General features: G+C 64.3%; 42 protein-coding genes, 1 tRNA gene, 3 pseudogenes and 1 riboswitch (2 of these 47 only partly in view). Of the genes and pseudogenes, 32 read left to right on the forward strand and 14 right to left on the reverse strand.

The window, feature by feature from the left end; genetic code table 11:
• The 3 genes from OVA12_RS23435 to OVA12_RS23445 form a co-directional block, all read right to left on the reverse strand.
• Positions 1-2611: the 5' portion of a DUF4214 domain-containing protein gene (locus tag OVA12_RS23435; RefSeq protein WP_268141284.1), read on the reverse strand. Its footprint begins 101 nt before the window's first position; 2611 of the gene's 2712 nt are visible here — the first part of the coding sequence; the start codon lies at positions 2609-2611; its stop codon lies off the left edge, out of view.
• A gap of 211 nt (positions 2612-2822) precedes the next feature.
• Positions 2823-4571, reverse strand: coding sequence for a glucan ABC transporter ATP-binding protein/ permease (locus OVA12_RS23440; RefSeq protein WP_268141286.1), 1749 nt, complete (start codon positions 4569-4571; stop codon positions 2823-2825).
• A gap of 183 nt (positions 4572-4754) precedes the next feature.
• Positions 4755-5738: a DUF2167 domain-containing protein gene (locus tag OVA12_RS23445; RefSeq protein WP_268141288.1), complete on the reverse strand. Its 984-nt coding sequence runs from the start codon at positions 5736-5738 to the stop codon at positions 4755-4757.
• 237 nt (positions 5739-5975) lie between these two features.
• On the opposite strand from OVA12_RS23445, the gene speB reads away from it, so the two are divergent.
• Both speB and OVA12_RS23455 read left to right on the forward strand, forming a co-directional pair.
• Entirely contained in the window at positions 5976-6947 is a 972-nt protein-coding gene (gene speB, locus OVA12_RS23450) for an agmatinase (protein WP_268141289.1), read from the forward strand.
• 38 nt (positions 6948-6985) lie between these two features.
• Entirely contained in the window at positions 6986-7741 is a 756-nt protein-coding gene (locus OVA12_RS23455) for a BPL-N domain-containing protein (RefSeq protein ID WP_268141291.1), read from the forward strand.
• Between the two features lie 43 nt (positions 7742-7784).
• Here the strand turns inward: OVA12_RS23455 and OVA12_RS23460 are convergent, their stop codons facing one another.
• Positions 7785-8423: a DUF6653 family protein gene (locus tag OVA12_RS23460; protein WP_268141293.1), complete on the reverse strand. Its 639-nt coding sequence runs from the start codon at positions 8421-8423 to the stop codon at positions 7785-7787.
• Between the two features lie 219 nt (positions 8424-8642).
• Positions 8643-10448, reverse strand: coding sequence for a PHA/PHB synthase family protein (locus OVA12_RS23465; protein WP_268141295.1), 1806 nt, complete (start codon positions 10446-10448; stop codon positions 8643-8645).
• A 241-nt stretch (positions 10449-10689) separates the two neighbouring features.
• On the opposite strand from OVA12_RS23465, the gene OVA12_RS23470 reads away from it, so the two are divergent.
• The 9 genes from OVA12_RS23470 (at position 10690) to OVA12_RS23510 (ending at position 20758) form a co-directional block, all read left to right on the forward strand.
• Complete coding sequence (locus OVA12_RS23470; RefSeq protein WP_268141297.1) at positions 10690-11070, forward strand: hypothetical protein; 381 nt, start codon at positions 10690-10692, stop codon at positions 11068-11070.
• 155 nt (positions 11071-11225) lie between these two features.
• Entirely contained in the window at positions 11226-12443 is a 1218-nt protein-coding gene (locus OVA12_RS23475; protein ID WP_268141299.1) for an LL-diaminopimelate aminotransferase, read from the forward strand.
• Positions 12444-12566: 123 nt separating this feature from the next.
• Entirely contained in the window at positions 12567-13895 is a 1329-nt protein-coding gene (locus OVA12_RS23480; RefSeq protein WP_268141301.1) for a homoserine dehydrogenase, read from the forward strand.
• A 47-nt stretch (positions 13896-13942) separates the two neighbouring features.
• Positions 13943-14941 carry a class II fructose-bisphosphatase gene (gene glpX, locus OVA12_RS23485; RefSeq protein ID WP_268141303.1) on the forward strand — a complete coding sequence of 333 codons (999 nt, stop codon included), beginning with the start codon at positions 13943-13945 and terminating at the stop codon, positions 14939-14941.
• 108 nt (positions 14942-15049) lie between these two features.
• Positions 15050-16858 carry a single-stranded-DNA-specific exonuclease RecJ gene (gene recJ / locus OVA12_RS23490; protein ID WP_268141305.1) on the forward strand — a complete coding sequence of 603 codons (1809 nt, stop codon included), beginning with the start codon at positions 15050-15052 and terminating at the stop codon, positions 16856-16858.
• A 336-nt stretch (positions 16859-17194) separates the two neighbouring features.
• The gene (locus OVA12_RS23495; RefSeq protein ID WP_268141307.1) at positions 17195-17404 is read left to right on the forward strand and encodes a hypothetical protein; all 210 of its coding nucleotides are present in this window, start codon (positions 17195-17197) and stop codon (positions 17402-17404) included.
• Between the two features lie 102 nt (positions 17405-17506).
• Entirely contained in the window at positions 17507-18400 is an 894-nt protein-coding gene (locus OVA12_RS23500; protein ID WP_268141309.1) for a nitrilase-related carbon-nitrogen hydrolase, read from the forward strand.
• A 252-nt stretch (positions 18401-18652) separates the two neighbouring features.
• Complete coding sequence (locus OVA12_RS23505) at positions 18653-19177, forward strand: NUDIX hydrolase (RefSeq protein ID WP_268141311.1); 525 nt, start codon at positions 18653-18655, stop codon at positions 19175-19177.
• A gap of 99 nt (positions 19178-19276) precedes the next feature.
• Positions 19277-20758: an inorganic phosphate transporter gene (locus OVA12_RS23510; RefSeq protein ID WP_268141313.1), complete on the forward strand. Its 1482-nt coding sequence runs from the start codon at positions 19277-19279 to the stop codon at positions 20756-20758.
• Positions 20759-20804: 46 nt separating this feature from the next.
• On the opposite strand, the gene OVA12_RS23515 is transcribed toward OVA12_RS23510, so the two are convergent.
• From OVA12_RS23515 to OVA12_RS23530, 4 genes and pseudogenes are all read right to left on the reverse strand, one after another.
• On the reverse strand, positions 20805-21365 hold the full coding sequence (locus OVA12_RS23515; RefSeq protein WP_268141315.1) for a sarcosine oxidase subunit gamma: 561 nt from the start codon (positions 21363-21365) through the stop codon (positions 20805-20807).
• Positions 21358-24383 (reverse strand): annotated as a pseudogene (locus tag OVA12_RS23520) (sarcosine oxidase subunit alpha family protein). The gene OVA12_RS23515 and the pseudogene OVA12_RS23520 overlap by 8 nt, the downstream one beginning before the upstream one ends.
• Entirely contained in the window at positions 24383-24700 is a 318-nt protein-coding gene (locus tag OVA12_RS23525) for a sarcosine oxidase subunit delta (protein WP_106752287.1), read from the reverse strand. The pseudogene OVA12_RS23520 and the gene OVA12_RS23525 overlap by 1 nt, the downstream one beginning before the upstream one ends.
• A gap of 9 nt (positions 24701-24709) precedes the next feature.
• A complete protein-coding gene (locus OVA12_RS23530; protein ID WP_106752288.1) occupies positions 24710-25963 on the reverse strand; it encodes a sarcosine oxidase subunit beta family protein in 1254 nt (417 codons plus the stop codon).
• A gap of 874 nt (positions 25964-26837) precedes the next feature.
• On the opposite strand from OVA12_RS23530, the gene OVA12_RS23535 reads away from it, so the two are divergent.
• The 6 genes from OVA12_RS23535 (at position 26838) to OVA12_RS23560 (ending at position 33282) form a co-directional block, all read left to right on the forward strand.
• On the forward strand, positions 26838-27266 hold the full coding sequence (locus OVA12_RS23535) for a MarR family winged helix-turn-helix transcriptional regulator (RefSeq protein WP_268141318.1): 429 nt from the start codon (positions 26838-26840) through the stop codon (positions 27264-27266).
• 45 nt (positions 27267-27311) lie between these two features.
• On the forward strand, positions 27312-28631 hold the full coding sequence (locus OVA12_RS23540) for an MATE family efflux transporter (RefSeq protein ID WP_268141320.1): 1320 nt from the start codon (positions 27312-27314) through the stop codon (positions 28629-28631).
• A 97-nt stretch (positions 28632-28728) separates the two neighbouring features.
• Positions 28729-30063 carry an MATE family efflux transporter gene (locus OVA12_RS23545; RefSeq protein WP_268141322.1) on the forward strand — a complete coding sequence of 445 codons (1335 nt, stop codon included), beginning with the start codon at positions 28729-28731 and terminating at the stop codon, positions 30061-30063.
• A gap of 195 nt (positions 30064-30258) precedes the next feature.
• Positions 30259-31386: an S-(hydroxymethyl)glutathione dehydrogenase/class III alcohol dehydrogenase gene (locus OVA12_RS23550; RefSeq protein WP_268141324.1), complete on the forward strand. Its 1128-nt coding sequence runs from the start codon at positions 30259-30261 to the stop codon at positions 31384-31386.
• A gap of 11 nt (positions 31387-31397) precedes the next feature.
• Entirely contained in the window at positions 31398-32225 is an 828-nt protein-coding gene (gene fghA, locus OVA12_RS23555; protein WP_268141326.1) for an S-formylglutathione hydrolase, read from the forward strand.
• Between the two features lie 304 nt (positions 32226-32529).
• A complete protein-coding gene (locus tag OVA12_RS23560; RefSeq protein ID WP_268141328.1) occupies positions 32530-33282 on the forward strand; it encodes an SDR family oxidoreductase in 753 nt (250 codons plus the stop codon).
• 15 nt (positions 33283-33297) lie between these two features.
• Here OVA12_RS23560 and OVA12_RS23565 read toward each other — a convergent pair whose 3' ends face one another.
• Positions 33298-34074 (reverse strand): VIT1/CCC1 transporter family protein, encoded by a 777-nt coding sequence (locus tag OVA12_RS23565; protein WP_268141331.1) that lies wholly within the window; start codon positions 34072-34074, stop codon positions 33298-33300.
• A gap of 229 nt (positions 34075-34303) precedes the next feature.
• On the opposite strand from OVA12_RS23565, the gene OVA12_RS23570 reads away from it, so the two are divergent.
• The 3 genes from OVA12_RS23570 to OVA12_RS23580 all read left to right on the forward strand — a co-directional run bounded on the left by OVA12_RS23570 (position 34304) and on the right by OVA12_RS23580 (position 38808).
• Complete coding sequence (locus OVA12_RS23570) at positions 34304-35683, forward strand: class II 3-deoxy-7-phosphoheptulonate synthase (RefSeq protein ID WP_268141333.1); 1380 nt, start codon at positions 34304-34306, stop codon at positions 35681-35683.
• An 836-nt stretch (positions 35684-36519) separates the two neighbouring features.
• Positions 36520-37032 carry a hypothetical protein gene (locus tag OVA12_RS23575; RefSeq protein WP_268141336.1) on the forward strand — a complete coding sequence of 171 codons (513 nt, stop codon included), beginning with the start codon at positions 36520-36522 and terminating at the stop codon, positions 37030-37032.
• 87 nt (positions 37033-37119) lie between these two features.
• Positions 37120-38808: a methyl-accepting chemotaxis protein gene (locus tag OVA12_RS23580; protein ID WP_268141337.1), complete on the forward strand. Its 1689-nt coding sequence runs from the start codon at positions 37120-37122 to the stop codon at positions 38806-38808.
• A 122-nt stretch (positions 38809-38930) separates the two neighbouring features.
• Here the strand turns inward: OVA12_RS23580 and OVA12_RS23585 are convergent, their stop codons facing one another.
• Both OVA12_RS23585 and OVA12_RS23590 read right to left on the reverse strand, forming a co-directional pair.
• On the reverse strand, positions 38931-40121 hold the full coding sequence (locus tag OVA12_RS23585) for an iron-containing alcohol dehydrogenase (protein ID WP_268141339.1): 1191 nt from the start codon (positions 40119-40121) through the stop codon (positions 38931-38933).
• Positions 40122-40417: 296 nt separating this feature from the next.
• On the reverse strand, positions 40418-40969 hold the full coding sequence (locus tag OVA12_RS23590) for a phosphoribosyl-AMP cyclohydrolase (protein ID WP_268141341.1): 552 nt from the start codon (positions 40967-40969) through the stop codon (positions 40418-40420).
• Positions 40970-41119: 150 nt separating this feature from the next.
• On the opposite strand from OVA12_RS23590, the gene OVA12_RS23595 reads away from it, so the two are divergent.
• The gene (locus tag OVA12_RS23595) at positions 41120-42610 is read left to right on the forward strand and encodes a hypothetical protein (protein WP_268141343.1); all 1491 of its coding nucleotides are present in this window, start codon (positions 41120-41122) and stop codon (positions 42608-42610) included.
• A gap of 157 nt (positions 42611-42767) precedes the next feature.
• On the opposite strand, the gene OVA12_RS23600 is transcribed toward OVA12_RS23595, so the two are convergent.
• Complete coding sequence (locus tag OVA12_RS23600) at positions 42768-43688, reverse strand: helix-turn-helix transcriptional regulator (RefSeq protein WP_268141345.1); 921 nt, start codon at positions 43686-43688, stop codon at positions 42768-42770.
• Positions 43689-43904: 216 nt separating this feature from the next.
• Between OVA12_RS23600 and OVA12_RS23605 the strand changes: the two are divergent.
• The 7 genes and pseudogenes from OVA12_RS23605 (at position 43905) to OVA12_RS23635 (ending at position 51192) form a co-directional block, all read left to right on the forward strand.
• Positions 43905-45138 (forward strand): annotated as a pseudogene (locus OVA12_RS23605) (amino acid ABC transporter substrate-binding protein).
• A gap of 126 nt (positions 45139-45264) precedes the next feature.
• Positions 45265-46140 carry a branched-chain amino acid ABC transporter permease gene (locus tag OVA12_RS23610; RefSeq protein WP_106752383.1) on the forward strand — a complete coding sequence of 292 codons (876 nt, stop codon included), beginning with the start codon at positions 45265-45267 and terminating at the stop codon, positions 46138-46140.
• Positions 46137-47123, forward strand: a complete 987-nt coding sequence (locus tag OVA12_RS23615; protein ID WP_268141347.1) for a branched-chain amino acid ABC transporter permease — start codon at positions 46137-46139, stop codon at positions 47121-47123. The genes OVA12_RS23610 and OVA12_RS23615 overlap by 4 nt, the downstream gene beginning before the upstream one ends.
• Complete coding sequence (locus OVA12_RS23620) at positions 47120-47857, forward strand: ABC transporter ATP-binding protein (RefSeq protein ID WP_268141349.1); 738 nt, start codon at positions 47120-47122, stop codon at positions 47855-47857. The genes OVA12_RS23615 and OVA12_RS23620 overlap by 4 nt, the downstream gene beginning before the upstream one ends.
• A complete protein-coding gene (locus OVA12_RS23625; protein ID WP_268141513.1) occupies positions 47844-48557 on the forward strand; it encodes an ABC transporter ATP-binding protein in 714 nt (237 codons plus the stop codon). Before OVA12_RS23620 ends, OVA12_RS23625 begins: the two co-directional genes overlap by 14 nt.
• 80 nt (positions 48558-48637) lie before the next feature.
• Positions 48638-50089, forward strand: coding sequence for an aldehyde dehydrogenase (locus OVA12_RS23630; RefSeq protein WP_106752450.1), 1452 nt, complete (start codon positions 48638-48640; stop codon positions 50087-50089).
• 347 nt (positions 50090-50436) lie between these two features.
• The gene (locus OVA12_RS23635) at positions 50437-51192 is read left to right on the forward strand and encodes an SDR family NAD(P)-dependent oxidoreductase (RefSeq protein WP_268141352.1); all 756 of its coding nucleotides are present in this window, start codon (positions 50437-50439) and stop codon (positions 51190-51192) included.
• A gap of 197 nt (positions 51193-51389) precedes the next feature.
• On the opposite strand, the gene OVA12_RS23640 is transcribed toward OVA12_RS23635, so the two are convergent.
• A tRNA-Asn gene (locus OVA12_RS23640) sits at positions 51390-51465 on the reverse strand.
• A 318-nt stretch (positions 51466-51783) separates the two neighbouring features.
• A riboswitch (cobalamin riboswitch) is annotated at positions 51784-52003 on the forward strand.
• 34 nt (positions 52004-52037) lie between these two features.
• Between OVA12_RS23640 and OVA12_RS23645 the strand changes: the two genes are divergently transcribed.
• The 4 genes and pseudogenes from OVA12_RS23645 to cobN form a co-directional block, all read left to right on the forward strand.
• A complete protein-coding gene (locus OVA12_RS23645; protein WP_268141354.1) occupies positions 52038-52679 on the forward strand; it encodes a HupE/UreJ family protein in 642 nt (213 codons plus the stop codon).
• A gap of 7 nt (positions 52680-52686) precedes the next feature.
• Positions 52687-53253 (forward strand): bifunctional adenosylcobinamide kinase/adenosylcobinamide-phosphate guanylyltransferase, encoded by a 567-nt coding sequence (gene cobU / locus OVA12_RS23650; RefSeq protein ID WP_268141355.1) that lies wholly within the window; start codon positions 52687-52689, stop codon positions 53251-53253.
• Entirely contained in the window at positions 53250-54359 is a 1110-nt protein-coding gene (cobW, locus tag OVA12_RS23655; RefSeq protein ID WP_268141357.1) for a cobalamin biosynthesis protein CobW, read from the forward strand. Before cobU ends, cobW begins: the two co-directional genes overlap by 4 nt.
• A 290-nt stretch (positions 54360-54649) precedes the next feature.
• Positions 54650-57671 (forward strand): annotated as a pseudogene (cobN, locus tag OVA12_RS23660) (cobaltochelatase subunit CobN); it runs 759 nt beyond the window's last position.

The following is a 57671-nucleotide window of genomic DNA, read 5'->3' on the forward strand; positions in this document are numbered from 1 at the left end:
CCAGGTCACGCGGTTGACGCCACCAGCGGTGGCCGCGTCGAGATGCGCGGCGAAACTCGCTCCGGCCGCGAGGCTCACCTTGGTCGCCACGAAGCTGGCAACCGAGGTGCCGTTGTTGGCAAAGTCCAGCTTGTCGCCGGCGCTCATCCCAGACACCGTCACGAAGTTGGCGCGGCTGTCGTTGTTGACGGACAGCAGCACCGTGTCGGTCCCGGTGCCCGACATTGATGAGGTCAGCCCCTTGCTTGGTCTGGAACACGTCGTCTCCGGCTCCGCCGAAAAAGGTGTCGGCCGCGCTGCCACCGGAGAGGAAATCGTCGCCGTCGCCACCAAAGAGCGTGTTGGCGGCGGTGTCCGATCCAAACAGCGTGTCATTGCCCGCGCCGCCCTCCATGGTGATGGCTGCAAGTGACTTGGCAGCATTCAGGCTGTCATCGCCGCTGCCCCCCTTCAGAACGGCGGCAGTGGACAGCGCGCCGTCGACGGCGACAATGACCCGTCCGGACAGCGTCGAGGCATCGAGGCTGGTCAGGGTCGAGGTCGCGAGATTGCCGATGAACAGCGATCCCGAGCCGCTGACCGTCAGCGTCTTCAGCGCGTCGGCCGTCATCTGCAGGGTGGGTTGGCCCGACACCCCGTCCAGAACCACATTCAGTGTCTCGACTTGGTCAATCCGCGAGAAGCCGGAGGAGAACTTGGCCAACGGACCTTTCAGCACCAGTGTCAGACTATCGGCCGTGCCTGTTGCCGCGCCCGCGACCTCGAGCGTCAGCGGTGCGCTGTTGGTGGCGGTGGCCACCACCGTGCTTCCCGAGGCAAGGCCGCTGACCTTGAGACTGTGATCGATTGCCCCCTGGAACTCGATCGTCTGGACGGCGTTGCGGCCGCCGCTGTTCATGGCGCTGACGTCGATGACCTTGTCGGCGACGGAGGTGCCGGTGCGGATCTTGAGGACCTCAAAGCCGCTGACCTTGGACATGATGCCCGTGGAAATGGCCGCGCTCATCGAGAGGGTGAGCGTGTCGGTGCCGGCCCCGCCGTCGAGCGCCGTAAACCCATTGCCAACGGCCAGGAGCTCGTCGTTGCCGTTGCCAAGGCTCGCTGACTTGGCAAAGTCGCCGCCCAGGCTGAATTTGTCGGCGCCAGAGCTGCCGATGATGGTTGCGGTCACAAGCTCGACGCCGATTAAGGTCACGCCCCCGCTGTTGGCCGAGGCATTCACGCTGGTCAGGCGTTGAGCCAGGTCGAAGTCCACCGGCATGGTGAGGCGGCTGTCGCCGCTGATTGTCAACGTGCGCAGGTCGGTCATGAAGGTGGTGCCAAAGGAAACCGCCTCATCGGCGTCCACGGTCAGGCTCTCGGCCTTGGTAAATCCAATGCCGAAACTGGAGGCGGCGCCGGTGGCCTTCAGGGTGACCGCTGTGGTTTTCTCATCGAACACGCGCACATTGAGCAGGTTGTTGACCGAAACGGTCAGCGCCTTGCCGGCTCCGTTGACGATGACGTTGATCGGGGTTGAGGCGTCGGTGACGCGCTGGTTGGCAAGGCTGAGATCCGTCAGCGCATCGGAGATGATGGTGGTCGCCCCGCGCACGCCGTTGAGCGACACCGAGGCAAGTTTGTCTGCGCCGGCGCCAGCCTTGTCATCCAGCGTGATGGTGCCGCCGCCGGTCACAGTGACGCTGCGCACATTGCCGTTGCTGGTGAGGGTCAGCGGGGCGAAGCTCTGATGCTCCACGGTGACGGTCTCGAGCCCGGTCCAGGTCTGCACGTCCGCGGTGGTTGCGCCCGAGCTGGTGCTGCGCAGGACCAGCGTCTCGACATTCTTCACGCTGGCCGGCTGCAGCGCCATCAGGCCGCTGGCGGTCGAGTTGGTCAGGGTCAGCGTGTCATTGCCCTGTCCGCCGTCGATCGTGTCGAGACCGCCGAAGGTCTGGTCTGCGGTCCCGTCGACGACGCCGCTGATCTTGTCAGCCCCGGAGGTGCCCACCACCGGGTCGGCCACACGGGTCAGCACGATCTGGCTGCCGCCAAACCCGAGATTGAGCGCGCTGGTGCCGTTGTAGACGCTGGCGAGATTGGCCGGGCTCACGTCGCCAGCGGCTTTCTTCAGGCCAAGGACCGCAGCAGCGGAGGCATTCTGGAACTCTGCCGAGTTGGAAAAGCCGATCAGGATCTGCGTCATCGGCTGGCCCGTCGCCTTCCAAGCGGCGATTTCCTGGGCCGATCCGGCGCGGCCCAGCACGTTCTGGTACAGGGCTCCCAGCGAGATATCGCTGACGCTGTTGTCGCCGTAGCGGTTCTTCCACTCCTGCGAATTGACGAAACCGGCGGAGACCCGCGACAGGGCGGTGGCGTCGGAGCGCAGCTCGTTCACCCAGCCGGTGATGCCGGTGATGTCCGGCACGCGGCCAAAGGCGGCCTGATAGATGCGGATGACCTGATCGACGAAGGTCACGGCCTCGGAGCCGGCGGCCAGATCGTCACGCGCCTGGGTCAGGCTGCGCGCGCCGCTGTCGACCGCTGCCACCTGGCTGGACAGCTCGGCCGCCGTCGGCTGGCGCTGCAGGATGTTCTGGAAGAACTGCTTGATCGTGTCAGACGTCGCCATGATGAAACTGCCTTTTGCTCAAAACCAACGGGTCCTGAAAGCCTTGAAGAAAATGCGCGGACTGCTTGTCGCCCCTGGGCGCGCCGGGAACTTGTGCAGCCGGTTGGAAATCCGAATTCTCACAAGCTCCTAAGCGATATTACGAAGCGTCCGCCTTTGGAAGTGTGACGTCCGACACTTGCAAAAATCAACGGACATTGCCTCGGTCCGGTCAGCGGGCGTCGGTGCTGCTGTCGGGCTCCTCAAAGGCGCCCGCGCGCACCAGGTCGGCAAAACGCCCGCCCTGCGCCACCAGCTCGGAAAAGCGCCCGCGCTCGATGATGCGGCCCTGTTCGAGGAACAGGATCTGGTCCGCATCGCGGATCGTCGACAGGCGGTGGGCGATGATGAAGGTGGTGCGCCCGGCGCGCAGGTGATCCAGCGCCCGCTTCACCTTCGCTTCCGTTTCCGTATCGAGCGCGGAGGTGGCCTCGTCGAGGATCAGGATCGGCGCGTCCTTCAGGATGGCCCGGGCGATGGCCAGGCGCTGGCGTTCGCCGCCCGACAGGGCCTTGCCCTGTTCGCCGCAGCGCGCGTCAAACCCCTCTGGCCGTGCCAGGATGAAGCCCGTCGCCTCGGCCATGTCGGCGGCAGCGCGAATGTCGGCATCGCTGGCTTCCGGCCGGCCGATGCGCAGGTTCTCGGCGATGGATCGGTCGAACAGCCCGGCGTTCTGCGCCACCATGGCGATCTGCCGGCGCAGGCTGTCAAGGGTGACATCGCGGATGTCGGTGCCGTCGATCAACACCCGGCCCTCAGCCGGATCGCGCAGCCGCTGCAACAGCGCCAGCGTCGTGCTCTTGCCCGAACCGGTCGGGCCAACCAGCGCCACCGTCTCGCCGGGACGGGCCTCGAAGCCGAGATCGCTGAGCCCCGCCGTGCCATCGGCATAGCGGAAGGAGACGCCCTCGAACACCACATGGCCCTTCGGCACGGCAAGCGGCCGCGCGCCGGGCTTTTCCGGCAGGTCGCTGGCCGCATCCAGCACCTCGAAGAACTGCTGCATCGCCGGTGCATCCAGGAACAGGCGGGTGACGAAGGCGGTGATGTTGTCGAGCCGCCCGATGAGCAGCGTCGCAAAGCCGACGAAGGAGACGATCTCGCCAACGCTGACCTCGCCGCGCGCATGCAGCACGGTGCCGAGCGCGAACATGGCAACGATGGTCAGCGTCGAGGCGGCCCGGGTCAGGATCGAGGTCATCGCCCACCAGGTCAGCACCGGGTTCTGCACCGAGAGCAGCCGGCCCATCAGCTCGCGCAGCGCCTGGGTTTCCTCCTGCAGCCGGGTAAAGCTCTGCACCAGCGTCACGTTGGCGATGACATCGCCGACCCGGCCCGACAGGGCGGCGTGATAGGCGGCCGCATCCGCCTGTCCCGCCTGGGTCTTGCGCATGACGAGGCCATTCAGCAGCACGTAGACGACCATCAGCGCCAGCAGCAGCGCCGCCATCTCGGCATTCATGGAAAAGGCGACGGGCAACAGCACGACGAGCGACACCAGCGCCGTGACCTGCTCGCGGAAGGCCGACAGCCAGAGCCCGAACAGGGTGTCGGAGCCCTTGAGCATGACGCCGATCAGCCGGCCGGACTGCGCCCCGGTGTGAAAGGTGCCGGGCAGGCCGATGACATGTTCGAAGTAGCGGCGCATGACCGCAAGCCGCCGGCGATGCGCCAGCCGGTCCGCCTGCAGCGCCACGAAGACCCCGGCGGCGACCGAGAGAAAGCCGAACAGCGCCCACAGCCCGACGAGACTTGCAGCCGGTTCGCCTTTTGTCAGCGCATCAATGACAGCACCGAACAACAGCGGCTCGGCAAACTGCACCAGCGCCAGCGCCGTCCCCGCCACCGCAATCAGCCCCGACAGCCAGACCTCCGGCCAGAGCAGACCGAGTGCGCGCCAGTAGATGCGGAGAAAGGACATGGGAAGGGGTCTCGGTCGTCGGGAGGACCATTTATCCCTAGGGCGGTTCCTCAGGCAATTGGAACCGCCCGTTGCTCTCTGATCTGAGCCCACGAGCGGTCCGCGAAACGGCGTTCCTTTCGGCAAACGCTGCCGCTGGCCTTGCTCATTGTCCGATGCGACGGTCTGCGAAGACAGAGTGACTTAAGTGGTGCGGCTTTCGTCCTTCGGGTCTGAATCGGCAAGCTTGTCAGACGCGGCAGGCGAATCCTCATCTTCCACATGCGGGGCCGGTGGCGCGACCTCCGTTGTTGGAGCAGAAGCCTTCTTCTGAAACAGCTTTTTGATCGCCACAAACGGGATCACCAGCAAGAACCACGCTTTCTTCAGGAACATGACGGCGAAGGCAAAGATCGCGGCGAGAAGTCCCTTGCTGTACTTGACACCGATCATCGCGGCCAGCACGCCCACAGCTCCGGCAGCAGCAACCTTGTCGCCGCTGGTGAAGGACGCATAGTTTTCGTTTTGATGAGGCACATAGCTTTCTGCGATGCGCAGAACGATGTCCTTGATTTCAGCGGTGCCAAGCGTCGCGTCCATCGGTACGATCATCAAGGTGACATAGCCTCGGCGATCAAAGATCGAAGCCTTGATGTTGATCACCTTTTCCCCGGCCCACTCCAGTTCGGTTGCATAAAAAAGAACCTTCCGGTCTTGAACGACTTCCGGGTAAGCGCGCCAGCCTACAAAGCGAATATCGGTATTCGTCCGTTTCGACTGGCTCCGTGTGCTTTCGACCAGGGCGTTCGTGATCTCCTTGATCGCGTCCTCGCTTTCGTCTTGCCACTCCTTGAGCGAGATGTAGCCGTCCTCATTCGGTTTCTCGATCAGAAGCGAGTCAACGCCTGGCAGAGCGTTGATGATGTACTTGTCGATCCCGTCGCAATGCTCCCAGCCCCAGTCCTTGGTCAGCCATTCGCAGTAATCAGCCCGTGCAATCACCTGCGCATCCTGGGACATCGGCTTGATGTTGCCGCGGGACAGGGTTTCTGGGGCGGTAAAAAAATGCGTGGTTTCGGTCCCCGTCGTTGCGTGCAGGATTGCCGGCAGCCCGACATAGGGCAGAAACGCAACGAGAGTAACGACAAGGTAGTAGCGAAGGGTCGCCTTGAGGGAGTTGTCAGACATGGAAGGCCGCGCTCAGATTTTAGTGGTGCTGGCCCGACGATATAAATCATGGGTAGCAAGAATTATGTGACTTATTTGCATCGCATCGTTCTTTTTGCCAAGGATGACGATCTTGCGATTGTGGTGTCGTTCCACTGCAAACCGCATCTCTTGTCGGCCCTCTTGCCTTTCCCGATGCCTCGGCTAGGGTCGCGGCGCGGAGCGGCAAGCGTCCGCAAACGACCTAGCGGAGCCCCCATGTCCACGATCCGTCCCCGTCCGACCGACAACGCCGTGTTCGGCAAGCACCTGACCGGCGGTGCGCATGAGCCGACCTATGGCGGTGTCCTTTCCTTCATGCGCCGGCGCTACAGCCGCGATCTGGCCGGCGTCGATGTCGCCGTCTGGGGCGTGCCGTTCGATGCCTCGGTCTCGAACCGCCCGGGTGCCCGCTTCGGCCCGCAGGGCGTGCGCCGCGCCTCGGCGATCTTCGACGGCGATCCGCAGTATCCCTTCCACGCCGACCCGTTCGAGACGCTGGCGGTGGTCGACTACGGTGACTGTTCCTTCGACTACGGCCGCAACGCCGAGATCCCGGCCTGCATCGAGGCCCAGGCGCGCGAGATCCTGGAGCAGGGCGTGCATCTGTTCTCCATCGGCGGTGACCATTTCGTCACCCTGCCGATCCTGCGCGCCCATGTGGCGCAGCACGGGCCTCTGGCGTTGGTGCAGTTCGATGCGCATCAGGACACCTGGCCCGATGACGGTGGCCGCATCGACCACGGCACCTTCACCGGCCGCGCCGTGCGCGAGGGGCTGATCGATCCGTCGCGCTCGATCCAGATCGGCATCCGCACCCACGCGCCGGAGACCTGCGGCCTGGAAATCCTCTATGGCGAGGACGTGGAGCAGCTCGGCGTCAACGCGGTCGTCGACATGATCAAGGAGCGGGTGGGCGACGCCAAGGCCTACATGACCTTCGACATCGACTGCCTTGACCCGGCCTTCGCGCCGGGCACGGGCACGCCGGTCGCCGGTGGGCTGACCTCGCGCGAGGCGCTGATGATCCTGCGCCGCCTCGGCGATCTCAACTTCGTTGGCGGTGATGTGGTGGAAGTGGCCCCGGCCTATGACCACGCCGACATCACCTCGATCGCCGGCGCGACCGTGGCGCAGCATTACCTCGGACTTCTGGCCGAAAAGCGGGCCGGAGCTGCGGCAGAAGGCTGAGCCTGACGGCGACAGCCGTGCCGATTGGAGACAGGCCAATGACACTGAAGATGCATGGGCTGGCGCGCCTGATGACGGGCGTCATGGCAGCCATGATTGGTGTGGTCATGCTTGCAGACCCTGGCCCGGCCTTCGCCGCCGGGGCAGGGCTGGCGCTGATCTACCGGGGACCGGGCGCCTGCGACGGGTGCCCGGAGGCTGCCGGCGTGGTGGCAAGCCGCGTCGGGCTCAAGGTGCGCTATGTCTCCGGCCCCGAGATCACGCCGGAGCTTCTGTCGCAGGCTGCGGTCTATATCCAGGGCGGCGGCGAGGACGTGATGGACATCCGCCGCTCGCTCACCGACACGCAGGTGGCTTGGCTGAAGGACTACATCGCCAGCGGTGGCCGCTACTGGGGCATCTGCGCTGGCGGCTACTTCGCTGGCAAGTCGATCGATGACGAGGGCGATGGCGTCGGGCTGCAGCTCTTCAAGGGCGATGCGGCCGGCTACAGCCCCTATGAAGCCAGCATGGAACAGGTGATCTGGAACGGCGTCCCGCGCTGGATGTATCTGCAGGAGGCCCCGCATTTCGTGCTGGCCCCCGGCAGCCGCGTAGAGGTGACAGCCACCTACAAGGGCGGGGAGGTGGCGGCACTGCTCGCCCCTTACGGCCGGGGCTGGATCAGCCTGTCAGGCCCGCATCCGGAGGCAACGCAGGAATGGCTGGAGCTCGATGATCTCGAGGATCCGGGCCTTGCGCCGGCGCATCTGGCCGATGACATGCTGAAGGACTTGCTGAGGCGCGGGCCGTAAGCCGCTGTCATGGCTGCGGAACCCGGCCTGTTCCGGCTGGACTTCAGGCAGCCTGTCCGGGCTTTTGCGAACCGCCGCGGTTGTCGTTTGTCGCCGGGCGCTGCCAGGCGCGGTACAACGCGTCGGCGTCCCGCATCTGTGCGTAAAGGCGGCTCGCCAGACCAAGATGTGCCACCTGTGCGGCAAGGCAGAGGCCAAGGCCAATCAGCAGGGAACTCAGGTCGCCGGCAAATCCTGCAATCAGTGCAAGCGCTGCGCCGCAGAGTGTGGCCACCAGCAGCAGCCCGGCATTGCGCGTTGCGTTGCCTGGCACCGGCACGACGATGCGGTTCAGCAGCATCCGCTCGCCGAGCAATGCGCGCACATGCCAGGCCGGACGCGCCGCGCCAGCATTGGCGGCGCTCAGCGGCTGTGGCCGCGACAGCCGCGGCAGACGGGACGCTGCAAAGGCGACAGCCATTGCCCCGGCAAGCGCTGCCGGCCAGCCATACAGTACATGCAGCCACAGCGCGGCCGGCACCAGGGGCCACAGGATAAGGCGCGAGATCAGGGGCAGCAGTCCCGGCGGACGCCGCCACATCCGCGCGGCCATCGCATACCAGCGGATCTGCCGCGCTGGCATAACCGCCGGGCGCGGCGCGCGCGGCTGGGAGGGCGGGGGAATGTTTGCGGTGCTGGCCATGGGCTCACGCTCGCCTTGCGGCTGTCTCTCATAGGGGACACGGCGAACGCGCGCGTCCGGACTTGGGATTTGGGGTCTTGGCGTGGTGCCCGGGCCGGTCGAATGACCTGGCCCTGCCGCACGCTTCTCAAGGGGATGCTGACCAAACCCAGGTCAGCATCCGCAGAACGATCGGATGCTCACTGCGGAGCTGCACACACCTCAAGGATGAGCGCGGCCCTAGACGCGCATCTTAACGTAAGAACCCGGCGCGTCGCCAAGAATCTTTACCCTGTTTGCCCCCGGCTGCCGCGGCTTGACCTCAGCCCCGTCCTTGTCGCGGATCCAGGCATCCCAGTGCGGCCACCAGGAGCCGGGATGTTCGACCGCGCCGGCCATCCAGTCCTCCAGCGCCCCTTGCGGCTTGGCCCCGGTCCAGTACTGGTACTTGCCACGGGCTGGCGGATTGACGACCCCGGCAATATGGCCAGACCCGGACAGGATGAAGTCTACTTGGCCACCGAAGGCCGACGAGCCGAGGAATACCGAACGGGGCGGGGCGATGTGGTCCTCGCGGGCCGACAGGTTGTAGATCGGGATGGTCACCTTCTTCAGGTCAAGCCGTTCCCCGGCCACCACCATTTCGCCCTTGGCCAGCTTGTTTTCCAGATAGCAGTTGCGCAGGTAGAACGAGTGATTGGCCGCAGGCATGCGGGTGGAATCGGAGTTCCAGTACAGAAGGTCGAACGGGAACGGTTCCTTGCCGCGAATGTAGTTGTTGACGACATAGGGCCAGATCAGGTCGTTCGACCGCAGCATGTTGAAGGCCGACGCCATTTTCGAGCCGTCGAGATAGCCGCGTTCGGCCATCTTGCGCTCGATCAGCGAGATCTGCTCCTCGTCGACGAACACCTTGAGATCGCCGGCATGGGTGAAATCCACCTGGGTGGTGAAGAAGGTGGCCGAGGCGATGCGCTCGTCGCCCTTGGCAGCCATATAGGCCAGCGTCACGGCCAGGAGCGTGCCGCCGACGCAATAGCCAATGGCGTTGACCTTGTCTTCCTTGGTCGCGCGCTTGATCACGTCGAGCGAGTTGAGGATGCCTTCGCGCATGTAATGCTCGAAGCTCTTCTGCGCCTGGCGTTCATCCGGGTTGACCCAGGACATGACGAACACGGTGTGTCCCTGGTCCACGGCCCATTTGATGAAGGATTTGTCCGGCGTCAGGTCGAGGATGTAGAACTTGTTGATCCAGGGCGGCACGATCAGCAACGGCCGTTTCAGCACCTTGTCGGTGGTCGGCGTGTACTGGATCAGCTGGCAGACGTCGTTCTCCGCGATCACCTTGCCCGGCGTCAGGGCGAGGTTCTTGCCAACCTCGAACTTGCTGGCGTCGGTCTGGCGGATCTTGATCTCGCCGTGACCGGCCTTGATGTCCTCGACCAGAAACTGCATGCCGCGCACCAGGTTCTCGCCGTTGTTCTCCAGCGTCTCGCGCAACAGGGCCGGGTTGGTCAGCACGAAGTTCGAGGGCGACAGGGCATTGGCGATCTGTTTGACGTAGAAGTCGGCCTTGTGCTTCGTGTGCTCGTCCAGCCCGTTCGCCTCGGCGACCATGTCATTGGCCCAGTTCGAGGTGATGAGGTAGAACTGCTTCAGGAAGTCGAAGAACTGGTTCTCCTGCCAGTCCGGATCCTCGAAGCGTTTGTCACGCGGTGGGGCAGCCACGGCCGGTGCGGCCGACTCGCCCATCATCCGCTTCAGCGACGAATTCCACAGATTGATATAGCCGGACCACAGCCGCCCCTGCGCCTCGACGGCACGCTGGGGATCGGAGGTCCAGTATTCGCCGACCTGCGCCAGCGTCTTGATGATCGATGTCAGCTCTTCGGCGCCATCCGCTTTCACCTCGCCTTTTTCGCGCGGTTCCAGATAGGCAGCGAGAGCCTTTCCGCTCTGTTCCAGCACCTTGGCCAGGTTCTGCGCAAAGGCTTCCGGGTTTTTCACAATGTACTGGACCAAAGGGCTCTGGCGATCATCGGCCATCTTCGGCATTCCCTCCCGCGAAATTTCTTGTTTGTCGAACCGTTGTGACCCGGCTGCTGATCAAATTTATGACACAGGTTTCCGTCACGTCGAATGGCAATTCATCAGGAACAGCGTTGCACAAGTTGATCTTGCGAATCTGCCATGCACGTGCAAACCAGCCTGCCAGCTTTGAATTCGGGCTGTCCTGCAGATAAGATGCGCAACAGGGCAGGGGTGCCGCCTATTTGGAGAGCATGTCGTGAGACGCAATTCGGCATTGGCACTGACTGTCGTCCTGGCGCTTTCGGCCGCCGGCTGCGCCCTTGAGCCTGACGCCTCGCTGATCGGCACGGTCTCGGATCCGCTGCGTCCGGCAACGGTCCCGACCTTGCCGCCCTATCCCAACATCGCCCAGGCCCCCGTCGAACCGATGGCGCCTGTGAGCCTGGATCCGAACGCTCCGGAGCAGCCAGCCGTTTCCGCCGTTCTCGATGAGGCTGCGCGCCAGAAGACCATCGAGGAAATGGCAGCCATGGCCGGGCGCGGTCAGGTGCGCGGCCCGCGCACGTCGACGGCCGAGCTGCGCCGCATCCAGACCGGGCATGGTGCAGCGGCGCTGGCCGACATCGAACGCCGTTAGACGGATAAAAAATCGCCGCCCGTGCCTTGCAAAGGCGCGTGCGGAAAGAAGGGGTTGCTGCTACAAGGGCGCCAACCCCGGCCCTGTGCGCTGACCGGGGCTGAAAGACGTCAGCAAAGCCGCACAACGCCGCAGAGGATCACGAGGCCCGCGCCATGGAAGAGTTTCACAAGACCCGCAGACTGCCCCCTTACGTGTTCGAACAGGTGAACAAGCTGAAGGCAGCGGCGCGGGCGCAGGGCGCGGATATCATCGATCTCGGCATGGGCAACCCGGACCTGCCGACACCGCCGCACATCGTGGAAAAGCTGACGGAAGTCGTCACCGACCCGCGCACCCACCGCTATTCTGCCTCCAAGGGCATCACCGGCCTGCGCAAGGCCCAGGCTGCCTACTATGAGCGCCGCTTTGGCGTGAAGCTGAACCCGAACACCCAGGTCATCGCGACCCTCGGGTCCAAGGAAGGCTTCGCCAATATGGCCCAGGCGATCACCGCCCCGGGCGATGTGGTGCTGAGCCCGAACCCGAGCTATCCGATCCACACCTTCGGCTTCCTGATGGCCGGTGCCGCGATCCGCTCGATCCCGGCCAAGCCCGGCCCGGAAGTGTTCCACGCGCTCGAGCGCGCCGTGATCCATTCGGTTCCCAAGCCGATCGCCGTGATCATGTGCTACCCGGCCAACCCGACCGCTTATGTCGCCGACCTCGACTTCTACAAGGATGTCGTGGCCTTCGCCCGCAAGCACGACATCTTCATCCTGTCGGACCTCGCCTATTCGGAGATCTACTTCGGCGACACCCCGCCGCCGTCCATGCTGCAGGTGCCGGGCGCGATCGAGGTGACGGCGGAGTTCACTTCCCTGTCCAAGACCTTCTCGATGCCGGGCTGGCGCGTCGGCTTCGCCGTGGGCAACGAGCGCCTGATTGCAGCGCTCGCCCGCGTGAAGTCCTACCTCGACTACGGCGCGTTCACGCCGATCCAGGTGGCCGCCACCGCAGCCCTCAACGGCCCGGATGACTGCATCGCCGAGATGCGCGCCACCTACAAGCGCCGCCGCGACGTCCTCGTTGAAAGCTTCGGCCGCGCCGGCTGGGAAATCCCGGCACCGGAAGCCAGCATGTTCGCCTGGGTTCCGATCCCGGAGAAGTTCAAGGCGCTGGGCAGCCTCGAATTCTCCAAGCTTCTGCTGGAAAAGGCCGACATTGCCGTCTCGCCGGGCATCGGCTTCGGCGAATATGGCGATGACTACGTGCGCATCGGTCTGGTGGAGAACGAGCAGCGCCTGCGTCAGGCCGCCCGCAATCTGCGCCGTTTCCTTGAAACGGCCGACGAAACGTTGCACAACGTCGTCCCGATCAGCGCCTCGCGCTGACGGTGGACATCTTCCGGTCGGCGAGCCTGTCTTTTCGGCCGGAAGGGACAGGCCCGCGCGGCACCTGAGCGTCTTGCCGGACGTCGTCCGGCGAGGGCAAATGAAAACGGGAACTCGGATCGCATGGCTTCTGCATTGAGACTTGGTGTAGCGGGACTGGGTACGGTCGGCGCTTCGCTCGTCCGCCTTCTGTCGAAAAACGGTGCGGCGCTTGCCCGCAAGTGCGGCCGTCCGGTCGTCCTCACTGCCGTCAGCGCCCGCGACCGAACTCGTGACCGTGGCGTCGATCTTTCCGGTTACACCTGGTTCGACAATCCGGCCGACCTCGCTGCTTCGCCCGACATCGACGTGTTCGTCGAGCTGATCGGTGGCGCCTCCGGTTCGGCCGAAGCCTCCGTGCGGGCCGCCATCGCGGCCGGCAAGCATGTCGTCACCGCCAACAAGGCACTGCTTGCCAAGCATGGCGTCGAGCTTGCGGCCCTCGCTGAGGCCGCTGGCGTCAGCCTCAACTACGAGGCGGCGGTTGCCGGCGGCATTCCGATCGTCAAGACCCTGCGCGAGGCGATGGCCGGCAACTCGGTCGCCCGCGTCTATGGCATCCTCAACGGCACCTGCAACTACATCCTGACCCGGATGGAGCGCGAGGGCCTGTCCTTCGCCGAGTGCCTTGCCGACGCACAGCGCCTGGGCTACGCCGAGGCCGATCCGACCTTCGACATCGAAGGCAACGACACGGCGCACAAGCTGGCGCTGCTGACGAGCCTTGCCTTCGGCTGCAAGATCAGCGCCGACGACATCTATCTCGAGGGCATCACCTCGATCACCACCGCCGACATCCGCGCCGCCGATGAGCTCGGCTACCGCATCAAGCTCTTGGGCGTTGCCCAGAAGACCGACAGCGGCATCGAGCAGCGCGTGCACCCGACCATGGTGCCGAAAACCTCGGCCATTGCCCGCATCGATGGCGTGCTGAACGCGGTTGCCGTCGATGGCGACTTCGTCGGCGAGATCGTGCTCGTCGGTCCCGGTGCCGGCGGCGACGCGACCGCCTCGTCGGTGGCCTCCGACATCGCCGACATCGCCCGCGGTGACGTCGCGTCTGCGCTCGGCGCACCAAGTGCCGAACTGACCGATTACACCCGCGCCGGCATGCGCCGGCATGAAGGTGGCTACTACATCCGTCTGTCGGTCTTCGACCGGCCCGGCGCCTTTGCCACCATCGCCAAGGCGATGGCGGATGCCAACATCTCGCTGGAATCGATCGTGCAGCGCCGGGGCGAAGCTCCGGGCCTTGCCGATCGCGGGGCCGGCGAGGGCAGCGAGCCGCAGCCTGTCATCCTCATCACCTATGAGACGACGGAATCTGCAGTCAAGGAAGCGCTGGAGGCAATTGTTGCCAAGGGCGTCGTGGCCGATGCGCCGCAGATGATCCGGATCGAGAAACTGGCCTGAACACGTCCCTGACGGGACCACCCTGCTTGAGGAATTGGGGGAAATCGATGTCGAAGAAGGAAGCCGCGCCGGCGACGAGCGCTCTGGACCGTATCCTGACCCTGGAACTGGCCCGCGTCACCGAACGCGCTGCCGTTTCAGCGGCGCGCCTGCGTGGTCATGGCGATGAAATGGCGGCCGATCAGGCTGCCGTGGACGCCATGCGCCGCGAGCTGAACAACCTGCCGATCGACGGCACGGTGGTGATCGGCGAAGGCGAGCGCGACGAAGCCCCGATGCTCTACATCGGCGAGAACGTCGGCACCAAGCAGGGCCCGCGCGTCGACATCGCCCTCGACCCGCTCGAAGGCACCACCATCTGCGCCAAGAACCTGCCGAACTCCCTCGCCGTCATCGCCATGGCGCCGGAAGGCGGGCTCCTGAATGCACCCGACAGCTACATGGAAAAGATCGCCATCGGACCGGGCTACCCGGCCGGTATCATCGATCTCGACCTGCCGATCGCCGAGAACCTCGCTGCCGTGGCCAAGGCCAAGGGCGTCAAGGTGCATGAGGTGACCGCCTGCGTGCTCGACCGTCCGCGCCATGCCCGCCTGATCGAGGAAATCCGCGCCACCGGCGCTGCGATCCGCCTCATCGGCGACGGCGACGTGGCCGGCGTCATCCACACCACCGATCCGGAAGAGACCGGCATCGACCTCTATGCAGGCATCGGCGGTGCGCCGGAAGGCGTGCTGGCGGCGGCAGCCCTGCGCTGCATCGGCGGCCAGATGCAGGGCCGTCTGGTCATCACCCGCGACGAGCAGGTCGAGCGCGCCCACCGCATGGGCATCTCCGACATCAAGCGCAAGTACCAGCTCGAAGAGATGGCCTGCGGCGACGTGCTGTTTGCCGCCACCGGCGTGACCGATGGCAACTTCCTGCAGGGCGTGCGCTTCGGCCGTCATCACATCACCACCCACACCGTGGTGATGCGCTCCTCGACCGGCACCGTGCGCTACATCAAGGCCCAGCACACGCAGCTCGAGAAGTTCCACCTCGACTGAGAAGATCCGGAGGACGGGCGGCCACACGGGCGCCCGTCGGACTGGACAGTCCGGATGGCGGGCAGCCCCTGGCGTGCCCGTCATGATTGAAAGAGAGTGAGCACGGCCATGTCGGTCGAAGACAGTGGGCGGCTCGTGCTTGGCGTCACCCGCTCCGCCAACGGTCAGATCTGGCGCGAGCGCCAGACCCGGGCGCAGAGCCTGATTTCCATGGCGATGGCGCAGCGGCTCGGGCTGCCGGATGTGCTGGCCCGTGTCATGGCCGGGCGCGACGTCGGACTTGAGGACGCGGAAGGCTTTCTTGATCCGACCCTCAAGGCGCTGATGCCGGATCCGTCCGGGCTCGTCGACATGGACCGCGCCGTGGCCCGCATCGCCGATGCGGTCGAGGCTGGCGTCTCCATCGCCATCTTCGGCGACTATGACGTGGACGGGGCCACCTCATCGGCCTTGCTGGCGCGTTATCTGCGCGCCCTCGGCCTCACTCCGGCCATCCACATTCCTGACCGCATCATCGAAGGCTATGGTCCGAATGGCCCGGCCATCGAGGCGCTGTACCAGGGCGGCGCAAGGCTGCTTGTCACCGTCGACTGCGGCAGCACCTCCTTCGAGGCCGTCGAGACAGCACGGAGGCTCGGCCTTGATGTGGTGGTCATCGACCATCACCAGTGCGGCGTCGAACTCCCTGCCGTTGCGGCCCTCGTCAACCCCAACCGTCAGGATGACCTGTCGGGGCAGGGGCATCTGGCCGCCGTCGGGGTGACCTTCCTCTTCCTCGTCGGCCTTAACCGCGAGCTGCGCCGCCGCGGTGCGTTCCAGACCCGGCAGGCTCCCGATCTGCTGGCACTCCTCGATCTCGTCGCACTTGGCACCGTCTGCGATGTGGTGCCCCTGAAGGGGCTCAACCGGGCCTATGTCACCAAGGGGCTGATCGCCATGCATGGCCGGGGGAATCCCGGCCTGTCGGCGCTGAGCGATGTCGCCCGGGTCGGCGGCAAGCCGGCTGCCTATCACCTCGGTTTCCTCATCGGGCCGCGCATCAACGCCGGCGGGCGCATCGGCGATGCGGCGCTTGGCGCGCGGCTGCTGACGACCCTTGATGACACGGAAGCCCGCGCCATCGCCGAGCGGCTCAACGCGCTCAATGCCGAGCGCCAGGCCATGGAAGCGATCATGCTTGAGGAGGGCGACGCGCAGGCGGTGATCAAGATCGCCAACGAGGACCCCGCCGTGCTGCTCACCGGCTCCGATGGCTGGCACCCCGGCATTGTCGGGCTGATTGCCTCGCGCCTGAAGGAAGCCCATCGCCGTCCTGCCTTTGCCATTGCCTATGACGAGACTGGCAAGGGCACCGGGTCCGGGCGCTCCATCGCCGGTGTTGATCTCGGACGGGCGGTGCGCAAGGCGGTTGAGGAGGGGCTTCTGGAAAAGGGCGGCGGCCACGCCATGGCGGCCGGCCTCACGGTGCGCCGCGAGCGCGAGGCCGAGCTGTCCGCCTTCTTCAACGAGATGTTGAAGCAAGACGTCGAAGTGGCTGCCTCGAATCGCGAATTGAAGATTGACGCTGCCCTGACAGCTGGCGGCGCCACGCTGGATCTGGTCAATGGTCTGGAGCGCGCCGGGCCCTATGGTGCCGGTCATCCCGAGCCGGTCTTTGCCTTCCCTGCACACCGGATTTCCTTCGCCGATGTGGTCGGCAACGGCCATGTCCGGGCGACCCTTGCCGGAGCGGACGGGCAGACCCTGAAGGGCATTGCCTTCAAGGCGGCCGAGAAGCCTTTCGGCGAAGCGCTGCTCGCCTCGCGCGGCCGGCCCATGCATGTCGCCGGTGTCCTGTCGCTCGACACCTGGCAGGGCGCGGAACGGGTGCAACTGCGCATCCTTGATGTCGCCGACCCGCAGAAGAACCCCTTGTAAAGCCGACTGCTGACAAACCCTCTGTTGTCACCCCGGCCGAGCAACGCGAGAGCCGGGGTCTACTCGTTCGCAGAGCAGCAGAGTGGTTTGAGGAGCTGCAGAATGCCAAGACGCCGGCATGTCTCGACTGACGCAATGCAACGGCCGCATCACCGCTCTGGCAACGAGTAGGCCCCGGCTCGCGCTGCGCTTGGCCGGGGTGACTCTGAACGAGAACGGACAGTCCGGGGTTCGGACAGCAGGCCGCCCCTTGTAAGGTTTACTGCCGTTAACCATGTCGCAACATCCTGCCGCTAGTCTTCATCTTGTCGCTGAAGGAATCGGCGGGGGGAGAACATGGCTGCTCAGGACGAGGTGAAGGCGATCTTCGCAGAACTCGACCGGTCAACGGACCGCGCTCTTGCGGGCCTGTACCGGGTACGCGCAGATGCCATGCTTGAGCGCCCCTCTACGCCGTCGCCGATGATCCCGCTCATCACCGAAGCCGGTCTCGTCTTTGGCCTTGCTGCCATGCTCGTTCAGCTCGGTCTTTCTGTCAGCAACTGACCCTTTCTCGCTTTCCCATTCGCCCCATCTTGGCCACACTGCACGCTTGTTGACGCGGAGCTGGACGTTCATGTCCGCCGTCCGGATCTTGCAAGGTGTGTCATGGCCGAGTTTCCGATTGCCCTGTGTTCCCTGAATCTCGGGTTCGCTCCCGCTTCGCCCGAAGCCTATGTCGCGGCGATTGACCAGCGCATGGCACGGGCAAAGGCCGATGGCGCGCGTCTCCTGATGCTGCCGGAATACTGCATCGAGGCCTGTCTTGCCTTCCGCCCGCAAGCGCTTGAGCCGACGGACGAAATGGCCTTTCTGGCCAAGGTCGCCGTCGCCATCGAGCCGCAGCTTGCCGCTTTGGCTGCGCGTCACGGCCTTTCGCTTCTGGCCGGGTCGATGCCCTGGCCACACGAAGGGGGAGGGCATACCAATCGCGCGATCTTCTTCACCCCCGATGGCCGCCGCCATGTTCACGACAAGCTGTCGCTGACCCCGTTCGAGAAAGCGCCCGAACCCTGGGTGCTGACGCCGGGCCGCAAGCTGACTGTGTTCGAGGTCGAGGGCGTGCGCATCGCCATGCTGATCTGCCTCGATGTGGAAATGCCGGCGCTGTCGTGCCTGCTCGCGAAAGAGCACCTCGACCTGCTGCTTGTTCCTTCCATGACCGGCATGCTCTCCGGCTATCACCGCGTCTATGACTGTGCCAAGGCGCGGGCGGTGGAGTTGCTGACCTCGGTTGCCCTCTGTGGCTGTACCGGAGTTGCCAGGGGCACGACGCAGAACGACACCAACGTCTCCGGCGCCGCGCTTTATGTCCCTTGCGAGGCTGAACTCGGCTACACCGGCACGGCCGTGAGCCTGACGCCCACCGGCGGCGAGAATGGTGAAGAGCCCTATGTGGTGGTTCACCCACCGATCGATGCGGTTCGGCGCATGCGCGCTGGCGCCGCTGAGGTATGGCCCGGCGCCTGGAGCGCGCAAGGCGTCGAAGTCATTCGTGAATGACCACGAATTTGATTAGACAGCTTATGATTGGGTGAGGCCGACGCTGCGTCGTTGCACTTTGGCAACTATAATGCTGTTTCCCCCGCGTCCTTAACGCGATCGCCGGAAATTGGCCGTATTGTAGACTTAGACAGCTTGACATCGTGTTCATTTGAACGTTTCTCAAATGTATCAATGCTCAAATGAGCGTGTCGGTCCTGTCGGTTTTGACAGGTGTATTTTGCCCCTAGCGGATGACTGGAAGCGCGTCCCATGTCGGACACCCGGCTTTCATATCTGGACCCGGTTGTGACGTCCGCCTCCCTGCCGCAGCGCCTCTGGCTTGCGCTGCGCAGCCTGTTCGTGCGCCCGGCACGGCTGCAGATCGCAGCCCTTTGCTACCGCGTCCGGGACGGACGCAACGAGGTGCTTCTGGTGTCCTCGCGCAGCACCGGGCGCTGGATCCTGCCGAAGGGATGGCCGCTGCTCGACCGGCAGTCCGAGCGCACGGCAGAAGTCGAGGCCTTCGAGGAGGCCGGCGTGATTGGCCGGGCGGAGCGCAAGCCGTTTGCCCGGATCCGCTCGACCAAAGGGCTCGACAGTGGGCTGCGCGTCCCGACCGATGTTCTTGTCTATCTTCTCCATGCCGAAGCCGAGGCGGCGGACTATCCCGAGCGCGGCGAGCGGCAGTTGCGATGGCTCCCTGTCGACGAGGCCGCCCGTCTCGCCGATGAGCCGGAAGTTGCCCGGCTTCTGGACCGAATGAGCCGTGACGTCACGATCTGGTCGCAGATCTGACGGCTAACTGATCCCGTCAGATCGTCGCCGTTCCGGATTCGGGGTTGCCCGTCCGCGGCATCGCATGCATCGCCTTGGGAGGGCCACCGGCATCACCACGTGAAGACAGACCAGAAGTCCATTCTCGACAAGGATCTCGACAAGCTCGCCTATATCGAGGACGCAGCCGAAAGCACGAACCGCAGGCTCGTGGCGCCGGGACTTGCCTTCCTATTCCTTGTTTTGACAGCGCTTTTCGCTCTGTCCATGGTGTTCAATCTGCCAGGTGGGGTTCTGGTCGTCATTGCCGCTGCCGTTGGCGGCTACATGGCGCTGAACATCGGCGCCAATGACGTTGCCAACAATGTCGGTCCGGCGGTCGGCGCGCGCGCCTTGTCCCTGCCTGCGGCATTGGCGATGGCTGTGGTGTTCGAGAGTGCGGGGGCGCTGATCGCTGGTGGAGACGTGATCGAGACGATCTCCTCCGGCATCGTGACGCCGCTCGACGCTGAGACGCCGCAGGACTACGCCCTGGTGATGCTGTCAGCGCTTCTGGCGGCCGGCATATGGATCCATTTCGCCAACTGGCTGCGCGCCCCTGTTTCGACGACCCAGTCGATTGTCGGCGGCGTTCTGGGAGCAGCCATTGCCGGGATCGGCTTCGGTCCGGTCGACTGGTCGGTGATCGGCTCGATCATGGGCGGCTGGCTCGTCTCGCCGCTGCTCAGTGCGACCCTTGCCGCTGCGATCCTTGCCTTCATTCGCAGCCGCGTCGTCTATCAGTTCGACAAGATCGAGGCAGCGCGCCGGTGGGTGCCGCGCCTGATCGGTCTGATGGCCGGCGCCTTTGCCACCTATCTGACCTTCAAGGGCCTGTCGCGAGTGGTCAATCTGGAACTGGGCCACGCGTTGCTGGCCGGTTTCATTGTCGGAATCATTGTTCACGCCATCGTCCGCCCGATCATCTGGCGCCAGTCGGTCGGGCTCGACAATCGCAATCAGTCGGTGCGCCAGCTGTTTGCCTGGCCGCTGATCGGCTCGGCTGCGCTGTTGTCCTTTGCCCATGGCGCCAATGATGTTGCCAACGCGGTCGGGCCCGTCGCAGCCATCGCGCATGCCATGGGGTCCGGCGTCATCAGTGAAACGGTGCGCATCCCGTTCTGGGTGATGGCCATCGGGGCTGCGGGCATTTCACTCGGACTGACGTTGTTCGGGCCTCGGCTGATCAAGCTCGTCGGCCAGCAGATCACCAAGCTCAACCCGATGCGCGCCTACTGCATCGCGCTGGCAACCGCTTCCACCGTCATCTTCGCCTCTGCTCTCGGTCTGCCTGTCAGCACGACCCATGTGGCGGTCGGAGCGGTGTTCGGGGTCGGTTTCTTCCGCGAGTGGGAGACCCAGCGCCTTGGCTATCGCGCCGATGCGCCGTCGGGCAAGACCGGATTGCGGCTGCGCCCGATCCGCAGCCGTGAGGAACAGAAGCGGCGTCTGCTCGTTCGCCGCTCCCACGTCATGACGATCCTGGCCGCCTGGATGGTCACGGTGCCTGCCGCAGCCCTGCTGGCAGCCGGAATCAAAACCCTCCTGGCCAGCGTGTTCTGACACCGGCCAGCAGGGCTTGTTTCAGGCTGCCGTTTGTCCGGAAGCGTCAGGCGGCCGACAGTTCCCGGGCTGCGTCCAGAAGATGCTCCAGCACATAGGGCTGGAAGGTACGCCAGCACTCCAGCACGAACTGGTCCTCTGCCTTGCGCCACAGGATCACCTCGGCCTTGTGGCAGAGCGTGCGCGTGACCATGCCGACGGGGAAGGCGGGCAGCGCCAGATCGATCGGCACGCCGGCGTTCAGCAGCCAGGTCGCGCGCGGACCGCTCACCAGCACCGCGTCCTGCCGGTGCGAGATGTCGGTGACGGAAGCCGCCAGCCCGGCAACAGCGGCGTTGACGGCGGCCTCGAAGGCCACCAGCTCGGCCTCGGGTGCCAGCAGCAGCCACTCATCCGGCCCGAGCCAAAGGGCGGCCTTGCCTGCGCCAGCGGACGCCGACAGCGGTGCCTGCGGCAGGGCAAAGCCCAGCGCGCCGGCGACAGCGGCCTGCGCCTCAGCGCGGCCACGGAACGACAGGCGGGCGATGGGGGCGGTCTTCTGGATGCTGACCGCATCCTGGCGCAGCACCGGCGCCAGGCCCGCAACGGGGGTGTAGATCTCAGCCATTGAGACGGGTTCCTTCCGGGTCATACATCACGGGGTCGACGACCTTCACTGAGATCGCGCCGGCCGGCATCGGCACATTCAGCACTTCGCCGTGGCGGGCGCGGCCGTCCTTGACGATGGCAAGTGCAATGGTCCGCCCGAGCGCCTCGCTCCAGTAGGCCGAGGTGACATGGCCCAGCGCCGGGGTGCCCTTGGCCGGGTTGGCCTCGGCGGTGATCTGCGCCCCTTCTTCCAGCATCTGCTTCGGGTCGACCGGCAGGAGGCCGACGACCTGCTTGCGGCCATTGGCGACGAGGTCCGGACGCGACAGCGAGCGCTTGCCGACGAAATCGAACTTCTTCTTGCCGATGGCCCAGTCGAGCCCGGCGTCATCGGGCGTCACCGTGCCGTCGGTCTCCTGGCCGATGATGATGTAGCCCTTCTCGGCGCGCAGCACGTGCATGGTCTCGGTGCCGTAGACACAGCCGCCCTGCTTCACCACTTCCGCGTTGATCAGCTCCCACACCTTTGCGCCATGGCGGGCCGGCACGTTCACTTCAAAGCCGAGTTCGCCCGTGAAGCTCACCCGGAACAGGCGGCAGGGCAGGCCGGCGAAGCGGCCCGAGGCGACGCTCATGTGCGGGAAGGCCTCGTTGGAGAGGTCGATGCCCTCGACGAAGGGGGCAATCACCTCGCGCGCCTTCGGGCCCTGCACCGCAATCACGGCATATTGCTCGGTGGTCGAGGTGATCCAGACGTCGAGATCCGGCCATTCGGTCTGGAGGAAATCCTCCATCATGGCAAAGACCCGCGCCGCTCCGCCCGTGGTGGTGGTGACGTGGAACCGGTCGTCGGTGAGCCGCCCGACGACGCCGTCATCAATAATGTAGCCGGCCTCGTTGAGCAGCACCGCATAGCGGCAGCGGCCGGGCTTCAGGCCCTTCCACGGGTTCGTATAGAAGCGCTCCAGGAATTCGGCCGCGTCCTTGCCCACCACCTCGATCTTGCCGAGTGTCGAGGCGTCAAACTGGCCGACCGCCTGCCGCGTGACGCGGCATTCGCGCGCCACGGCCGCATGCATGTCCTCGGAGCCTTCCGGGAAGTACCAGGTGCGCTTCCACTGGCCGACATCCTCGAAGACACCGCCCTTTGCCACCACCCAGTCATGCGAGGGCGTGCGCCGCACCGGGTCAAAGGCATCGCCGCGCGAGGAGCCGGCAAAGGTGCCGAAGGTCGTCGGCGAATAGGGCAGGCGGAAGGTGGTGAGACCCACCTGCGGCAGCGGCGCGCCCAGCGCGCCCGAAGCAATCGCCAGCGCGTTCATGTTGGAGAGGCGGCCCTGGTCGGTCGCCATGCCGGTGGTCGTGTAGCGCTTGATGTGCTCGATCGACATCATGCCTTCGCGCACCGCCAGCTGCACGTCCTTGGCGGTCACGTCGTTCTGGTAGTCGACGAAGGCCTTCACCCGGCCGGCGTTGCGGTCATGCGGCAGCGCGCCGAGATACCCGCCCGTGGAGGCTTCGCCGCCCGTGGCCGTCAGGCGTCCGCCCTTGCGCGCGGCACCGGTTGCGGCCTCCGCTGCCTGTTCGCCGCGGCGGCATAGCCGTCCTCGAGCACCGCCGCCAGTCCATTGACACCCCGGCAGCTGCCGGCAGAGCGTTCCCGCTGCACGCTGGCGCCGGGCAGGAACGCCTCGTGTTCGGCATTCCACACGACCTTGCCGCGCGACTGCGAATAGAGGCTGACTGAAGGCGTCCAGCCGGACGACATCAGGATGGCGTCGCAGGTCACATCACCCGCAGAGACCACGCTGCCGTCATTGCGCAGCCGGCCGAGCATCGCCTTCGACACCCTGAGCCGCCCGCTGGTGCCGGTGACGACGCAGGCCGCCTCGACCCGGATGCCCCGGCGTGCGGCCGCCTCGCGCAGATGCTCCGGCGGGGTGGCGCGCATGTCGGCAATCGCCACCACCTCGACCCCGGCATCTGCCAGATCGAAGGCGGCGGCCCAGGCGCTGTCGCAGGCGGTCGTCACGAGCACCCGGCGGCCGACGGTTGCGCCATAGCGGTTGAGATAGGTGCGGCCGGCGCTGGCCAGCAGGATGCCCGGCCGGTCGTTCTCCGGGAACACCATCGGCCGCTCATGCGCCCCGGCGGCAATGACCACTTCCTTCGCCCGCACCTGCCACATGCGCTCGCGCGGCAGGTTTGCACCCGGCTGTGCCAGATGGTCGGTGACGCGCTCGGCCAGCGCGATGAAGTTCTGCACGAAATACCCAAACGCAGTCGTGCGCGGCAGCAGCGTCACGTTGTCCCGCGCAGCGAGTGTCGCCAACGTGGCGGCGACCCACTCGGCGGCCGGCAGGCCCTCGATGGTGGAGCCGGTTTCGCTGAGCAGCGAGCCGCCCATTTCTGCCTGCTCGTCGCACAGGATCACCCGCGCGCCCGTCTCGCTGGCCGAGAGCGCAGCCGCCAGACCCGCCGGACCGGAGCCGATCACCAGCACGTCGCAATGGGCATAGAGGTTGGCGTAGTGATCCGGATCGGCCAGCTTCGGCGGCTTGCCGAGACCGGCAGCAGCGCGGATCACCGGCTCATAGACCTTGTCCCAGAAGGCCTTCGGCCACATGAAGGTCTTGTAGTAGAAGCCGGCCGGGAACAGCGGCGACAGCACGTCATTGATCGCCCCGACATCGAAGTCGAGCGAGGGATAGCGGTTCTGGCTGATCGCCATCAGGCCTTCGTAGACCTCGACCTGCGTCGCGCGCAGGTTCGGGGTCTGGTCGCCGTGCCGGTAGACGCCGACAAGCGCGTTCGGCTCTTCCGATCCGGCCGTCAGGATGCCGCGCGGGCGGTGATATTTGAACGAGCGGCCAACGAGATGCACGCCATTGGCAATCAGCGCGGAGGCGAGCGTGTCGCCCGGATGCGCCTGCATCACCTTGCCGTCGAAGCTGAACTGAAGCGTCCGCGACCGGTCGATGCGGCCGCCATGGGCCAGGCGGGCGCTCTGGGTTGATTTCTGGCTATGGGCGCTCATCAGCGGGCGTCCTTTTCCTGGGAGGCGCGGGCAAGGGCGTCGAGGTCGGGCTTGGGTTCGCCGGCCTTGTAGGTGCAGACAAACTTGTCGCTGACCGTGTCGCGCACGGCGTTGAAGAAGCGGCCACAGCCATGGGCATGACGCCAGCGTTCGGCATAAAGGCCGCGCGTGTTGGTGCGCATGTAGAGGAACTGGGCCCATTCCTCGTCATTGAGCTGCGAGGGATCGGCGGGGCGGGCGATATGCGCCTCGCCGCCGTAGCGGAACTCGGTCTCGGGCCGTTCGACGCCGCAATAGGGACAGGAAATCAGCAGCATGGCGAAGCCTCAGTGAGCCACGGCGGCCGCGGCCGCCTCGTCGATCAGCCGTCCGGTGCGGAACCGGTCGAGCGAGAAGGGGGCATTGACCGGATGCGGCGCTCCGGTCGCAATGGTGTGGGCAAAGACATGGCCCGAGCCCGGCGTGGCCTTGAAGCCGCCCGTGCCCCAGCCGCAGTTGAGATAAAGGCCCGGCACCGGCGTCAGGCCGATGATCGGCGAACGGTCGGGGGTGTTGTCAACGATGCCGCCCCAGTTGCGCAGCATGCGCATGCGGCGGAACATCGGGAACAGCTCGCAGATGGCATCGAGCGTGTGCGTGGTGATGTGCAGACCACCCGCCTGGGAATAGGACACGAACTGGTCCGTGCCCGCGCCGATAACCAGCTCGCCCTTGTCGGACTGGGAGATATAGGCGTGGATCGTGTTCGACATGACCACGCAAGGGAAGGCCGGCTTCACCGGCTCCGACACCAGCGCCTGCAGCGGATTGGATTCCAGCGGCAGCTTCAGCCCGGCCATCGCCATGACAACGGAGGTGTTGCCGGCCGCGACACAGCCGATCTTCTTGGCGCCGATGAAACCGCGTGTCGTCTCGACGCCCGTCACCTCGCCCGTCGGGGCCCGGCGGATACCGGTGACGGCACAGTTTTGAATGATGTCGACGCCCATGGCGCTTGCGCCGCGCGCGTAGCCCCAGGCGACCGCGTCATGCCGCGCCGTGCCGCCGACGCGCTGCAGCGCCGCGCCCATCACCGGATAGCGGATGTTCTTGTCGATGTTGAGCGGCGGGCAGAATTCCTTGGCTTCCTCGGCGCTCAGCCACTCGTTGGTGACGCCGGCCAGCCGGTTGGCGTGAATGTGGCGCTTGAACACCTGGATGTCATGCACCGTATGCGCCAGCATCATCACGCCGCGCTGCGAATACATGACGTTGTAGTTCAGCTCCTGCGACAGCCCGTCCCAGAGATCGAGCGCGTGCTGGTAGAGCCTGGCGCTCTCCTCCCAGAGATAGTTGGAGCGCACGATCGTGGTGTTGCGGCCCGTGTTGCCGCCGCCAAGCCAGCCCTTGTCGAGCACGGCGACATTGGTGATGCCATGCACCTTGGCCAGATAATAGGCGGTGGCGAGGCCATGTCCGCCTGCGCCGATGATGATCACATCATAGGCCGGCTTCGGCTCGGGCGAACGCCACTGCCGGCCCCAGTTCTTGTGGGCGCTGAAGGCGTTTTTCGCCACTTCGAGGAAGGAATAGCGCGTCATGGCCGCCGCTTTTGCCCCTGGTCTGATGCCGTGAATGGATCCTGCCAGCTCTCCGGCACCGGGTGCGGCCGCTGACAGGGCAGGGTGCCATCATCGCCAACCCTGCCGTCAAGGGGGCTTCCTGATCGGTCAGCCGATGGTCTGAATCCGACATGCTGCGTCGCAGAAGAAGAAAGTGTCGCTGACACCAGCCGCTGGTTCCATGCAGTCACTTCAACGCTTTCGTCATGCCATGGCTCGTCCATGGCATCCATGCCGTGCCCTCTCCACTCAGGGAGCGCCTGCGTTGTTGACGCCCCCAGCGCCGCATGGCCCGCACCGCAACGGCATGGATGCCATGATCAAGTCATGGCATGACGAAGGAGAGGGTTTGACGGACGAGAGGGGAGAGCCTTCTGCCCGCAACACGCGCCGCGCCGCCGCAACGGCCCATCCCCACGACCAATCCTAACCGTTTTCGTCATGCCATGGCTCGTCCATGGCATCCATGCCGTGCCCTCTCCACTCAGGGAGCGCCTACGTGGCTGACGCCCCCGGCGCCGCACGGCCCGCACCGCAACGGCATGGATGCCATGATCAAGTCATGGCATGACGAAGGAGAAGGGAGGGCCGGCGGCCCATCCTCGCGACCACCCTTTCCGCTTTCGTCATGCCATGGCTCGACCATGGCATCCATGCCGTGCCCTCTCCACTCAGGGAACGCCTGCGTGGCTGACGCCGCCGGCGCCGCATGGCCCGCACCGCAACGGAACGGATGCCATGATCAAGTCATGGCATGACGAAGGAGAGGGGAGGGCCGGAGTCCCAAGACACACATGGCTTGAAAGCGCCGCCTCAATCATGTTAGTTAGACAAACTAACAAAAGGCCATATCATGGATCTCGAGGAAAGCCTGCGCTGCCTGCAGTGGCACATGTGGTTCCGCTGGCGCGAAGAATCGCGCCGCAGCGGCTCGATGGACCTCACGCCGAACGAGCTGGATTATCTCTATGCGCTGCTGGGTGCCGGACGGCCGATCCGTCTGGGCGAGCTTGCCGCCCGCATGCAGGTCACGCCCGCCTCGGCCAGCGCCATGGTGCGCAAGCTGGAAGCGCGCGGCTATATCAGCCGCAGTGCGAGCGGCGAGGATGCCCGCTCGGTTCTTCTTGCGCCCACGCCGAAATGTCAGGCGCTGGAGGCGGAGGAACAGACGATCTACGCCGACACTGCGTCACGCCTTGCTGCCATGCTCGAGCCGCAAGAGCTGGCCGAACTCTCCCGCCTTCTCGCCAAGGCGCGGGGCAATCTGACGACCGACTATTGAGGCACTTGCGCCGATCGAGGCTCAACTGCGACCGGAGTTCCTTGCATGCGACTGCCGTTCCTTGATGAGTTTGTCAGCATCACCCGCCTGGCCGTTCCGATCGTCGTCGGGCTCAGCACCGGCGCGCTGATTACTGTTACCGATGCCATCATGCTGGCCCCGCTCGGCCCTGTGCCGCTCGCCGCCGCAGGCCTTGCCGGGGCTGTGGCGACGGTGTTCTTTGCCGCAATCTACGGATTCCTGTCCGTTCTTTCCGTGCGCATCGGCACGGCTTATGGCGCGGGACAGGCCAGGCGGATTGCCGGCGTCTGGCGCACAGGCCTGTGGCTGGGCCTCGGCACCGGACTGGCTGCCGCGCTGCTCATGGCGCTGGCATGGCCATTGATGCCGCTGCTCGACCAGCCGGCCGAAGTGCTGGCGATTGCCGGTCCTTACTGGCTTCTGATCGCCGCCTTTCTGGTCCCCTTTGCTATCCTGACCGTCTTCAAGTCTGCCTTCGAGGCAATTGACCGGCCGTGGACGGGTACCCTGTTCGGGGTGCTGGCCTGCGTCCTCAACGTGCCGCTGAACTACGTGCTGATCCACGGGATCGGCGGGTTCGAGGGACTTGGGCTGACGGGCGCCGGCATCGCCTCGCTGCTGGCCGAAACGGTGTCGTTGGCGGTTGCCTTTCTCTACTGGCGCCGCGCGGCCTCGACGGCGCGGCTGCGCGTGCGCGGCCAGCGCGAGCCGGAGGACCTGCGCTCCGTTGCCCGCGAGGGTGCGCCGCTCGGCCTGATGTACATCGCCGAGACCGGAGCCATGGCGGTGGCGACCATGCTGATCGGCCTGTTCGGAACCGTCGCGCTCGCCGCCAACCAGGTTGCACTGTCGGTGGGAACGCTCCTCTACATGGTGCCGCTCGGGGTTGCCGGCGCGGTCGCGATCCGCGTGTCGCAGGCCGCCGGTGCCGGGCGCACCAATCAGGTGCGGGCGATTACACTGGCCGCGATCGTCATGGCGACGGCCTGGCTGGGGCTGTCGGCAACGCTTCTGGCTTTCCAGGGCGAAGCCATTGCCCGCCTGATCACCCAGGATCCGGAGGTGGTGGCGGTTGCCGCGTCGATCTTCTTCATCTTCGCGCTCAGCCAGGTCATGGACGGGCTGCAATCGACGCTGGTTGGCGCGCTGCGCGGCCTGTCTGACACGGGCCTGCCGTCGATTGTCTCTATCGTCGCCTACTGGCCGGTCGCCCTGCCGGTTGGCTGGCTGCTGGCGACCCATGCCGGCATGGGCCCGTCGGGCGTCTGGCTCGGCTTCGTCTGTGCGCTTGGCCCCGCCGCGCTGGTGCTCGGCTTGCGCTTCCACGTCCTGACCCGATCATGACCTCGAAGGTGCCCGTTTGGACGTGGGCACCTCGTTCCCTTCAGGGGCCAGAGCCCCTGTGCCGGACCCAGACCCGATTTGATGCATGGAAACCACCATGGACAGCACGCGCATTCCCCGGACCTTCCTGATCTACACGCTGCCGGCCGTGGCGGCGCTGGTGGTTCAGGCGCTGAACATGATGATCGATGGCATCTTCATCGGTCATGTGATGGGCACGCCCGGGCTCTCCGGCATCTACATGGCCTGGCCACTCGTTGGCGTCGTTCTGGCGGTTGGCACCATGATCGGCATTGGCGGCGGGGCGCAGCTCTCCATGGCCAATGGCGCCGGCCGTCTGCCCCTGGCCCGGCGCTATCTCGGCCTGTCGCTGCTGCTGGTCGTGGTCCTCGGCCTCGTTGGCGGAACATTCCTGATCCTGTGCCGCGAGGCTTTCCTGTCGTTCCAGGGTGCCCCGGACGAGGTGGTCCGCCATGGCATGGATTACCTGTTCGTGCGCGGCCTTGGTGGCATCTCGGTCATGGGCGCCGCCGTCCTGCCTCTGCTGGTGCGCAACACCGGCGCGCCAGTGCGCGCCACGCTGGCCATGTTCGCCGGGGTGCTGGTCAATCTGGTGCTTGACTATGTCTTCATCGTCGAGTTCGGGTGGGGCCTGTCGGGGGCGGCTGCGGCAACGGTCGCCGGTGAAGCGGTGTCGGACATCGCCTGCCTGTGGTTCCTGTTCGGCCGTCCGACGGCCCTCAGGCCGCGTCTCAAGGACTTCCGCATCCGGCTGGGGCGGATCGCCCAGATCCTCGTCACCGGCTTCACCAGCATGATCATGTATCTCTACATGAGCTTCGTGATCATGCTGCACAATTACCTGTTCATGCGCTTCGGCTCGGAAGTGCAGGTCGCCGCCTTCGCCATCACCGACTATTACATGGCCTTCTACTACCTGCTGGGCGAGGGCATCTGCGGCGGCATGCAGCCGCTGGTGAGTTATTTCCATGGGGCAGGCGAGCGCCGCGCCGTGCTTGGAACCTTGCGCCTCGCCATGATGTCGATCTTCGGCCTCGGCTGTGCGCTCGTGGCGGCGCTGCTGATCGTGCCGGAGGTGTTCGTCGCCCTGTTCACCACCGGGGACCCGGTGCTGTCGGCCGCGGCGGAGCATGGCATCCGCCTGCATCTCTTCACGATGATGCTGGAAGGCCTCATCATCATCGTCGCCACCTACTTCCAGGCCATCGGCGACGCGCGCCGGGCCTTGATGATCGCAGCCGCCAACATGCTGGTGCAGCTGCCCTTCCTCGCCATCCTGCCCCGCTTCCTCGGCACCGACGGCATCTGGCTGGCGATTCCGGCGGCAAACCTGTTTCTCGCCCCGATCGTGCTGGTCATGCTGGCGCTGCATCTGCGCCGGCAGGACCGGCTGGTGGCAGCGCCGGCCTGATACCTGACTGATACCGGCCTGACACCTGCCTGATACCGGCCTGACACCGGCAAGCCTTTGAAATCATCCCCAGCCTGTCGCATTTCGCGGCAGGTTGGGCGCTTGGCCGACAGCACGGGCTGGCCCTGCCGGGCATGGTTCGGCTATGGTGCCCCCAAACTTCCCCACCTATTCCATTGAAAGAGGATCGACCCCATGGACGTTCGCGCCGCCGTTGCCGTTGCCGCAGGCAAGCCGCTGGAAGTCACCACCGTGCAGCTGGAGGGCCCGCGTGCCTTCGAGGTGCTGGTCGAGATCAAGGCCACCGGCATCTGCCACACGGACGACTTCACCCTGTCCGGCGCCGATCCGGAAGGCATCTTCCCGGCGATCCTCGGCCATGAGGGCGCGGGCGTTGTCGTGGAAGTCGGCAAGGGCGTCACCAGCCTGAAGCCGGGCGATCACGTCATCCCGCTCTACACGCCCGAATGCCGCGAATGCCCGTCCTGCCTGTCGCGCAAGACCAACCTGTGCACGGCGATCCGCTCGACCCAGGGCCAGGGTGTGATGCCGGACGGCACCTCGCGCTTCTCCATCAACGGCGAGAAGGTGCACCACTACATGGGCTGCTCGACCTTCGCCAACTACACGGTCCTGCCGGAGATCGCGCTGGCCAAGGTCAACCCGGCAGCTGCCTTCGACAAGATCTGCTACATCGGCTGCGGCGTCACCACGGGCATCGGCGCGGTGATCAACACGGCCAAGGTGGAAATGGGCGCGACCGCCATCGTCTTCGGCCTCGGCGGCATCGGCCTCAACGTGATCCAGGGCCTGCGTCTGGCCGGCGCCGACATGATCATCGGCGTTGACCTCAACAACGACAAGAAGGCCTGGGGCGAGCGCTTCGGCATGACCCATTTCGTCAACCCGCTGGAAGTGGGTGAGGATCTGGTGCCCTATCTCGTCAACCTGACCAAGCGCGGCGCGGACCAGATCGGCGGCGCGGACTACACCTTCGACTGCACCGGCAACACCAAGGTGATGCGCCAGGCGCTGGAGGCCTCGCATCGCGGCTGGGGCAAGTCGGTGGTGATCGGCGTTGCCGGCGCCGGCCAGGAAATTTCCACCCGTCCGTTCCAGCTCGTCACCGGCCGCACCTGGATGGGCACCGCCTTCGGCGGCGCGCGCGGGCGAACCGACGTGCCGAAGATCGTCGACTGGTATCTCGACGGCAAGATCGAGATCGACCCGATGATCACCCATGTCATGCCGCTGGAGGACATAAACAAGGGCTTCGAGCTGATGCATTCGGGCAAATCGATCCGCTCGGTCGTGGTCTACTGAGGTCCCGGCCGATGCAGACCCTTTCCGAAAGCCGCATGTTCGGCGGCGTCCAGGGCGTCTACAGCCACGACAGCGAGGCCTGCGGCGTGCCGATGACCTTCGCGGTCTATCTGCCGCCGCAGGCAAGCCGCGGGCCGGTGCCGTGCCTCTGGTATCTCTCGGGCCTCACCTGCACGCATGAGAACGCCATGACCAAGGCGGGGCTGCAGGCCCATGCGGCGGAGTTCGGTCTGGCGCTGGTGTTCCCGGACACCAGCCCGCGCGGCGAGGGGGTGGCCAATGATGCCGCCTATGACCTCGGCCAGGGCGCCGGCTTCTATGTCGATGCCACCGAGGCGCCCTGGGCACCGCATTTCCGCATGGAAGACTATGTGGTGCGCGAGCTGCGCCAGCTGGTTCAGGCGCGGTTCCCGGTCACGGACCGGCATGGCATCACCGGTCACTCGATGGGCGGTCACGGCGCGCTGACCCTGGCGATGCGCCACCCGGAGCTTTATGCCTCCCTGTCGGCCTTCGCCCCGATCGCCCATCCGGCCGCCTCCGATTGGGGCCGCAAGCAGCTGGCCGCCTATCTGGGGCCGGACGAGACGCTCTGGCGCGCGCATGACGCCTCGCTCCTGCTTGCAACGAAAGGCTGGAAAGGGGATCTGCTCGTCGACCAGGGCCTGTCGGACCAGTTCCTCGACCTCCTGAAGCCGGAGGCGCTGGCCACGGCGCTCGCCACCACCCGCACGGCCGGGACCCTCCGGCTCCAGGCCGGCTACGACCATTCCTACAACTTCGTCGCCACCTTCGCCCGCGACCATGTCGCCTGGCATGCCGAGCGGCTGAAGGGCTGAGAGGCGGGGCGGGGCTAGGGGGGGGGCGTGCCAGCGGAAGGGACCAAGCCGCTGACAAGCCCCCAGTCGTCCGCATCACGTCACCCTGCGTCACCCCGGCCAAGCGCAGCGCGAGCCGGGGTGACGCAGGAGTGTGTGGCTGCTGTCCCCGTACCCGGCGAGGCAACAGCCACCTGACCACCCGAAACCCGATCAAAGTCACAAAAAACAACAGAAAAACAAAGCCTTCCCGCTCGCGTTTCGGGTCGAGGCCGGGCAAGGCTGTCACTAGGTTGCGCCAGTCACTTCAACTGGAGACTGCGCAATGCAACTCAAAGACAAGGTCATCATCATCACCGGCGCAAGCAGCGGCATTGGCGCTGCGGCGGCGCGGCTGTTTTCTGCCCGCGGGGCAAGGCTCGTGATCGGCGCCCGCCGCAAGGAGCGTCTGGACGCGCTGGCGGGAGAACTCGCCGAGGCCGGCGGCGAAGTGGTGACGGTCGCCGGCGACGTGGTCGATGACGCCCATGCCCGGGCACTGGTGGAGGCGGCGGTGAGCCGGTTTGGCCGCCTCGACGGGGCTTTCAACAACGCCGGCATCGTCGGTGACATGGTTCCTCTGCCGCAGATGACCACGGAGAACTGGAACCGGGTGCTGGAGGTCAACCTGACCAGCGCCTTCCATCTCGCCCGCCACCAGATCCCGGCGATGCTGGACGGCGGAAAGGGATCGATTGTCTTCACGTCGACCTTTGTCGGTCACGGCATCGGACTTCCGGGCATGGCGGCCTATGCGGCGGCAAAGTCCGGCCTCATCGGCCTGACGCAGGTTCTGGCGGCAGAGCACGGACCGGCGGGCTTGCGGGTCAATGCGCTGCTGCCGGGCGGAACCATGACGGAAATGGCGCCGAGCGATGCAGGCGCGCTGGAATGGATCGCCGGTCTGCATGCCCTGAAGCGCATTGCCGAACCGCAAGAGATCGCCGCCGCCGCCGCGTTCCTCCTCTCCGACGATGCATCCTTCGTGACAGGCACCGCGATGGTGTCTGACGGTGGCAACACCATCTGCAAGACCTGAGACGGACGGGGCGCCCTAGCCGGAGATGCCGAAGACCTGGTGCAGGAGCGCCCCGACCGCCCAGGCGATGCCCGCGGCCGACATGCCGATGGCGGTCGTCTCCAGCCCGCTGGTGAGCCAGCCGCGCGTCGACCAGAGCGACTTGATCGAGCCGATGACGAAGAAGGTCAGGGCGGTGAGAGCCGTCCCGATCAGCGCGGCCGGTTCCACAACCAGTCCGGCAAGGCCTGCAAGATAGGGCAGGAGCGGAATGCTGCCGCACAGCACGAAGGCGGCAAAAGTGGACAACGCGGCCGCGCCTGCGCTGCGGGGCACGTCGCCGATGCCATATTCGCCGCTCATCATGGTCTCGATCCAGACCTCGCGGCGGGAGGTGATAAGGCGGACCAGCTGTTCAAGCTCCGCGCCATCAAATCCCTTGGCGGCAAAGATCTGCCGGATCTCTTCCCGTTCGCCGTCCGGAGCAAGGTCAATGTGCCGTTCCTCGACGCGGCGGAGCCGGTCATAATCCTCCACCTCCGCCCGGGTGCCGGCATAATTGGCGGCGGCCATCGAGAAACCGTCGGCGAGAAGATTGGCAAGCCCGAGGATCAGGATCACGGAGGACGGCAGCGCGGCACCGACAGCGCCAGCCACAACGGCGAAGGTTGTCACCGCGCCATCGATGCCACCATAGACCCAGTCGCGCAGATAGCTGATGCGCGGGCCACGGCCAAGCCGCCGGGCAATGCCCTCCCGGCTGTGATCATGTTCGAGCTTCTGGGCAGGATCTGCAGGAAAAGGCGACGACATTCGGCAACTCGTGGCTTGCGCGCGCCGCGCGCTGGCGGTTAACTCGTCGCCCCGGCCTTGCGGTCGGGCTGCGGCCTTACCTGTGGTCTTGTAACGCAGGCCGGTGTATAAGCCGCAGGTTTTCTCCACTTCCCGTGGGGAGAACGAAACAATGTTATCAAGGGAAGGTATCTGGGCCGGACGAAAGACGGAATAGGCACAAGCCCGGACGGTAGTTGGAGAATGTGTTATGGCGGAGAAGTGGACCCCGGACAGCTGGAGATCAAAACCGATCCAGCAGGTGCCGGATTATCCCGATGCTCAGGCGCTCGCTGATGTCGAGAAGCGCCTGTCGACCTATCCGCCGCTTGTTTTTGCAGGCGAGGCGCGCGCACTGAAGCGCCAGCTTGCGGATGTTGCGGCGGGCCGTGCTTTCCTCCTTCAGGGTGGAGATTGCGCCGAGAGCTTTGCAGAACATCACCCGGATCACATTCGTGACTTCTTCCGCGTCTTCCTGCAGATGTCGGTTGTCCTGACCTATGCCGCCGCCCAGCCGGTGGTGAAGGTCGGCCGCATTGCCGGCCAGTTCGCCAAGCCCCGCTCGTCCAACATCGAGAAGCAGGGCGATGTCGAGCTGCCGAGCTACCGCGGTGACATCATCAACGATATCGCCTTCACGCCGGAAAGCCGCATCCCGGATCCGAACCGTCTGTCGATGGCCTACCGCCAGTCGGCCGCGACGCTGAACCTGCTGCGTGCCTTCGCTCAAGGTGGCTTTGCCAACCTCGACCAGGTGCATCGCTGGATGCTGGGCTTCGTCAAGGACAGCCCGCAGTCGCACCGCTATCAGGAACTGGCGGACCGGATTTCCGAATCCCTGTCCTTCATGCGCGCCTGCGGCGTTTCGCCGGACAGCGTGCCGCAGCTGCGCTCGACCGATTTCTTCACCAGCCACGAGGCGCTGCTGCTCGGCTACGAGCAGGCCTTCACCCGTGTCGATTCCACGTCGGGTGACTGGTACGCCACCTCAGGCCACATGCTGTGGATCGGTGACCGCACCCGTCAGCCGGACCATGCCCATGTGGAATTCTTCCGCGGCATCAAGAACCCGATCGGCCTGAAGTGCGGCCCCTCGCTCACCGCTGACGGTCTGCTGAAGCTGATCGACACGCTGAACCCGGACAATGAGGCCGGCCGTCTGACGCTGATCTGCCGCTTTGGCGCCGACAAGGTGTTCGAGCATCTGCCGCAGCTCATTCGCGCCGTCGAGCGCGAAGGCCGCACCGTCGTCTGGTCCTGCGACCCGATGCATGGTAACACCATCACCGCTGGTGGTTACAAGACCCGTCCGTTCGACCGGATCCTGAAGGAAGTGGAAGCCTTCTTCGCCGTGCACCGCGCCGAAGGCACCCATGCCGGCGGCATCCATGTCGAGATGACCGGCCGCAATGTCACCGAATGCACCGGCGGCGCCCATGCGCTCACCGCCGAGCAGCTCGGCGACCGCTACCACACCCACTGCGACCCGCGCCTCAACGCCGACCAGGCCATCGAACTGGCCTTCCTCGTCGCCGAGAACCTGAAGAAGGAACGCGAAGGCCGCACCGACAAGATGGTCGTCAACGGCTGAGCCGGCTGACCGCCGAACCACCAAGGGGCAGGCCAATGGCCTGCCCCTTTTTGTTTTTCTAGCTGATGCGCCGATCACTCCTGCGCCGTCCCGGCCTTGTGCCGGGACCCGTCAGGGACGCGATGCGATCGGGCAGATGCGGCCGCTCCTTGCTCCGTGTCACCCCGGCCGAGCAACGCGAGAGCCGGGGCCCACTCGTTCGCCGAGCGGTCATTTCATCCGGCGAGCAGTTCGGCAAACTCTGATCGAATGTTGCCAGGCCTCGCGTCATTCAAACGCTCTGCAAGCGAGTGGGCCCCGGCTCAGCGCTGCGCTTGGCCGGGGTGACGCCGGTGTTTTGGTGCCGGCTCTCGCGTTGCTCGGCCAGTGTGACGCCAGTGTTTTGCTGCCACGCTCAGGGGCTTTGCCCCGCCGCCCGCGCAAACACATCCCACGCCAAATCCCCCGCCGTCCCGGCCTCGTGCCGGGACCCGTCAGGGACGCGATGCGACCGAAAAAGCCGCGCCTGCGAACTAGGTCCCGGCACATGGCCGGGACCGCGCGGAGGGGATGCAAGTCCTTGTGTGACTGCCCCTCCGATCAATGGCGCCTTACAGCCGCACCAGTGACGGCAAGCCCGTCGCGAGGGCGGGCACCAGCGTCATCGCGGCAATCACCGCCAGCAGCACCAGCCAGTAGGGCAGGGCGGCCAACTCTCTGTTATTACTCAATAAAGACACGAAATACGCCGCTAAAATCAATAAGAAAAAGTTATCAATACTTGCGGAGGTTCTGAATGGAAATTATCAGAGGACGGGCATACCGTAACGGCAGCTAAATTGAAGTGGGAGAGAGTGATGGACTACATTCAATCAAAGAGATCATACCGCGAGTATTGCAAAAAAAATGCAAAACAAATGACGGCATTGAATATCGTCAGTATTGCGGCGATGAATCAATATTCAATTAATTTGGAGGAAATGGATCTGTATGATATGGCCTTGTTGAGCTACATTGATTCAATTGATGAGGATTATGAGGTGTTGATAGTAGAAAAACTATGCGGAATAAATGTAGGAATGCATAAATCGATTAACAAGATTATCACGAGGGGTGGGTATGGAGTTGATCTGATTCTAGAGTACTGTGGTTCTATTGAGGAGATGACTCTTCTGAGAATTTTGTGCTCAAAGTCTGTGCTGTACGCAAGAGCAATATCGCGCCGGCGGATCCTTCAAAGAAGTGTTGTGCTTGCTTTGCTGGAATTTAACGATGAGGAAATTAATGAAAACATTGCAGAAAACTACAATGTTTATCTCGCTTCAGATATTTGTTTAAGGCTAACGCGGGAGGGCGATTGTCCGGCGTAGGATTTTTGCTCTAATGGCGCTTGCGGAAACGCAATGTTAATCGAATGCGTGTTGATGTGGTGGTGTGTTCCTCTAGGGGAGAATGCCATGCGCATAGCAATTCAAAACAGGCTGATACTCGGCTTTTCAGTGATCATCCTCATGATCGGTGTTGTTGCAATAGCAAGTATAGCAGAGGTTGCTTCGGTGCGATCAAATCTTAGGCAGATTGCAGAAGTTAATAGCGTAAAGCAAAGATACGCGATCAATTTCCGAGGCAGTGTGCACGATAGGGCGATTGCTTTGCGTGATGTTGTGCTTGTGCCAACTGCGCAAGAGTTGGAGCTGGAATTGAACTTGATCCGAAAACTTGCGGCGGACTATTCGGCCTCAGCTGCGCCGCTCGATCTGATGTTCACTGGAGCCGACATTTCGTCTGAGGACTACAAGATTCTTCAGAAGATCAAAGCTGTGGAAGCATTAGCAATTCCGGCCACCCAGGCCGTTATTGACGCCAAGTTGAGCGGAGATGCTGAACTGGCCAAAAAGCTGCTGCTCGAAGAGGTGCGAGCTGAGTATGTCGAGTGGCTCGCAGTTATCAATGAGTTCATCGACCATCAAGAAGAGGCAAACGCCGTAATCAGCGTTGAGGTAAAGGCGGCGGTTTCCAATTTCACTTGGATGATGATCGGCGTCACGTCGCTGGCTGCTTTGATCGGGGCTGCGTTTGCTATCTGGAACATTCGTGGCCTGCTCCCTCTGCGTCCACTGACGTCCGCCATGAACAAACTGGCGTCGGGTGACCTCAACGCCGAAGTTCCAAAATATCACGGCAATGATGAGATTGGAGATCTGGTGGTATCCTTTGGCAAATTCAAGGATGGCGCGGTTGAGATTGAACGTCTGCGAGCGGAATCTCACGCAGCCGAGCAGAACGAGATCGCAAAGCGGAAAGCCGATCTCTTCGCACTCGCTGATCGCGTTGTTGAGTCGATTGGTGGAATTGCAGCCGAAGTTACAGACGCGTCGCAAACCGTCGAGGCGGCCGCAAAGTCGCTCAGTGCCACCGCATCCCAGATGCTGGAAAAGTCGGAAGCTGTTGGAAGCGCAGCGTCCGACGCGGCGATGAACGTAGAGACCGTTGCGGCGTCTGCTGAAGAACTCGCAGCATCCGTGAGCGAAATTCACCATCAAGTAGCTCAGTCTTCGAACGCCGCAGACACGGCACATAATGAGGCGGCTGTTTCGTCCGCTCGCATCCAGGATCTGGCGGTTGCGGCAACGGCAATCGGTGATGTCGTTAACCTGATCAAAGGAATTGCGGATCAGACGAACCTGCTGGCCCTTAATGCGACGATCGAGGCTGCTCGGGCTGGTGAGGCGGGGAAAGGCTTCGCAGTTGTCGCCGCTGAAGTGAAGCAGCTGGCAAACCAAACGGCGAAAGCGACTGACGAAATTACTTTGAAAGTCAGTGAAATTCAGCAGGCCACTGAAAAGACCGTGGGGTCTATCCAGGAAATTGTTCGAACCACGAACGCAGTGAAAGAACTTGCAGTTGCCACGGCGGGGGCAATTGAGGAGCAGGGTGCGGCAACCCAGGAGATCGCCAGGAACACGCATAGCGCTGCGGGGCGCGCAGCCTCAGTGACGTCAACGATCCAGTCAGTCCGTCAATCTGCTGAAATGACTGGAAATTCCGCCAATGGACTGTTGACGGCATCCAGTAGGCTGACGTCCAGAGCCGAGGTCTTGAAGGGCCAGATTTCCGCGTTTGTCAAAGAACTAAAGGCGGGATGAAAGGCGAACTGCCGTTTGCTGTCGATCCAGACTGCCCCCTTCGGAAACGAGGGGGGCAGCCGTGTTTTCAAAGCCTCCCAAAGACCTCTGCAAGCTGTAATCTAAAGCGGTTTAAGGCTTTTCTATTGAGCTCGCTCAAGTATCCGGCGGGCATCAGCAGGTGTGAGTGCTCTGTGTTCACCGAGTTCAGTCATTCCGTGGCGCTGTAAAGCAGCGACGATGTGTTCTATTCCCTCTCCATAGATACCGTAGTCGGAGAGGCGGGTTTTGATCCCGAGCGTCTCAAAAAAATTGCGTGTCGCGTTAATGACGGCATCTATCCGGGCCTCTTCGGTACCGCCAGATATTCCCCAGACATTCGTAGCATATTGTAACAGCTTCTCACGTTTGGGGCCTCGTTGATCGTCAAGCAATGCTGGCAAAACCACGGCCAAAGTGCGGGCGTGGTCAGTATCGTTCAGGGCAGTTATCTCATGCGCAATCATATGACTGGCCCAATCATGCGGAACTCCTGCCCCAATCAACCCGTTAAGTGCGAGCGTAGCAGTCCACATCAGGTTGGCACGGACTTCGTAGTCAGTAGGTCTATCGAGGGCAATCGGTCCAAGATCAATCAAAATTCGCATCAGGCTTTCAGCAAAGCCATCTTGAACGCGGGCACCTACCGGATAGGTCAGATACTGCTCAATAACGTGGACAAAGGCGTCAGCAACACCGTTGGCAATCTGACGGGGCGGGAGCGTATACGTCACTGTTGGATCAAGCACTGAAAATAAGGGATAACAGTGCGGACTGAGAAAAGGCAATTTTGCGCCGTTTTCCTCGTGCGTGATTACTGCTCCCGAGTTCATCTCCGAACCTGTTGCAGGCAAAGTCAGAATGGTCCCAAAGGGCAATGCGCTCTTTACGACTGCTCCCCTTGAAGTCAATATCTCCCAACGGTCGCCATGATGATTCGTAGCCGCGGCGATAAATTTTGTTGCGTCGATGACCGAACCGCCGCCGACAGCTAGAAGAAAATCAATCCCTTCTTGTGCAATCACCTCAACAGCTTTCATTGCTGTCGCATAGCGTGGGTTGGGCTCAATCCCACCAAACTCCACGACATGGAAGTCGGCAAGCGCTCTACGCACTTGATTGAGAACGCCGGTTTTTTCAGCGCTGCCCCCACCATAGATAAGCAGAACTTTCGAATCAGGCGGCACTAGGCCTCCAACTTCGCCGATACGGCCTTCCCCGAAGACGATACGTGTCGGATTCTGGAACGTGAAATTATGCACTTCTTTGGATCCTCTCTTGCGAACAACAACCATTGATAGGTGTTTGTGGGCGATGTCAACGCTCGATGAGCTTGCAAGTTGCAAAGCACGTATTGCGCTCGATCAAGGGCAAAGATGCGATGCGGTCGCGCGTCATGGCATTGTATGCCAAGGACACACTGACAGGGCCGGGCAAGAACCCATAGGCGCGGCGGCACGACGACACTCACTGCCAGCCGCCACGCCGGCGATTTATCGGGCTGTCGCCCTCCCGCACTTATGAGCCTGCGACAATGCGAATGCTAACACTTGCATTTGGTTGGCCCGTGGAGAGGACGCTGCCCATGACATCAGTGGTTTCGCTGATAGGGGAGTGAGGAGTGATGGGTTACAATTTTCAAATGCCCATCATCGGCACGTCTGAACTGCATGGTGAATTCGACTTTGACTTCTTTTCCTGTTTTGGCGTCAGTGAAGTAATAGTTACCCATAGCTGTTGCGCTGTCCGAATCGATGAATATCCCATTGTTCTCAAAGCGGACCGATGACCATGGTTGTATCGCAAACCCTGCATCCTCAGGGTTGTCGCCGCCTACAAAGTAGCTTAACGCTTGATCCGCAGTTTCACGGAACTGATCTTCGGACGCTTTGGTCGGCTTGAACAGAACTGTCCCTTCGCTGTAGCCATAGAGGTTGTCGATCAAGTCGGCTGCAACCGTCCGAAAATCGCCTCCTGACAGGAATTGCCTCCCTATGTCAACTATTCCGTCCGCCCATTTTCTTTCAGTTTGCACTACCTCGTCATGGGAAATCGGAGCATGGGCAAACGCAGCCAAAGAGGCCGTGTTCAGCAAGAAAAACGATGCCGTCACCAGCACGATCTGACGAAGATTAATTCTCACGGTTCACTTTCCTTGTTTTACAACTCACGCGCGCTCTATACCAAAGCATGCGCAAACGTAACGTTATATCATTTTGAACATATTGTCAATTTAATCGAATCGTTGCTTTACTAGTGCAGGGAGGCGGTCAGTTGAGGGGGGCGCGCATTCATGCAGATCAAAGGCAACGCCTATTCGAAATTGGGGGCGGTAAACGGGCTCAAGACTGAGGAGGTCCAGAGCAGCAAAGCGGCGGGTGGCACGGCCGGAGCAATTGCCTCTGAATTCGGCGCCGCCAGTGTGGTCTCGGTCTCGAAGCAAGGGGCAGCTCAAGCCTCCGGTGGGATTGAACGTATCCATGCGGCGTTCAAACAACCGCAGTTGTTTGATGCGGTCGTTGATCGTCTCGCGCAGCCATTGAACGGGCGTGTAGATCGTAGCACCGTGGCGGGACTGGTTCAGATGGCTTCCGCTGGTCTGGATGACGTGGCTGTTGAAGTGGGTTCAACACTGGGGGCGAAGTCGGGAGGTGTCTCTCGTTATCAATTGCCGGCCCATGTAAATGCCGTCTATGACGATGCGGAACAGAGTATTATTGTCCGCGATGAGGTTGTGGGGAGTCCTGAAGGCGATGATGCCGTCTTGGAGGAGCTTTTCGAGCATATTGCCGCAGTGGTCGCAAATGCGACCGGGGTGGAATATCAGGGCGATATGGGGGCAGTCCTCAAGGCAGTGTCGGTGACGTTTGACGATCCAGCGACAATTGAACGTGCCGAGAATGACCTGAACGTTCTTGCCGAAGTGATCAAGGATGGAGAGAAGGTCAGGTTGAGGGCGCAGAGCGTTGCCGTTCTGCAGTCTCCTCCGCCATACCGGTATGACATAGACGTCTTGTCCGCTAAGGATGCCGTCCCTTACATTCGCGATGCTCAAGTCCATGGCCTCATATCGGAAAAACAAGGTGACGCGACTGAGAAGAGCTTTGTCAGGCATTTCGGTAGCAAGCCGTCCTTGCAATATATTGAAGTCGACAATGCCGGACATGTTGCTTCCGCGCAGTTCGGGGTTCAACCCGATGCGCCAACAGTCACGCGCAAATTGACATGGCAAAAAGAGCATTTTGAGTGGAGGGCTGTGTACTCGTCAGAACCATTCTTGAACAGAACGGAAGACAACGTTGTCCAAGAGGTGACCGCATCCCGCACGGTGTTGCAGTCGCGCATGGTGGAAAGTCAGAAGAAGCTGGATAGCATCCATACGAGAGAGGCGAATTTCTCTGTCGAGGTAGCTGTTAGCGGTGGAATACCGCTTTTTGAGAAGGCGGATGCAAAGACAAATGCGGGCATGAAAACAATTGATGTGAATGGTCAAGAGTACACAATAAAAAATACGGTTCGCCTCGATGAGACAGATTCAAGTACCTTGAAGAGCACATACCAAGTTCGACCGGGAAATTACTTCCAGATTGTTAGGTATGAAAAATTTAAGGTTACGTCGTCTGACGAGCTCGCTATTCGTGAGTGGAAAAACTCCCGCGATGGACGGCCAGAGGCTGATGGCGCGCTGTTCAGAATTCGAAAGTATGAACCAACCGGCGAATCCTTCGTCGGCGCCTTCACTTGGCGGGCAGGAAGCGGCTTTCCGCCCGTTTCGCCACCTTAAGTCTGAGGCGTTTCGCGTTACGGTGACAGCCGAATTTGAAACCGGTTGCAATTGTCAGGCCCGACTGTCTCGCAGGGCCCGGTTCGGGGCAACGTTGGTTCACCCGTCTGACGTGCAGTAAGGTGGCAAAACTTTTCCAGTTTTGCACGCCTTCGCGTCATGGCCATTCCGCGAAGTTCGGATGCCGTTTGGCATCACGGCTGTCTGCCTGGCGGACGCGGCCGGGCGGACGGCCGGTCTCGCGCTTGAAGAAACGGTTGAAATAGCCCGCATCCTTGAAACCCAGCGTCTCGGCAATCTCGCTGACCTGCAGGTTGGAATCGGCCAGCAGTGTCTCGGCCTCGATCACCAGCCGCTCGTGCATCAGGGCCAGCGGCGTCCGGCCGGTCACCCGCTTGACCGCGCTGGTCAGCCGGGCCCGCGACACCGACAGGAAGTCGGCATAGTCCGCCACGGTCCAGTGATCGCGCAGGTGCAGCTCCATCAGATGCAGGAAGTTGCGGACGATGGCGCGCGGCGCGGCCTGCACCTTCTGCGGCACCGGACTGGAAATGCGCCAGAAGCTCATCAGCGCCAGAACGAGGTGGTGCCGGGCCGCCTCCTGCGCACCGGGCAGGCTGCTTTTCAGTTCAACGCCCACCTGTTCGATGGCGCGGCTGAGATCCTGCGCCTGCGCCGGGGTCAGGCGGCCGCCGATGATCGGATGAAACAGCGCCTCCTTCACCTGCCGTCCCACCGGACCGGAGGGCACCGCACGGCCCAGCGCCAGTTCCGACACGATCAGCGCCGCCCCGCGCGAACCGGGGTTCAGCGTCAGCCGGGCCTTGCGACCCGCCGGCAGCCACAGGGCACAGGGGCCGGTCATCGGCATTGTGGCGGCGCCGATGTCGAGCTGCCCGCTTCCGGCCACCAGCACGAACGCGCGGTTGCGTAAGCCACGCAAGGTCCAGCCCATCGGCGACAACGCGGTGCGGATCACGGTTGCTTCCGTGTCCGGCAGCACCTCGATTGGCTGCGGATAGCTTTCCGCCAGCAGGGTACCGGCTGTGTTCCTCGGCAGACTGTCAGACAGGGGCATCGCAGGGACCGTTCATCGACGGGACGCGCCTACGCGTTGCTACGTGGTCGCGCCCCCGGAAACCGACCAAAAGTACAATTTCTTTTTCAATATGTCCATTTTTTCACATGTTAAGCGGCCCCATCTTAAGCCCCAGGGATCAGATGGCAGGCTCAAGGCGTGCCCTCTGCTCTGTCCGCGTGGGAGGAACAAGCGCGGAGCCTTGGGAGGAAAGACATGAAAAGCTTGAAGGACAGGCTGCGCCTGTCGACATTTGCCGTGCTCGCGGCCGCGAGCCTTGCCACATTTGCTCTGTCTGCCGCAGACGCTGCGGCTGAGGAGCGCAAGTCGATCAAGATCGGCTACGCGGTCTCCAAGACCGGTGCCAATGCCGGCGGCGCGGCCATGACGACGATCCCGAACTACAAGCTCTGGCTCGCCGATGTTGCGGCCAACGGCGGCCTCGAGCTGCCCGATGGCACGAAGCTGCCGGTCGAGGTTGTCGAGTATGACGGACCGCTCCAGCGCCGAGGAAGTCGTGCGCGCGGTCGAGCGTCTGGCTGGCCAGGACAAGGTCGACTTCATCCTGCCGCCCTGGGGCACGGGCTTCAACCTCGCCGTCGCGCCACTGTTCGACCGCTACGGCTATCCGCAGCTCGCCGTGTCGTCCGTGACCGACAAGGCGCCGGATTTCGTCAAGCGCTGGCCAAAGAGCTACTGGTTCCTCGGCGGCGGCCGTGACTATGCCGGTGCACTCGCCAAGATGGCAGCGGCCCAGACCGAAGCCGGGGTGATCAACTCGAAGGTCGCGATGATCTCGGTTGCTGACGGGTTCGGCATCGATCTGGTCAACGCGGCCCGCCCGGCCATGAAGGAAGCCGGCCTAGAGGTGGTGATGGACCGCACCTATCCGGTCGGCACCCAGGACTTCACCACCCTGCTGAAGGAAGCGGCCAGCTCCGGTGCCGATACCTTCGTCGCCTTCTCCTATCCGCCGGACACCTTTGCCCTGACCCAGCAGTCGCAGGTCCAGGCCTTCAACCCGAAGGTGCTGTATCTGGGCGTCGGCGCCGGGTTCCCGACCTATGGCCGCAACCTCGGCCCCAAGGCGGACGGGATCATGACCCTCGGCGGCATCGACATCAAGAACGAGCGCAACATGGCCTACCGGGAGCGTCATAAGGCGCTGAACGGCGAGTATCCGGACCTGTGGGGCAGCGTGATCACCTACGCATCGCTGCAGATGCTGGCCGATTCCATCAAGCGCGTCGGCCTCGACCGGGAGGCGGTTGCCAAGGAACTGTCCACCGGCACCTTCGACACCGTGCTGGGCGAGACCAAGCTTGAAAACAACCAGCTGCGCCAGCTCTGGCTGCTTGGCCAGTGGCAGGATGGCAACCTCGTCGGCGTTGAGCCGGCAGACCGTCCGGGTGCCTCCAAGCCCGTGCTGCCGAAGAAGGCCTGGCAGTAAGCCCTGACCACCGGGCTGCGGACCCTTACGCCGGTCCGCAGCCCGGCCCGTCGCTCTCGCCTTAACGCACCTAAACGCCCGACCAGCAGACCATCGAGATGCCCGTTCCCGGGCTCCGGAGATCTCATGACCCTGATGACAGCCCTTATCGCGGGCCTTGTTCTGGGGGGAACCTACGCGCTCGCCGCGATGGGCCTCACCTTGCAATACGGCATCGCCCGCATCATGAACCTTGCCTATGGTGACATGATCATCACCGCCGCCTTCGCCGCCTTCGTCCTGCAGGGCGCTGCCGGCATCAATCCGATCCTTGGCCTGCTCATTGCCGTGCCAGGCGGCTTCCTGCTCGGCTATGCCGTCTACACGGTCATTCTCGCCCCGCTGGTCGCCCGCGCCCCCAATCGCGGCGTCCTGGAAGTGGATTCCATCCTTACCACCTTCGGCCTTCTGTTCGTCGTTCAGGGCATCCTGCTCGTGCTCTTCGGCAGCAATTACACCAGCTACACGTTCCTCAACGAACCGGTGAACGTGCTGGGGGCGACCATTGCCGCCAACCGGCTGATCGCGCTGATCCTTGCGCTGGGTCTCGGCATCACCCTCTATCTGCTGCTCACCCGTACCCGCTGGGGCACGGCCCTGCGCGCGGTGGCCGTTTCGCCGCAGTCGGCCCAGCTGGTCGGCATCGACATCAACCGGGCAGCGGCCTTTGCCTTCGCGCTGGGCGGCGGGCTTGCCGCGTCCGCGGGCGTGGTCATCTCGATGTACCAGACCTTTACGGCCACCGGCGGCGTCGTCTTCACCATGAAGGCGCTGATCGTCGTCATCATGGGCGGGGTCGGCAACCTCGTCGGCGCGCTTGCCGCCGGCCTGATCCTGGGGCTCGTCGAAACCCTCGTCTCCACCTACGCCGACCCGGGCCTGACGCTCGCGGCAACCTATGCCATCTTCCTGGCCGTGCTGCTTTGGCGGCCGCAGGGACTTTTCGGGCGGGCCGTCAGATGAAGACCATCCTTGGACTTGCCGCTGCCGCCATCGCCTTCGCGGGCCTCGCCGCAGCGCCGCTGTATCTCGGCACCTATGGCATCGGCCTGATGATCGGCCTCATCGGCTATGTCACGCTCGCCAGCGCATGGGCGCTGTTCTCGGGGCCGACGCGCTTCGTGTCATTGGCAACGGTCGCCTTCTTCGGCATTGGTGCCTATACGGTTTCCGTCTTCTACGAGAGCTTCCCGCCACTCGTGGTGCTGGGGCTTGCCGCGCTCATCGGCCTTGGCGTTTCGCTTCTGGTCGGCCTTGCCACCCTGCGGCTCGCTGGCGTCTATTTCGTCATCTTCACCTTCGGTCTTGCCGAGCTGATCCGCCAGCTCGTCACCTGGTACGAGGTCAACATCACCGGCACGCTGGGGCGCTACCTGTTCGTCTCCTATGGTCCGGAAGTGGTCTACTGGCAGCTGCTGGTGCTCTGCGCCGTCACCTTCGGCATCGGCTACCTGATCCAGCGCAGCCGTCTGGGTCTCGCCCTCAAGATGATTGGCGATGACGAGGTGGTGGCCGAGCACTGCGGCCTGCCGACTGCGCGGGTGAAGCTGGCGCTCTTTGCCCTCAGCTCCGTCATCATCACGCTGGTGGGTGCGATCCAGGCCCCGCGCTGGACCTATATTGAGCCGACCATCGTCTTCAATCCGACCATCTCGTTCCTGACGCTGATCATGGCGCTTCTGGGCGGGGCGACCCGGCTCTGGGGGCCTGCTGTCGGTGCGGTGCCGTTGTTCCTGCTGTTCGAGTGGCTCTCGGCCAACTTCCCGGACCACTATTCCATCATCCTCGGCCTCCTGTTCATGGCCATCGTCTTCGTGCTGCCGCGCGGCGTGCTCGACTTCCTCGAAGGCCTGACAGCCCGGATGAAGTCCGAGCGCTCCCGTCAGGCAGCCGGCACGGCACCGGAACACGGCAAGGGCCGGCTCGCAGAAGGGGAGGCCAAGTGATGGCATTCCTGGAAATCTCCGATCTCTCCAAGCGCTTCGGTGGCCTCACCGCCGTCAACCACGTCTCCTTTGAGCTTGCCCAAGGCGAGGTCGTGGCCCTGCTCGGTCCCAACGGGTCGGGAAAGACCACGGTGCTCAACATGATCTCCGGCCTGTTGCCGGTGTCTGGTGGCTCCATCACGCTGCAGGGCAAGCGCCTGTCCGGCTTGCCGGCGCATCGCATCGCCCACGCCGGCGTGGCCCGCACGTTCCAGCTGGTGCGGGTGCTGCCGTCGCTGACGGTGTCCGAAAACATCCTCGCCGCCATCCTGTTCCGCGCCGGTCACACCTCCGAGCAGGAGGCAAGGATCGAGGCCGCAGACCTCCTGGCTGCGGTGGGGCTGGAAGGCCGGGGCGGGGAAAAGGCAACGGACCTCACCTACATCGACCAGAAACGCATGGAACTGGCGCGCGCCCTGGCGTCCCGGCCGAAGCTGCTGCTCCTTGATGAATGGCTCGCCGGTCTCAACCCGTCGGAACTGCGCATCGGCATTGACCTGATTGCCAAGCTCAATGCCCGCGGCATCACGATCCTGCTGGTCGAGCACGTGATGGACGCCGTGCGCGCATTGTGTCCGCGTGCGGTGGTGATGAATGCCGGGTCAAAGCTGGCCGATGGCCCGACCGCCGATGTCCTGCGCGACCCCGAGGTTGTCCGCGCTTACCTGGGAGAGCCCCATGCTGCTGTCGCTTGACGGCCTGAGCCTGCGCTATGGCAAGCACCTGGCGCTCGACAATGTCTCGATCCGTGTCGATCGCGGCGAGACCGTCGTCATCCTGGGTGCCAACGGCGCGGGCAAGTCCAGCCTGCTCAAGGCCATCGCCGGGCTGGTCCGGCCGGATGCCGGCCTGTCGCTGCAGCTCGGCAGCCGCCCGATTGCCGGCCTTGCCGCGCACAAGGTGCTGGAGGCCGGCATCGCGCTGGTGCCGGAAGGGCGCGGCGTCTTTGCCGATCTTACCGTGGAGGAGAACCTGCGGCTTGGGGCCTATGCCCGGCGGGCGCGGGCAGGGGAGGCGCGTCAGCGTGACTTCATCTTTGACCTGTTCCCGAAGCTTGCCGAACGGCGGGCCCAGCAGGTCGGCACCATGTCCGGCGGCGAGCAGCAGATGGTCGCCATCGGCCGGGCGCTGATGTCCAACCCGGATCTCCTGATGCTGGACGAGCCAAGCCTTGGCCTTGCTCCGGTTGTCGTCGGCGAGCTGTTCCAGGCCCTTGGCCGCGTGCGCGATGCCGGCGTCTCCGTCCTGCTCGTGGAACAGAACGTCAGCCTGTCGCTGGCGCTCGCCTCGCGGGGCTACCTGATGGAGGTCGGCCGGCTGGTTGGCGAGGGATCGGCTGCCGATCTCAAGGCCGATCCGGCGGTCCAGCGCGCCTTCCTCGGCCTCACTCACTGACCCGTCTGCCGGGGGCCGATATCACCGGTGCCCCGGCTCTGATACTTCCCATGACATGCACTGACCTCAAGGACAAAACCATGGATGCTCTTGGACTTCTGATCGGCGCGGACGACACCCAGTCCTCCGACGGCCGGACTTTCGAGCGGCGCAACCCGATCACCGGCGACGTCGCCACCCGTGTCGCAGCGGCGACCATCGAGGATGCGCAGCTTGCCTGCGACGCCGCCGCTGCCGCCTTCCCGGCCTGGTCCCAGATGGGGCCCGGTCCGCGCCGCAAGATCCTGCTGGCCGCCGCCGACGCGCTTTCCGCCCGGGCGGACGATTTCGTCCGCTCGATGGCCGACGAGATCGGCGCCACCGAAGGCTGGGCCCGGTTCAACGTCTATCTTGCCTCCGAAATGCTGCGCGAGGCCGCATCCCTGACGACGCAGATCGCCGGCGAGATCATCCCGTCCAACCGCCCGGGCAGCATGGCCATGGCCATGCGCCAGCCGGTCGGCGTGGTGCTCTCGATGGCGCCGTGGAACGCGCCGGTCATCCTTGGCGTCCGCTCGCTGGCGACGCCGCTCGCCTGCGGCAACACCGTCGTCATGAAGACCTCGGAAATCTGCCCGCGCACCCATCGCCTGATCATCGACGCGCTGCAGGCCGGCGGCATTCCGCATGGCGTGCTCAACGCCATTTCCAATGCGCCGGACGACGCGCCGCAGATCGTCGAGGCCCTCATCGCCCATCCGGCGGTGCGCCGGGTCAACTTCACCGGCTCGACCCGTGTCGGCCGGATCATCGCGGAAATGTGCGGCCGCAACCTCAAGCCGGCCCTGCTGGAGCTGGGTGGCAAGGCGCCGTTCCTGGTGCTCGACGACGCCGACCTCGACGCCGCCGTCGATGCGGCGGCCTTCGGCGCCTACATGAACCAGGGCCAGATCTGCATGTCGACCGAACGCATCATTGTTGATGAAAAGGTCGCCGATGCTTTCATCGCCAAGCTGACGGCCAAGGCCCGTTCGCTCAAGGCCGGCGATCCGCGCGAGGGCAAGACCCCGCTCGGCGCGGTGGTCGATGCCCATGCGGCGCGGCGCATCCAGGACCTGATCAAGGACGCCACCGCTAAGGGCGCTGTGCTGGCCGCCGGCGGCGGCGTGCAGGGCGCGGTGATGGAGGCGACGCTGCTCGACCGGGTCAATCCGACCATGCACATCTACGGCCAGGAAAGCTTCGGCCCCGTCGCGGTTGTCGTGCGTGTCGACGGCATCGACGAGGCCGTGCGCATCGCCAATGACACGGAATACGGCCTCTCGGCCGCCGTGTTCGGCCGCGACATCACCCGCGCCATGCAGGTCGCCCGCCGCATCGAATCCGGCATCTGCCACATCAACGGTCCGACCGTGCATGACGAGGCGCAGATGCCCTTCGGCGGCGTCAAGGACAGCGGCTACGGCCGCTTCGGCGGCAAGGCAGGCATTGCCGAGTTCACCGAACTGCGCTGGATCACCATCCAGGACGGCCCGATCCACTACCCGTTCTGACGCACTGGCAAAAGGGGAGGGGAGGCGGAGAGCCTGAGGTTGATGACAAACCTCTACTTCACCGAAGTCATCCCGGCCAAGCGGAGCGCCGAGCCGGGACCGGAGAGTCGAGGCCTCTATGTTTCAATGAGTTAACCCCGGAGAGACTTTGGCTCTCCGGTCCCGGATCTCCGCTTCGCTGCGTCCGGGATGACCATAGAGGGATTGTCAGCAGTCTGGGCCTCTCCGCTCCTCGTCCCCTCTTGGGCAGGGGAGGCGGAGAGCCTCAGGCAGGTTTGCATCAAATCCCGTCGCCCCATCCATCACCCCAAGATCCCAACTGCCCCAACATCCCGGGAGAATGAAAAATGAAACTGAACCAGAAGACCGCCGTCATCACAGGCGGCGCCGGCAGTCTGGGGCTCGCAACGGCTCGCCTGTTCCTCGAGCAGGGAGCCCGAGTGGTTCTGGTCGACCTCTCGCAGGAGGCCCTTGAAACCGCACGGGCAAGCCTTCCGGCCGGCGACGTTCTGACCGTTGCCGCCGACGTCGGCTCGGAAGCGGCGACGAAGGCCTACATCGACGCGGCAGTTGCAGCTTTTGGTCCCATCGACATCTTCTTTTCCAATGCCGGCAACTTCGGCGAGGTCCGGCCGATCGCCGACTATGCGCTGGACGTGTTCGAATCCGTCCAGCGGGTTCACGTCACTGGCGCATTCCTTGGCGCGAAATACGCCACGCCGAAGATGCGCGACGGTGGCAGCTTCATCATCACCTCGTCGGTTGCCGCCACCCGGGGCGATCCGGGCGTCTATGCCTATATCACCGCCAAGCATGCCCAGATCGGGCTGATGCGGTGTCTGGCCAAGGAACTGGCTCCGCGCCGGATCCGGGTCAACTCCGTCCACCCCGGCCCCCTCGACAACGGGTTCCAGCATGCGGTCGAAGCCGGTCTCAGCCGGGAGCTGGGGATTGATGGCACGGCCATGTTCAACTCCCTCATCCCGCTCGGCCGCCATGGCCTGCCGGAGGAGGTAGCGCGCTCGGTGCTTTATCTTGCGAGCGACGACAGCAGCTTCACCACCGGCGCAATGCTGATGGTCGATGGCGGCATGAGCGTCTGATCAGGACGAAACCGCGACAAAAAGGACCGCTCAGGGCTGCGGCGTCCCTTCGGGGGTGCCCGGTCCTGTTCGATTCTCTGCGGCGCCGTTGCGTGTGGTGAGCGAAGCGGAAAAAATGTCACACAATGCCGGTCCTGGACAGCCAATTGTCCGGGATTGACATTGTTTTGTCTGACTGGCTTTCTGGGGAAGAAAGATGGCTCCGCGAGCAGGACTCGAACCTGCGACCATTCGATTAACAGTCGAACGCTCTACCAACTGAGCTATCGCGGATCACCGTCATTGCCCCGAGGCGGGGCGCCGTGGTGAGCGACCGTGTGGGTCGCTGTCGGTGGCGAGCGTATAACAAACGCTCTCCCCCTTTGCCAAGCCCTTTCTTGAAGAAACTTTTCCACAGGCTGGAAAAGCCCGGAAATCTGCGGAAAATCAGATGTTTGGACGGCCCGCCCTGCCGCAGCTCGAGCCCTTTGCCGGCGAATCCTCGGCCTCCGAACCGCCAATACCGGCGACGCATGTCGGATTTTGGCCAGTCCGGTGCCGGTTCCCGGTCCCGCCCGCCAAAGGGCGTCCTTGTCGGGTCCGGCCCAAAGGTCTAGAACAGCAAGGTCAGGTTCCCCAACAGGCAAAGCCTCAGGGGATGAAACGGGAATGCGGTAGCGAGCGACTCAACTCGAGGCTCCAAATCCGCAGCTGCCCCCGCAACTGTCAGCGGCGAGCCCTGCCGCACACGGCCACTGGACTGAGGTCCGGGAAGGCGTGGCACGGGCGGCGACCCGCGAGCCAGGAGACCGGCCTGTCGCGACATAACCCTTGATCCGTCGGGTGGACGGTTTGGAGTATTGAAAATGAACACGAATTTCCGTGCAGCCCGCCGCTTTGGCGCATGGGCTCTGGCGCTCTTGCTTCCCGCTTTCCTGCTTGTCTCCCCGGCCAGCGCCCATCACATGATGGACGGCCAGATGCCCCAGACCTTCGTGCAGGGCCTGCTGTCGGGCCTCGGTCACCCGGTCATCGGCTTCGACCATCTCGCCTTCATCCTTGCCGTCGGTGTCGCCGCCGGTCTCGTTGGCCGCAGCCTCGTCCTGCCGGCCGCCTTCGTGCTGGCCACCATCGCCGGCGTTCTCGTACATATGGCCGCCATTGACCTGCCGCTGGCCGAAGTCGTCATCGCCCTGTCGGTGATCATCGCAGGCGGCTTGATCGTCAGCGAAACCGAGCTGCCGGCCGGTGCCTGGGCTGTGCTCTTTGCCTTTGCCGGGCTGTTCCATGGCTACGCCTATGGCGAATCCATCATCGGCGCTGAACCGGCACCGCTTTATGCCTATTTCATCGGCTTTGCCGTCATCCAGTTTGCCGTCGCCAGCCTTGCCATGATGCTGACCAACCCGAAGACGGCCGCAGCGCCGACCCCGGTGATGGCACGGCTGATCGGCGCTGGTATCATCGGCGTCGGCTTCAGCGCCATCGGATCGCAGCTGTTTGGCTGATCGACCCATGTCGGGCGAGCCAGGCACTCCTGGCGACTGTCCACGCTCGGTGCTGGTCACCGGCGGGGCCCGGTCCGGAAAGAGCAGCTTCGCAGAACGGCTGGCGCTTGGCGCCGGCCGTGAGCCTGTTTATGTCGCCACCTCTGCTGCCTGGGACCAGGAGATGGCCGAGCGCATCGGTCATCACAAGGCCAGGCGCGACGAGCGCTGGACGACGGTCGAGGAACAGCTCGATCTGGTCGGCACGCTCGCGCAGCATTGCGGCCCCGACAGGGTCGTGCTCGTCGACTGCCTGACGCTGTGGCTCACCAACCTGATGCTGGCCGACCGGGACCTCGCCGGTGAAACCGCAAACCTTGCTGCTGTCGTTCCCGGTCTCGCCGGCCCGGTGATCTTCGTGACCAACGAGGTGGGGCTCGGCATCGTGCCTGACAATGCCATGGCGCGCGCCTTCCGCGACGCGCAGGGCCGTCTCAATCAGGAGCTTGCCCGGGTCTGCGACCGCGTCGTGCTGGTCGCCTGCGGGCTGCCGCTTCTTCTCAAACCCAGTTCCTGTCCGGATATCCTGTTATGACCACCGTGCTTTCTCAGGGCGGCAAGATCCCCGCCACCATCGTCACCGGCTTCCTCGGTGCCGGCAAGACGACGCTGATCCGCAACCTGCTGCTCAATGCCGGCGGCCGCCGCATTGCGCTCATCGTCAACGAGTTCGGCGACATGGGCTTCGACGGCTCGCTGCTGGACGGCTGCGTCGACCCGTCCTGCAGCGCCGACGATGTGGTCGAGCTGACCAACGGCTGCATCTGCTGCACCGTGGCTGACGACTTCCTGCCGACCATGGAAATGCTGCTGGCGCGCGAGACGCCGCCCGATCACATCGTCATCGAGACCTCGGGCCTCGCGCTGCCGCAGCCGCTGGTGCGCGCCTTCTCCTGGCCGAGCGTCAAGACCCGCGTGACGGTGGACGGGGTTATCACCGTGCTGGACGCCGCCGCTCTGGCGGAAGGCCGCATCGCGCTCGACGAGGAGGCGCTGGAGGCGCAACGGGCCGCTGATGCCTCGCTTGACCATGACAATCCGGTCGAGGAACTGTTCCACGACCAGCTCGCCTGCGCCGATCTCGTCGTGCTCAACAAAGCCGATCTGGTGGATGCTGACCAGCTTGCCCATATCCGCGAGCACATCACCGAGGATGTCCGCTCCGGCGTCGAGATCATTCATGCCGAGAAGGGCAACCTTCCAGTCGACGTGTTGCTCGGCCGTTCGGCCGCAGCCGAGGACGATCTGGCCGCGCGCCGGGCGCATCACCACCACCATCACGACCATGATGATGACCATGACCATGACCACGATAATGATCACGATCACGATGACGACGATCATGACCATCATCACGATGACTTCGAGAGCCACGTTTTGCCGGTCACGGCCTTCGCAAGCCTGAAGGATCTGGAGCTGGCTGTCGCCCGGGCGATGGCGCTGCCCGGCGTGCTGCGCATCAAGGGGGCGGCGACGGTGACGGGCAAGGCGGCGCCGGCGCTGGTGCAGGCCGTCGGCCCGCGCGTCGAGACCTGGTTCGCCGCCGGGGCCAGGATGCCCGGGCATGTCGTCGTCATCGGACTGAAGGGGCTGGACCTGTCGTCGATCACCGAAGCCCTCGGCAAGGCGAAGGCGGCCTGAGGGCAGGAACCAGGGGCAGGGCGCTGCTTGCCTCTCCCCCCTTGAGGGGGAGATGCCCCCGACAGGGGGCAGAGGGGGGCAGCCGTGTTTCAGCGGGTTCAGAGTTTGCCGTCGGGTTGTTTACCCCCCTCTGTCTGCTCGCGCAGCCTCCTCTCCCCCTCAAGGGGGGAGAGGAGGCTGCGGCAAGTGCTTGAACTTGTCCTTAGAACGGCCCCGAGACAGGCCCCGAGGCTGAACCCTGACCCGACCAACCCAACCGGACACGGAGTGTCCGTGCAGATGGACCAGTGATGCATATTCTCGCAAGCCAGACCCGACGGGTGGAAGACGGCAACGACGCGGTGGATCTCGCACAGGATCCGGCCGATCTCGTCGTGCTGTCGGCGGCCGACACGGAACTGGCGGCTCTCTGCGCGGCGCGGGGCAAGCTGGGCGAGGCGTTTGCCAGCCTGCGGCTCGCCAGCCTGATGGCGCTGGGGCACCCCTATTCGGTCGACCTTTACGCCGAGAAGACCCTGTCGCGCTCGAAGCTGGTGATCGTGCGCCTGCTCGGCGGCGAGAGCTACTGGCCCTATGGCGTGGAGCGGCTCTGCGAGGAGGCCAACCGGGGCGGGGCGAAGCTTGCGATCATGTCCGGCTGCGACAAGTGGGACGAGGCGCTGGCAGCCCGCTCCTCGGTTCCGGTCGAGGACGTGCGCCGGCTCTACCGCTATTTCCTTGAAGGCGGTCCGGAGAACCACGCCAACGTGCTGCGCTATGGCGCCCATCTGGCGGGCCTCGCCGCGGAGCTGGCCCCGCCTGCACCGCTGCCGCGTGCCGGGCCTGTTCCTGCCCGGCCATGCCGCACCGGCCCTGTCCAATCTGATCGCGAGCTGGCCCGATCCGACCCGGCCCGTCGCGGCGGTCGTCTTCTACCGGGCGCTGGTGCAGGCAGGCGAGACCGCGCCGGTGGAGGCCCTGTGCAGGGAGCTGACGGCCCAGGGGCTCAATCCGCTCCCCATCTTCGTCTCCTCGCTGAAAGAGGCCGAGTCGGCTGCCATCCTCGGCGGGCTGATGGAGGCCTGTCCGCCCGCGGTGGTCCTCAATGCCACCGCCTTTGCGGTCTCGAGCACGGGCGGGCCGCACCAGCCGACGCCGCTTGACCGGCCGGGACGTCCAGTGCTGCAGATGGTGTTCTCGTCCTCCTCCCGCGCGGGCTGGCTTGAAAGCCCGCAAGGACTGTCGATCCGGGATCTGGCGATGCATGTGGTCCTGCCGGAGATCGACGGCCGGCTGATGACCCGTGCTGTCTCCTTCAAGGAGGAAGGGGTCTATGACCAGCGGACGCAGTTCCGCTCGGTGCGCTTCGTGCCGGATGCCAACCGCATGGGCCATGTCGCCCAGCTTGCGGCTGCCTGGGCGCGGCTTGGCCGCAAGGCGCCGGCCGAGCGCAAGGTGGCGCTGATCCTGGCGAACTACCCCAATGCCGATGATCGGCTGGCCAATGGCGTCGGCCTCGACACGCCCGCCTCCTGCGCGCATCTGATGCAGGCGATGGCGGCGGCCGGCTATGGGGTCGAGGGCGCGCCTCAGGACGGCGCGGCCCTGATCGCCCGGCTGACGCGCGGCGTGACCAATGCCATTGCCGGCCTCGACGAGCGAACTTGTGAGAGTTTCCTGCCGCTCGACCAGTATCTCGCCTTTTTCAACGGGCTGCCCGAGCCGATGCGCCAGGCGGTGACCGACCGCTGGGGCGCGCCGGAGGATGATCCGTTTGTCGCAAACAATGCCTTCCGCCTCGGGCTTGCCCGCTTCGGCGCGGTGCTGGTCGGCATCCAGCCTTCGCGCGGTTACAACATCGACCCCAAGGCCACCTATCACGATCCGGACCTGGTGCCGCCGCACAACTACTTCGCCTTCTACGCCTTCCTGCGCCATCAGGCCGGCGTCGATGCGGTGGTGCATCTGGGCAAGCACGGCAATCTGGAATGGCTGCCGGGCAAGGCGCTGGCGCTGAGCGAGGGCTGCTATCCGGATGCCATCCTGGGGCCGACGCCCAACATCTATCCCTTCATCGTCAATGACCCGGGCGAGGGCGCACAGGCCAAGCGCCGGACGGCAGCGGTCATCATCGACCACCTGACGCCGCCGCTCACCCGGGCGGAAAGTCATGGCGTTGCCAATGAAATGGAAACGCTGCTCGACGAGTACTATCTCGCCAGCGGCGTCGATCCGCGCCGGCTGAAGCAGCTGACCCGCGACATCCTCGACCTTGCCGCTGCCCATGGCCTCGACCGCGACATCGGCCTGACGCCGGACATGGACGAGACGACGCGGCTGGCGCGGCTCGATGCGCATCTCTGCGATCTCAAGGAACTGCAGATCCGTGACGGGCTGCATGTGCTGGGCCTGTCGCCGGAGGGTCGTCTGCTGACGGATTTGCTGGTGGCGCTGGCGCGGGTGCCACGCGGGTCCCGTCCCGCCGACGACAGCCTGCTGCGGGCGCTCGCGCGGGACCTTCTGGGGGAGGCGCTTCCTCGGGCGGAAGTCGCATCCTTTGATCCCTTGGCCTGCGACTATGCTGCCCCCTGGGAGGGGCCGAAGCCGGCGCTGCTGGCCGGGCTGACGGATCAGCCCTGGCGGACCCGCGGCGATACGGTCGAGCGGCTGGAGCTGCTGGCGGCACAGCTTGTTTCAGGTCAGACGAAAGGGCTTCATCTGCCTGAGGCGCAAGCAGTTTTCGACGAGGTTGAAACACGCATCCGGCCGGCGGTGGTCGGCTCGGGGCCGGCCGAGCTCGCGGCGGTGCTGGCTGCACTCGACGGGCGCTTCGTGCCGCCCGGTCCCTCCGGCGCGCCGACGCGGGGGCGGCCGGACGTGCTGCCGACCGGGCGCAACTTCTATTCCGTCGATGTGCGCACCGTACCCACCGAGACCGCCTGGCGCATCGGCGAGGCTTCGGCGGCGCTGGTGGCCGAGCGCTATTTCCAGGAGGAGGGCGAGTGGCCCAAGGCGCTGGTGCTCACCTGCTGGGGCACGGCCAACATGCGCACCGGCGGCGATGACGTGGCGCAGGCGCTGGCGCTGATTGGCGCACGGCCCGTCTGGGAGCCGGGCTCGGGCCGGGTCAACGGCTTCGAGATCCTGCCCCTGTCGGCGCTGAAGCGGCCGCGCATCGACGTGACGCTGCGCGTCTCCGGCTTCTTCCGTGATGCCTTCCCGCATCAGATCGACCTGTTCCAGAGTGCGGTGGCTGCCGTCGCCGAGCTTGAGGAGCCGGAGAGCGCAAACCCGATTGCGGCCCGTGTCCGCGCCGAGATTGCACGGCTTGCG

Origin of the sequence: Pannonibacter sp. SL95 (assembly GCF_026672425.1) — a bacterium.
GTDB lineage: Bacteria > Pseudomonadota > Alphaproteobacteria > Rhizobiales > Stappiaceae > Pannonibacter.

What these genes read in the sequence shown, in the direction of transcription:
- OVA12_RS23525 (WP_106752287.1), bottom strand. Translation starts at nt 24,700, where the DNA reads ATGCTGCTGATTTCCTGTCCCTATTGCGGCGTCGAACGGCCCGAGACC.
- OVA12_RS23465 (WP_268141295.1), bottom strand. Translation starts at nt 10,448, where the DNA reads ATGGCCGATGATCGCCAGAGCCCTTTGGTCCAGTACATTGTGAAAAAC.
- OVA12_RS23565 (WP_268141331.1), bottom strand. Translation starts at nt 34,074, where the DNA reads ATGTCGTCGCCTTTTCCTGCAGATCCTGCCCAGAAGCTCGAACATGAT.
- OVA12_RS23495 (WP_268141307.1), top strand. Translation starts at nt 17,195, where the DNA reads ATGGCTGCTCAGGACGAGGTGAAGGCGATCTTCGCAGAACTCGACCGG.
- speB (WP_268141289.1), top strand. Translation starts at nt 5,976, where the DNA reads ATGTCCACGATCCGTCCCCGTCCGACCGACAACGCCGTGTTCGGCAAG.
- OVA12_RS23570 (WP_268141333.1), top strand. Translation starts at nt 34,304, where the DNA reads ATGGCGGAGAAGTGGACCCCGGACAGCTGGAGATCAAAACCGATCCAG.
- OVA12_RS23540 (WP_268141320.1), top strand. Translation starts at nt 27,312, where the DNA reads ATGCGACTGCCGTTCCTTGATGAGTTTGTCAGCATCACCCGCCTGGCC.
- OVA12_RS23445 (WP_268141288.1), bottom strand. Translation starts at nt 5,738, where the DNA reads ATGTCTGACAACTCCCTCAAGGCGACCCTTCGCTACTACCTTGTCGTT.
- OVA12_RS23545 (WP_268141322.1), top strand. Translation starts at nt 28,729, where the DNA reads ATGGACAGCACGCGCATTCCCCGGACCTTCCTGATCTACACGCTGCCG.
- OVA12_RS23580 (WP_268141337.1), top strand. Translation starts at nt 37,120, where the DNA reads ATGCGCATAGCAATTCAAAACAGGCTGATACTCGGCTTTTCAGTGATC.
- OVA12_RS23630 (WP_106752450.1), top strand. Translation starts at nt 48,638, where the DNA reads ATGGATGCTCTTGGACTTCTGATCGGCGCGGACGACACCCAGTCCTCC.
- OVA12_RS23550 (WP_268141324.1), top strand. Translation starts at nt 30,259, where the DNA reads ATGGACGTTCGCGCCGCCGTTGCCGTTGCCGCAGGCAAGCCGCTGGAA.
- OVA12_RS23455 (WP_268141291.1), top strand. Translation starts at nt 6,986, where the DNA reads ATGACACTGAAGATGCATGGGCTGGCGCGCCTGATGACGGGCGTCATG.
- recJ (WP_268141305.1), top strand. Translation starts at nt 15,050, where the DNA reads ATGTCGGTCGAAGACAGTGGGCGGCTCGTGCTTGGCGTCACCCGCTCC.
- OVA12_RS23480 (WP_268141301.1), top strand. Translation starts at nt 12,567, where the DNA reads ATGGCTTCTGCATTGAGACTTGGTGTAGCGGGACTGGGTACGGTCGGC.
- cobW (WP_268141357.1), top strand. Translation starts at nt 53,250, where the DNA reads ATGACCACCGTGCTTTCTCAGGGCGGCAAGATCCCCGCCACCATCGTC.
- OVA12_RS23440 (WP_268141286.1), bottom strand. Translation starts at nt 4,571, where the DNA reads ATGTCCTTTCTCCGCATCTACTGGCGCGCACTCGGTCTGCTCTGGCCG.
- OVA12_RS23515 (WP_268141315.1), bottom strand. Translation starts at nt 21,365, where the DNA reads ATGGCTGAGATCTACACCCCCGTTGCGGGCCTGGCGCCGGTGCTGCGC.
- fghA (WP_268141326.1), top strand. Translation starts at nt 31,398, where the DNA reads ATGCAGACCCTTTCCGAAAGCCGCATGTTCGGCGGCGTCCAGGGCGTC.
- OVA12_RS23615 (WP_268141347.1), top strand. Translation starts at nt 46,137, where the DNA reads ATGAAGACCATCCTTGGACTTGCCGCTGCCGCCATCGCCTTCGCGGGC.
- OVA12_RS23475 (WP_268141299.1), top strand. Translation starts at nt 11,226, where the DNA reads ATGGAAGAGTTTCACAAGACCCGCAGACTGCCCCCTTACGTGTTCGAA.
- OVA12_RS23460 (WP_268141293.1), bottom strand. Translation starts at nt 8,423, where the DNA reads ATGGCCAGCACCGCAAACATTCCCCCGCCCTCCCAGCCGCGCGCGCCG.
- OVA12_RS23600 (WP_268141345.1), bottom strand. Translation starts at nt 43,688, where the DNA reads ATGCCCCTGTCTGACAGTCTGCCGAGGAACACAGCCGGTACCCTGCTG.
- OVA12_RS23530 (WP_106752288.1), bottom strand. Translation starts at nt 25,963, where the DNA reads ATGACGCGCTATTCCTTCCTCGAAGTGGCGAAAAACGCCTTCAGCGCC.
- OVA12_RS23635 (WP_268141352.1), top strand. Translation starts at nt 50,437, where the DNA reads ATGAAACTGAACCAGAAGACCGCCGTCATCACAGGCGGCGCCGGCAGT.
- OVA12_RS23645 (WP_268141354.1), top strand. Translation starts at nt 52,038, where the DNA reads ATGAACACGAATTTCCGTGCAGCCCGCCGCTTTGGCGCATGGGCTCTG.
- OVA12_RS23505 (WP_268141311.1), top strand. Translation starts at nt 18,653, where the DNA reads ATGTCGGACACCCGGCTTTCATATCTGGACCCGGTTGTGACGTCCGCC.
- OVA12_RS23500 (WP_268141309.1), top strand. Translation starts at nt 17,507, where the DNA reads ATGGCCGAGTTTCCGATTGCCCTGTGTTCCCTGAATCTCGGGTTCGCT.
- OVA12_RS23575 (WP_268141336.1), top strand. Translation starts at nt 36,520, where the DNA reads ATGGACTACATTCAATCAAAGAGATCATACCGCGAGTATTGCAAAAAA.
- OVA12_RS23585 (WP_268141339.1), bottom strand. Translation starts at nt 40,121, where the DNA reads ATGGTTGTTGTTCGCAAGAGAGGATCCAAAGAAGTGCATAATTTCACG.
- OVA12_RS23560 (WP_268141328.1), top strand. Translation starts at nt 32,530, where the DNA reads ATGCAACTCAAAGACAAGGTCATCATCATCACCGGCGCAAGCAGCGGC.
- glpX (WP_268141303.1), top strand. Translation starts at nt 13,943, where the DNA reads ATGTCGAAGAAGGAAGCCGCGCCGGCGACGAGCGCTCTGGACCGTATC.
- OVA12_RS23610 (WP_106752383.1), top strand. Translation starts at nt 45,265, where the DNA reads ATGACCCTGATGACAGCCCTTATCGCGGGCCTTGTTCTGGGGGGAACC.
- OVA12_RS23535 (WP_268141318.1), top strand. Translation starts at nt 26,838, where the DNA reads ATGGATCTCGAGGAAAGCCTGCGCTGCCTGCAGTGGCACATGTGGTTC.
- cobU (WP_268141355.1), top strand. Translation starts at nt 52,687, where the DNA reads ATGTCGGGCGAGCCAGGCACTCCTGGCGACTGTCCACGCTCGGTGCTG.
- OVA12_RS23595 (WP_268141343.1), top strand. Translation starts at nt 41,120, where the DNA reads ATGCAGATCAAAGGCAACGCCTATTCGAAATTGGGGGCGGTAAACGGG.